We start from the raw sequence: 55240 nt of genomic DNA on the forward strand, positions 1-55240 counted from the left end.
CTGGCTTCTTCGCCTTTCTTTTGCGAGATTACAACACCGAGCCCCCCATTTTTGAACGCTTCATTCACCAGTTGTGCAGACGAATCGATGGGGCCCGACGCATTGGTTGCACTGCCCGCAGATTTCCCGGAAAGCGCCTTGCAGAAAGCCCCCATGGCACGGGATGTGCATGTAGATATTGTGGGCAAATCGAAGGAAATCTGGCGATATTCAGGCAAAACACCTACCCCCCAAACGACCTGCATTCGATAGAGTGAATCCTCATATTTTTGACATCCAACCCTGCGGAGCTATTTCATGAAGCGTCGAATCTTCCCCGTCACCGCACTCGGATTGGCACTGGCTGCCGGCCTGTCTGTCACACCGGCTTTTGGCCAGACCAAGTGGGACCTGGCCGCCGCCTACCCGGCCACCAACTTCCACACGGAAAACATGGTGCAACTGGCCAGCGACGTGGACAAGGCCACGGGCGGCAAGCTCAAGATCACGGTGCATGCCAACGCCGCGCTGTTCAAGGCCCCCGAAATCAAGCGCGCCGTGCAAGGCGGCCAGGCGCAGATGGGCGAGATCCTGCTGGCCAACTTCCAGAACGAATGGCAGCTGTTTGGCGTGGATGGCCTGCCCTTCCTGGCCGACAGCTACGACGCGTCCAGGAAGCTCTACGCCGCCCAAAAGCCCTTCCTGGAAAAGAAGCTGGCGGAGCAGGGAATGATGCTGCTGTACGCCGTGGCCTGGCCACCCCAGGGCATCTACACCAAGAAGCCGCTGGCCTCCGCCGCCGACCTCAAGGGCATCAAGTGGCGCGCCTACAGCCCCGCCACCGCGCGCATTGCCGAGCTGGTGGGCGCCCAGCCCGTGACGGTGCAGGCTGCCGAGTTCTCGCAGGCACTGGCCACGGGCGTGGTCGAATCGACCATGACCTCGGGCGCCACAGGAGTGGACAGCAAGCTGTACGAGCACCTCAAGTTCTATTACGACACCCAGGCCTGGCTGCCCAAAAACGCCCTGCTGGTGAACAAGAAGGCGTTTGATGCGCTGGACAAGCCCCTGCAGCAGGCCCTGCTCAAAGCCGGTGCCGACGCCGAGGCGCGCGGCTGGGCCAACAGTGCCAAGGTCAACGCCGACACCGTGGCCAAGCTCAAGGCCAACGGCATGGAAGTGGTGGCACCACCTGCCGCACTGAAGGCCGACATGGGCAAGGTGGGCGACACCATGCTCAAGGAATGGCTCGACAAGGCCGGCCCCGAGGGCAAGGCGCTGATCGACGCCTACCGGAAGTAAGCCGGCACCTTTGAAGACTGTGCCCATGCGCCGCCTGCTGGACTTTCTGTACGACGGCGCCGCCGCCCTGGCGGCGCTTTTCATGGTCGGCCTGCTGGGGATGGTGCTGCTGTCCATCGCCAGCCGGCAGTTCCACTTCCATGTGCCGGGCACCGATGCCTATGCGGGCTACCTGATGGCCGCAGCCGGTTTTCTGGCGCTCGCCCACACCTTGAAGCGCGGCGAACACATCCGCGTCACGCTGCTGCTCAACTTTCTGAAGGGCGGCGCCAAGAAGGCGTTCGAGATCTGGGCCCTGGCCATTGCCACACTGCTGGCGCTGCTGTTTGCCACCTACAGCTGCAAGCTGGCCTGGCAGTCGCACGGGTTCCACGACATCTCCACCAGCAGCGACGCCACACCGCTGTGGATTCCACAAATCGCCATGGCCGTTGGCACGGTGATTCTGGCGATCGCATTCTTGGACGAACTGGTGCTGGAAATGATGGGCAGGCGTGCGGATGCCTCATCCGGCGAAGCATTGCGCAATGAATAAACCCGGCACAACCTACCATGAGTGATCTCGCCATCACCGGCCTGCTCGTACTGTCGCTGTTCCTGATCCTGGGCAGCGGCGTATGGATCGGGCTCACCCTCTCCGGCGTCGCCTGGATCGCCATGCAGCTGTTTTCCGCGCGCCCGGCGGGCGATGCGATGGCGGTGACCATCTGGGGCAGCGCCTCCAGCTGGACCCTCACGGCCCTGCCGCTGTTCATCTGGATGGGCGAAATCCTGTTCCGCACCCGGCTGTCGCAGGACATGTTCAAGGGCCTGGCCCCCTGGGTGCAGGCGCTGCCGGGCCGGCTGCTGCACACCAACGTGGTGGGCTGCACCATCTTTGCCGCCGTGTCGGGATCGAGCGCCGCCACCTGCGCCACCATCGGCAAGATGACGCTGCCCGAGCTGACGCGCCGGGGCTACCCCGAGCACATGGTGGTGGGAACGCTGGCCGGTGCCAGCACGCTGGGCCTGCTGATCCCACCGTCGATCATCATGATCGTCTACGGCGTGTCAGCCGAGGTGTCGATCTCGCAGCTGTTCATTGCGGGCGTGCTGCCGGGCATCCTGCTGGCAGCCCTGTTCTCGGGCTACATCGTGGTCTGGGCGCTGCGCCACCCCGAACAGGTGCCGGCCGCCGACGTGCGCATGGGCTTCATGCAGAAGCTGTCCGAATCGCGCAGCCTGATCCCCGTGATGCTGCTGATTGCGGCCGTGCTGGGCTCCATCTACACCGGATTTGCCACCGCCACCGAGGCGGCTGCCGTGGGCGTGGTGGGCTCGCTGGTGCTGTCGGCCGTGCAGGGCTCGATGAACTGGGGCACGTTCAAGGATTCGCTGATGGGCGCGACGCGCCTGTACTGCATGATCGCGCTGATCCTGGCAGGGGCCGCGTTCCTCACGCTGGCCATGGGCTACATCGGCTTGCCGCGCCACCTGGCCGAGTGGATTGCATCGCTGGGCCTGAACCAGGCCCAACTCATCGTGGCACTGGCCATTTTCTTCATCATCCTCGGGTGTTTCCTGGACGGCATCTCGATGGTGGTGCTGACCATGGGTGTGCTCATGCCCACGGTGCAGGCCGCAGGCATCGACCCCATCTGGTTCGGCATCTTCATCGTGCTGGTCGTCGAAATGGCGCAGATCACGCCCCCTGTGGGCTTCAACCTGTTCGTGCTGCAAGGCATGACGGGCCGCCAGTTGCCCTGGATCACCAAGGTCACCCTGCCCATGTTTTTGCTCATGTGCGGCGCGGTGGCGCTGATCTACGTCTTCCCTGGCATCGTGACCTGGCTGCCGCAGCAGATGGCGGCGCGCTGAGCGCCGGACGCAACCACCGGATGTGGACAATGGCGCCATGCTGAATGTTCTGTCCATTTGTATCGGCGCCAGCCTGGGGGCGCTGGCCCGCTGGCGTCTGGGCCTGTGGCTCAGCGGCACCGGTGCGCTGTTGCCATGGGGCACGCTGGTGGCCAATCTGGTGGGTGGCTACCTCATCGGTGTGTGCGTTGCTGCCTTCCAGGCGCTGCCCCACATCGACCCGGTGTGGCGGCTGGCGCTGGTCACGGGGTTTCTGGGGGCGCTGACCACGTTTTCCAGCTTTTCGGCCGAGGTGGTGACCATGCTGCAGCAGCAGCGCTACCTGATGGCATCGGGCACCACCGTGCTGCACCTGGGGGGCTCGCTGCTCATGACCATACTCGGGCTGCAGACTGTGGCACTGGCGCTGTCCACCCGCCCGTAGCGGGCTGCCTGGCCAATGCAGCGCAGCGCTGGCAGCGCCTTGAATTGCTATTATTTTTATAGCTCACAACACATGACAGAAAAGCGCAAGAGCCCTGTTTAATTTAAAACTCCACCAGGCCTGGCGCACCCATGCCCAGGCCATGCCACCACCCCTCTCACCATACGGCAAGGGCCGCGACTACAGCCATCCCCATGGAAGCCAACACCCAACTCAACGAACGCCGCCTGGCCGATGCCTGGGCCGAACTGCACGCCCACGCCAACAACGACAACCCCCTGCACGCCGATGCCTACCGGCTCGCTTTTGCCGACCCCGAGTTTTTGTTCCGCCGCGAAACACGCGGCATCCGCTTTCAGCTGGAAATGCTCAAGCCCGACCTGGGCCAGGCCGAGCAAGGCATCGAGAACACCGTGGTGGTGTATGGCAGCGCCCGCTTTGTAGCGCCCGACGAGGCAGCAGCCCAGCTGGGTGCAGCCGAGGCCAGTGGCGATGCTGCACAGCTGCAACGCGCCCACCAGGCCGTGCGCAATGCCCGCTACTACAACCTCGCCCGCCAGTTTGCCGGCCTGGTGGCCGAGTACAGCGAGCGCCAGCGCCCGGCCGACCGCATCTACATCTGCACGGGCGGCGGCCCCGGCATCATGGAGGCCGCCAACCGGGGCGCCCACGAGGCGGGCGCGCTGAACGTGGGCCTGAACATCGGCCTGCCGCACGAGCAAAGCGGCAACCGCTTCATCTCGCCCTCACTGAGTTTCAAGTTCCACTACTTCGCCCTGCGCAAGATGCACTTCATGATGCGCGCCAAGGCCCTGGTGGCGTTCCCCGGCGGGTTTGGCACGCTCGATGAACTGTTCGAAGTGCTGACCCTGGTGCAGACCGGCAAGGCCAAGCCGGTGCCCATCGTGCTGTGCGGCACCGACTACTGGAAGCGCCTGATCAACTTTGACGTGATGGTCGAAGAAGGCACGATTTCGGCCAAGGACCTGCAGCTGTTCCACTACACCGATGACCCGCAGGAAGCCTGGGACCTGATCAAGGCGTTCTACAAGCTCTGAAAGCACACGAAGCGCCGGCCCTGCGCGCGGCGCACAGGGCCAGCCGCTTCATCAGGTCTCGCGCCCCATCAGCCACGCCTGCCGCGCGCCAAAACCCACGCCGACCCCCACCAACCAGAACAGGCCGGCCACGCCGATCAGCGCCCCCACCGAGCCGAACAGCACCGGCATGAGCACGCTGGAGGCATTGATGGTCATGAGCCGCAGGCCCAGCGCCTCGCCGTGGCGGGCCGGTGGCGTGATCTGGTGCAGCATGCTCATGATCATGGGTTGCACCGAGCCCAGCGCCAGCCCCAGCAGCACCGAGCAGGCCCCCATGGCCAGCGCCGTGGGCAAAAGCGGGTAGACACCGAACAGCAGCGCGGTGGCCAGCATGGCGGTGGTGATCACCGCGGCCTCGCGCAGGCGCTCTGCCACCAGCGGCATCAGCACCCGCACCAGCGCCGCCGCAACGGCGAAGGCCCCGAGGATGGTGCCGATCACCGAGGCCGACAGGCCGCGTTCGTGCCCCAGAAGCGGCACCACAAAAGTGTGCACGTCCCAGCAGGACGACAGAAACCAGTTGACCAGCAACAGGCGCCGAAAACGCACATCGTTCAGCAGATCCCACGCCCGCTGCGGTGCACCGCCGGCGGCAATCACCGGGGGCAGCTCCACGGTGTCGCGCACCCAGAACCAGGTGGCCAGCGGCAGCAGCGCCATCAGCGCAAACGCGGCACGGTAGCCCTCCAGGCTGCCGGCGGTGCTGCCGGCATGGTCGATCAGCAAGCCCGCAAAGAAAGGGCCAATGAAGTTGGATACGGCGGGCCCGATGGCCAGCCAGCTGAAGACGCGCTTGAGTTGCGTGGCATCGTGGGCGGCCCGGCCCACATGGCGCTGCAGCGCGATGATCGCGGCACCGCTGGCGCCCCCCGTCATCAATGCCGCCAGGCACAGCACCGGAAAGACCGGCCATACCAGCGCCAGCGCAGCCCCCGCCGATGCCACCGCCACCGCCAGACCCACGGGGCGCTTCAAGCCATGGCGATCGGCATAACGCCCCGCGGGCAAGGCCAGGAACACCTGCGTGAGCGCAAACAGCGCCAGCAGCACGCCCACGGCCGCTGCGCTGTAACCCTCGCGCAGCGCCAGCAGCGGCGCGGCCATGCGCATGCCGGCCATGCAGGCATGCACGCAGATCTGGCCGGCAATCAACCGCGCCAGTGCCCAGTTCACAGCGGGTCGTCCTCGGGGTCCAGGCCTGGCAGTGCCGATGTGCTGGCGCCTGCCAGCGGCATGGCCGGATCCGGTGCGGGCAGATCCTGCACATCGCGCAGCTTGCGCTGGATGGCGCGGGTGCGCACGCCCACCTCGTCAAACTTCTTGGCGGCGGCGTCGATGGACTTCTTGGTGGCCTCGACCACATCGCCGAACTTGGCGAACTCGGTCTTGACCATGCCCAGCAGGCTCCACACCTCGGACGAGCGCTTTTCGATCGCCAGCGTCTTGAAGCCCATCTGCAGGCTGTTGAGCATGGCCGCCAGGTTGGCCGGGCCGGTGATCATCACGCGGCAGTCGTTCTGCACCGCCTCGACCAGGCCGGGGCGGCGCATCACCTCGGCGAACAGGCCCTCGGTGGGCAAATACAGCACGGCAAAGTCGGTGGTGTGCGGGGGCGAGACGTACTTGGCAAAAATCTTCTTGGCTTCGAGCTTGATGGAGGTTTCAAACGCGTTGCCTGCCGACAGGATGGCCGCCTTGTCGGCCGCATCCTGGGCGTCCAGGAGGCGCTGGTATTGCTCCACCGGGTATTTGGAGTCGATGGGCAGCCACACGGGGTGCTCGTCGCTCTTGCCCGGCAGGCGGATGGCGAATTCCACCAGCTCGTCGCTGCCCGGCACGGTCTTGACGTTGCGCGCGAACTGCTCGGGCGTGAGCACGTTGTCGATGATGGCCCCGAGCTGCATTTCGCCCCAGGTACCGCGCGACTTCACGTTGGTCATCACGCGCTTCAAGTCGCCCACGCTGCCCGCCAGCGTCTGCATTTCGCCCAGGCCCTTGTGCACCTGTTCGAGCCGGTCGCTGACCAGCTTGAACGACTCGCCCAGGCGCTGCTCCAGCGTGGCGTGCAGTTTTTCATCCACCGTGCGGCGCATTTCTTCGAGCTTGGTGGCGTTGTCGGCCTGGATGGCACCGAGGCGCTCGTTGAGCGCGGTGCGCAGCTGCTCGGCGTTGTGCTGGCTGCCCTGCACCAGGCCGGCCAGCTGCTGCGAGACGGCGTCCTGCAGCACCGAGAACTGGTTCTTGATCTGGTAGCTGTTGCCTTCGAGCTGGTCCTTGAGCGCGTTCGACATGGTGCCCAGCTGGGCCTGGATGTCGGTCTTGAGCGAATCGAGCGTGAGGCGCGTGGCGGCGGTGAGCGCCTCGAAACGCTCCTGGATGCGCTTTTCAAACAGCGCCGCGCCCTCGCTCATGGCCTCGCGCGACTTGACGCTCTCAAAGGCCAGCGCGGCGGTGGTGGTGGTGAGCTCGGTGCGAAACCCCACCAGCGTGGCCGACAGCTCGGTGCGCGCCGTGGCCGCATCGGCCTGGCCCTGCGCCAGATGCGCCAGCAGCGCCTTGCTGCTTTCTTCCAGCCGCCCGGCCACAGCCTGCTGCAGAGCATCGAAGCGCTGGCCCAGCGCCACATCCAGCGCTGTCTGGCGCTGGCTCAGGGCTGCATCGAAAGCCGCCAGGCGCTGCTCCAGCCGCCCCTCGAACACACCAAACGCCGCCAGCAGTTCGGTGCGGCTGTTGCGCGATTCACTCACGGCCTGGGCCAGGCGCTCGTCCACGGCGTGGCGCAGGGTCTCCAGCGTGGTCTGGGTGGTCTGGGTGAAACCGCGCAGCTGCTGGCCCATGCCATCCAGAGCGCCATCGTTCTTGGCCACGGCAATCTGCGTGGCCAGGGCGGTTTGCTCCAGGGCCTGCAGGCGCGCCAGCCATTCGGGTGGCAGATCGACACGGGGGCGGCGCAACAACAGCAGCACCAGCAGGGCGAGAACCAGCGCCAGCGCGGCCAGCAGCACAAGGGTATCGGTAGTCAAGACAGATTTACTATGTTTTTAGTAGCAAATAACGCTTACTTCATAAGCGTTATAGGCAAATTTCGCTCAGATCCCAGCATCACCTGGCGCGCACACCGGCCACCGGCTGGTTCACCGGCGTGAGCGGCCCGCGCCCGTCAAAGAAGGCGATCAGGTTGTCCGCCGCCAGGTTGGCCATGGCCAGGCGCGTGGGCACCGTGGCGCTGGCGATGTGCGGCGTGAGCACCACGTTGGGCACGGTGAGCAGGTCGGGGTGCACCGTGGGCTCGCCCTCGAACACATCGAGGCCCGCCGCAGCGATGCGCCGCTCGCGCAACGCTATTGCCAGTGCTGCGTCGTCCACGATGCCGCCGCGCGCGATGTTGATGAGCGTGGCCGTGGGCTTCATCAGCGCCAGCTCGGCTGCTGCTATGGTGTGGTGCGATGCCGGGGTGTAGGGCAGCACCAGCACCACATGGTCGGCCGTGCGCAGCAGCTCGTCTTTTTCGACATAACGGGCCTTGCACTCGGCCTCCAGCGCGGGCGACAGGCGCGATCGGTTGTGATAGACCACGTTCATGCCAAAACCATGCGCGCCGCGCTTGGCAACGCCCTGGCCGATGCGCCCCATGCCGATGATGCCCAGCGTGCTGCCATGGATGTCGCTGCCGGCAAACATGTCGTAGCGCCAGGTGGTCCACTTTCCAGCGCGCAGGTAATGCTCGCTTTCGGCCATGCGCCGGGCCGTGGCCATGAGCAGCGCAAAGCCGAAGTCCGCCGTGGTTTCGGTCAGCACGTCGGGCGTGTTGGTGCCCTGCACGCTCGCGGCCGTCATGGCATCGACGTCGAAGTTGTTGTAGCCCACGGCCATGTTGGCCACGATCTTCAGGCGCGGCGCGGCGGCCAGCAGGGCGGCATCGATGCGCTGGCTGCCCGTGGTGAACGCACCGTCCTTGTCGGCCAGCCGCGCGGCCAGCTCCTGGGGCGACCAGATCACGTCATCGGGGTTGGATTCGACCTCGAAATGCTGCGCCAGGCGCGCAACCACCTCAGGAAAGATCGCGCGGGCAACCAGGATGCGGGGTTTGCTCATATCAGGAAGTCTCCAATCAACGGAACCAGATAAAGGTCATGAGAATAAACAAGGGCACCAGAACGCCGCACGACCACAGCATGTAGCCAAAGAAGCTGGGCATCTTCACGCCACGGTCTTCGGCAATGGCCTTGACCATCAGATTGGGCGCATTGCCGATGTAGGTGTTGGCCCCCATGAACACGGCGCCGGCCGAAATGGCCGCCAGCGTGGGGGCCAGCGTGGTCATGAGCACGGCGGGGTCGCCTCCGGCGGTGTTGAAGAACACCAGGTAGGTGGGAGCATTGTCCAGAAACGACGACAGCACACCGGTAGCCCAGAAATACATGGCCGGATCGGGCGATCCGTCGGACCGCGTCACGGCGGCCACAATGGCGCCAAAGGGACCGTTGACACCCGCCTTGAGCATGGCGATCACGGGGATGATGGTCAGAAAAATGCCGGCAAACAACTTGGCCACTTCCTGCATGGGCCCCCAGCCGAACTGGTTGTCGGCATGGACCGTTTTGGGCGTGAGCCAGAGCGAAGCCAGCGTGACAAGGACCAGGCCCACATCGCGCACGATGCCGGGCAATCCCACCTCGGTGCCGGCAACGTTGAACACCACCGGCGATTTCCAGAAACCGCTGAGCAGCACCAGCGCCACCACCGCGCCCAGCAGGGCAAAGTTGACCTTGCCGTCAAAGCCGATGGCACGGGTGTCAGGGGTCGGGTCTTGCGGCCTCACCTCCTGGCTGCGGCGGTAGTACCAGCTGTCGAGCACGTAGAACAGCACCAGCAGCACGCCCACCAGAAACAGGGTCTCCTGGAAGATATGGGCCACGGTCCAGAAAAAATCCACACCCTTCAGGAAGCCCAGGAACAGCGGCGGATCCCCGAGCGGCGTGAGCGAGCCGCCCGCATTGGAGACGATGAAGATGAAGAACACCACCACATGGGCCACATGCTTGCGGTTGTCGTTGGCGCGGATCAGCGGGCGAATCAGCAGCATGGATGCGCCCGTGGTCCCCATGAAGCTGGCCAGCACGGCGCCAATGGCCAAAATGGCCGTGTTGAGCCCCGGGCTGCCATGCAGGTTGCCCCGGATGTAGATGCCACCCGACACCGCGAACAGCGCCGTGAGCAAAATGACGAACGGAATGTATTCGGCCAGCAGCGCATGCACGAAGCTGGCGCCGGCCACCGCCGGGCCGAACACCACGGCAAACGGCAGCAGAAACGCCAACCCCCAGGCCGCCGCCACCTTGCCAAAGTGGTGGTGCCAAAAGACGGGTGCCAGCAGGGGCACGAGCGCAATCGACAGCAAAATGCCGGCAAACGGCACACCCCACAACAGCGAAAGGCGGCTGCCATCGATATCGGCGGCACCTGCCAGGCCGGGCAGCACGCACAGGGCGGCAGCGGCCAGCCAGCGGAAAATCTTCATGGGGGGGTTCTCTTTCTTGTCGAAGGGTTGCAGGGGACACCCGGAGCGGTCATTGCACCGAGGGAATCTCGAACACCTGGCGCAGATAGGCCAGATATTTCTCGTCATCGCACATGCCCTTGCCGGGTGTATCCGACACCTTGGCCACGGGCTGGCCGTTGCAGCGCGTCATCTTGATGACCACCTGCAGGGGCTCATACCCCAGATCGTTGGTGAGGTTGGTGCCAATGCCAAACGCCAGCTGGCAGCGGCCCCGGAACTGCTGGTACAGCTCTATCGTGCGCGGGAAGGTGAGCGCGTCGCTGAAGATCAGCGTCTTGGTGAGCGGATCGACTCGGTTCTTGCGGTAGTGGTCGAGCAGGCGCTCACCCCAGGCAAACGGGTCGCCGCTGTCGTGCCGGGCACCATCGAACAGCTTGCAGAAATACAGGTCGAAGTCGCGCAGGAAGGCACTCATGCCGTACACATCGGACAACGCGATGCCCAGGTCGCCGCGGTATTCCTTGGCCCACATTTCAAAGCCGAACACCTGGCTGTCGCGCAGGCGCGGACCCAGCGCCTGGCAGGCCTGCAAATATTCATGCGCCATGGTTCCGAGCGGCGTCACACCAAGCTTCATGGCATAGAGCACATTGCTGGTGCCCGCAAACTGGCCTGGGCCGGGCGGTGCCCCCGGGCGGCGGTCGCCCGTTCCCAGACGGGCCACCAGCACGCGCAAAAGCTCTTCATGCCATGCACGGCTGAAGCGCCGACGCGTACCGTAATCGGCAATCTTGAGCTCGGCCAGACCCTCGGCCTGCAGCAGCGCGATCTTGTCGTCCAGGCGCCGGCGGCCCTCAGGGAAATCAGGCACCTTCTGCGTGTTGCGAAAGTAGACCTCGTTCACGATGGCCAGCACCGGAATCTCGAACAGGATGGTGTGCAGCCATGGCCCGCGGATGGTGATGTCGATCTCACCCGAGGGCAGCGGTGTGACGGTGATGTATTTCTCGTTCAGCCGGAACAGGCCGAGAAAATCCACGAAGTCGCTCTTGATGAAGCGCAACGAGCGCAGGTAGGCCAGCTCATCGTCCTGGAACTGCAGACTGCACAGCGAACGGATTTCCGCCTTGATCTCGGCCACATGGGGCGCCAGCTCCACGCCGGGGTTGCGGCACTTGAAGCGGTATTCGACCTGCGCCCCGGGAAACTGGTGCAGCACCACCTGCATCATGGTGAACTTGTACAGATCGGTATCGAGCAGGCTGGTGATGATCATGGTGAGGCGGGGCCACGGCAGGGCAGCCCGGGGGTGCAGAAACCATCGCTGGCGCGGCCAGGGGCCCCAAAGTGTAGGCCATCAGGCGGCTGCAGCCTCCGTCTGAAAGCCCCCTATTGCCCCGGTTGCAAGATATGTGTCAAAAATGGCTTCAGCACCTTTGCAAAAAGCGCCAACCGCTATATTTTGTATAGCAAAATTATCAAGCAACCACCACCAGTGCCTGCAACACGGCACGCAGTGCCTCTGGCACCGGCACGGGCCGGCGCGTGGCGCGGTCCACATACACATGGATGAAATGCCCGGCGGCGGCGCACAGTGGCTCGCCCTGGGCAAACAGCCCCACCTCATAGCGCACGCTGGAGCCACCCAGCCGCGCCACGCGGATGCCCGCCTCCACCGTCTGCGGAAATGCCAGCGGGGCAAAGTAGTTGCACTGGGTCTCGATCACCAGACCGATGGTGTCACCGGCATGGATATCGAGCACGCCCTGTTCGATCAGGTGGGCGTTCACGGCGGTGTCGAACCAGCTGTAGTAAACGACGTTGTTCACATGCCCATAGACATCATTGTCCATCCAGCGGGTGCTGATGGAGCGGAAGGCATGGTAGGCGCTGCGCGGCTGTGGCACCGGGCGCGCGGGCTGTGCGGCCGGGGAAAGGGGGGCAGTGGTCATGGCCGGACATTCTGCCAGCGCGCATGGTACTGCTGCGCCACCCGCCAGGTGGTCAGCTGCGCCTGAAGCGTGTCGGCCAGGTCGCGGCCATAGCCACCGGCCATCGTGAAGGCCAAGGGCAAGCGACGCTGCCAGGCCCAGTCGAAAACCCGGCGGTCACGGGCCTCCAGGCCGTCGTGGCTCAGGGCCAGGCGGCCCAGCCGGTCGCCCACATGGGGATCGGCACCCGCCAGGTACAGCACCAGCCCGGGCGCAAAGCGCTGCTCCAGCGCGTCCAGCGCCTGGTCCAACGCCTGCAGGTATTCGTCGTCCGCGCAGCCGTCGGGCAGCTCCACATCCAGGTCGCCGGCCTCCTTGCGGAACGGATAATTGCGCGCCCCGTGCAGGGACAGCGTGAACACGCTGGCATCGCTGCGAAAGATATGTGCCGTGCCATTGCCCTGGTGCACGTCCAGATCGATCACCGCCACCCGAAGTGGCGGCACCACGCCAGCGCTGCCCCCACGCTGGCACTCAGCCTGCATCAGGCGCGCAGCCACGGCAATGTCGTTGAACACGCAAAACCCGCTGCCCCTGTCGGCATAGGCGTGGTGCGTGCCCCCCGCCAAGCTGCCCGCCACCCCTTGCGCCAGGGCCGCACGGCATGCCGCAATAGTGGCGCCCACCGAGCGCCGGGCGCGTTCGGCCATCACCTCGGTCCACGGAAACCCGATCTCCCGCTGCGCGGCTGCAGTCAAAGTGCCATCAACAATCGCCTGGACATAGCCCGGCGTGTGAACCAGGGCCAATTCACCATCAGAGGCCCGCGGGGCCACCTGGAGTTGCACCTGGGGCAACTGCTGCGCCAGGCGGTCACGCAACAGGCGGTATTTCGCCATGGGAAAGCGATGCCCCTCCGGCAGGGGCAACACAAAATGGTCTGCGTAATAGGCATGCATGACACGATTGTGGCAATCCCATCACCGCTGGGGAGTTGCCCCTAATATGTTGCATTGCAGCAAAAATAGCTTGCAATTGAACTGCAAGCACCTAAAATTCCCTCCATGCTGCACTGCAACATGACTTTACCGAGTCAAGGTCAGCGCAGATGTCCGTGAACCACCTTGACCCATCCGGGTTTCATTTTTAGGAGATATGACATGTCGCTGACCGCAGAACAAATCCTGGCATCCCACAAAGCCAACATCGAAACCCTGTTTGGTCTGACCACCAAGGCCTTCGAAGGCGTGGAAAAGCTGGTCGAACTGAACGTGACCGCCTCGCGCGCTGCCCTGACGGAAGCCGCTCAACACACCCAGGCTGTCCTGGGCGTGAAGGACGCACAGGAGCTGCTGGCACTGCAAGCCGGCCTGTTCCAGCCCCTGGCTGAAAAGACCGCCGCCTACAGCCGTCACCTGTATGACATCGCTTCGGGCACCGGCGCAGAATTCGGCAAGACCTTCGAAACCCAGACCGCCGACGCGCAAAAGGCATTCGCCAACCTGGTGGACAGCGCTGCCAAGAACGCCCCCGCCGGTTCCGAAACCGCCGTCGCCGTGATGAAGAGCGCCGTTGCCGCTGCCAACAACGCTTTCGAATCGGTGCAGAAGGCCGTCAAGCAAGCCTCTGACGTGGCCGAAGCCAACTTCAACGCCGTCGCCAGCACCGCAGCCGACGCCGCCAAGTCGGCCGCTCCCCGCAAGCGCTGAACCAGGCGCGGCACTGGCACTGGAGTGCAGTCTCCCGCCAGCGCCCAGGAAATGCCCCGACCATTGAGCCATCGCCCCGAATTCGGGGCCTCCAGTTGTCTCCTTGGATCCTCTCGAAACCCCCGTTTCAGGGATCCTTTTAAAGCCCGATCCCAGGATCGGGCTTTTTTTATCTCTGTGCCCCGTCTTGCCCCGCGTTGGCACATTTGCCGCCAAAAAAAGACCGGTGGAATGGATACAAGACCAGCGGATGCAGCGCGACTACGCGATGGTTTTTGAGCCGCCCGACCCGAAGCAGCAGACATCAAGCTCAAGCGCCTTCGCACCACTGGCAATCTGATGCATTGACCCGGCTTCTGAAAATGAAACCCTTGCCGCGAACCAAGCAATGTCGGGAAAATAAAGCAGCAGCAAACAGTCCAGAACGGGTGTCGCTAGCAGAAGGCGATGGCCAGTGGACTTCAACTCTCGCCCCTGGAGTGCCTCCGAAACGAAACAAGGACCCGAAGGTCCTTGTTTGTACTGGCATTTTTTGGGGTGGCTGATGGGGCTCGAACCCACGACAACAGGAATCACAATCCTGGACTCTACCAACTGAGCTACAGCCACCGTAGCTTTGAATTATAGCCCGAGAAAACCGGGCTTCGCGCCAATATCCGTCAAATTTCTGATCAATCGGGTGCGGACTGTGGGCGAGGGGCCTTGATCTGAACCTTGAAGCGGTCTTTCAGCAGCTCATAGTAGGCCAGTCCTTCGGCATTGCTCCACCACTGCAGGTATTGCTGGCGCTCCTGGCGGGCGACTTGCTCGTTGGGGGTCTCGCGCGGAACCAGTCGATTGACTTTGGCTACGGCGTAACCCTGCGCTCCCAGATCCACACCGATCCAAGCTGGCAAGGTGGCGGTACTGGCACCCAATACCGCATCCACCAGACGCCGTGGCTGATTCTGGGGTTGATCGCGCGAGATCACGATGGCGGATTGCAAACCCGCAGCATTGCCGGGCGTGGCTTTCCATGCAGCCAGCTTTGCTTCGCCGTCCTTGCGCGCCAGTTCGGCGGATTTCTCGGCGATATACAGGCTGCGCACCTGCGCACGCACCTCCTCCAGTGGCAGGGTGCGTGCAGCGGTGTAGGCGCTGACGCGGGCAGCAGCCATCTGGCTGGGTCCGATTTCCACGGCTTCGGTATTGCGTTTGTTCTCGATCGAATCCGTTGAGAACAGCGCCTCCAGCAGCTTGCCGTTGGCCAACGGGCCCGTCGCTCCAGGCGCTGGTGTACGGGTGACACCTGACGCCGTCAGCACTTTGAGCCCGAGCTTTTCGGCCACGGGCTTGAGACTGTCGGATTGCTCATAGACGCCATTGGCAAACGATTCGGCCACCTCGGCAAACTTGCGCTGCGCTTGCTGTTGCTTGAGTTCGGCTTCCATGGAGGGGCGCAACTCTTCAAAGCTTGGCTGACGGGGTGTCTTGATGTCCGTCAGCAAAATGATGTGATAACCGAAATCGGTTTCCACCACGTCGCTGATATCGCCTTTTTTCATCGCAAAAGCCGCGTCTTCGAACGGCTTGACCATGGCGCCCAGCCCAAAGAAGTTCAGGTCTCCGCCCGACACGGCAGACCCCGCATCTTCGGAGGACTTCTTGGCAACCTCCGCAAAAGTGGCGGGCGCCTTGCGCACCTGTTCCAGCAATTGCACGGCACGCGCCTTGGCCTTTTCCCGGTCTGCCGCGGGCGCATCCTTGGGCGCATTGATCAGGATATGACTGGCCCGGCGCTCCTCCTTGCCTGCCAGGCGGGCCACGTTTTCCTTGTAATAGGTGCGCAAGTCATCTTCGTTCAGCGTGATGCCAGCACGCACGCTGTCAAGATCCAGCACCACATACTCCACGGCGGCCTGTTCGGCCTGCTGGAATGCGGAGGTATGGGCCTTGTAGTAGCCTTCCAGATCAGCGTCGGTGGGCGCCACCTTGCCGGAAAAATCTGCGGGGTTGAAACGGGCAATCTGCACTTCGCGGCGCTGGTACAGGGCGTCCAGCGACAGCTTGACCTGCGCATCGGTGCCGAAGGCGGATTCCATCACCCCGCCCATCACCTGGTTCACCGAAATGTCCCGGCGCACACTGGCCTCGAACCCTTCAGGCGTCAGCCCTTGGGCGCCCACCAATGCGCGGTAGGCCTCGGCATCCAGCGAGCCATCAGGGCGTTTGAGGGCGGCGATGGCCGGAATTTCCTGCAGGCTGCGGGCCAGGCGGCTGTCACTGGTGACCAGGTGCATTTTCTGGGCTGCGGCCTGAAGCACCCGGTCACGAACCAGGCGTTCCAGCGTTGCATAGCGGGCCTCGGGAGAGTCGAGCAGTTTTGCATCCACCGTGGGCGACTGGGCCCGGATTCTGTCCGTCTCCGTTTTGTGGGCGTTGTCCCAGTCGGTCTGCTTGATGTCGTGACCATCAACGCGAGCAACCACAGCGCTCTTTTCGGAGAAATAGTTGCTGTCGATGCCCACCAGCACAAACGATGGAATGATCAACAAGAACAACAAGAACATCACGATCTTGGAGTGCTTGCGGATGGATTCAAACATGGTCGATCTTTCAGAGACAAAAAACAAAAGGCGAACTTTCGTTCGCCTTTGTTCGGTGGTGGTGGGTCCTGACGGTCTCGAACCGCCGACCTACTCCGTGTAAAGGAGCCGCTCTACCAACTGAGCTAAGGACCCCAACCTAACTGGCCATCAATTCAAGGCGTCTTTCAATGCCTTGCCTGGACGAAACTTTGGAACTTTAGCAGCTTTGATTTTAATCGCAGCGCCGGTACGGGGATTGCGACCCGTGCGGGCTGCACGCTTGCCCACTGCAAAGGTACCGAAACCGACGAGCGAAACAGTGCCGCCCTTCTTCAGGGTCTTCTTGACGGCCTCAATCGTGGATTCCAGGGCACGCGCAGCTGCGGCCTTGGAGATGTCGGCGTTGGTAGCGATGTGCTCAATCAGTTCGGTTTTGTTCACAAGAAGCCTCTCGGAAAAGAGTTGATGGAATGTCTCGCGGATATCTGGTCTTCACACGTCCGAAAGCACAGCCCCGGGGGACTGGACGGGATCAGACGGGGGAATGACTGGCGTATGCAGCAGGCGCTGCTGCATCAGATTAAAGCCATCGAGTTTCCGGGTGTCAATACAACGCGCTGATTTGCAGCAGCGTTGCTTTGAATTCTAGTCGTATTTCACGGTACGACGGGGCTTGCAGGGCGGTTTTGTCTCAAAGCCGCCGCATGGGCAACATTCCTGATTGACACCACACTGATGTTGCGGGTTACAAGGCAGACGCAATGGCGCGCCCCACATCCTGGGTACTGGCTTTGCCGCCCAGGTCCGGTGTGCGCGGGCCGCCGCCCTGGGGAGCCAGCACGGCCTCGATGGCAGCCAGCACGGCGTCGTGCGCGGCACGGTAACCGAGAAAATCGAGCATCATCGCGCCGCACCAGATCTGGCCGATGGGGTTGGCAATGCCCTGCCCCGCAATGTCGGGCGCCGAGCCATGCACGGGCTCGAACAGCGAGGGCATGGTGCGGGTGGGGTTCAGGTTGGCGCTGGGTGCGATGCCGATGGTGCCGGTGCAGGCCGGGCCCAGATCCGAAAGGATGTCGCCAAACAGGTTGCTGGCCACCACCACATCAAAGAAGTCAGGGCGCTGCACGAAGTGGGCCGTGAGGATGTCGATGTGGAATTTGTCCACCTTCACATCCGGGTAGGCCTTGGCCATCTCGGCCACACGCTCGTCCCAGTAGGGCATGGTGATGGCGATGCCGTTGGACTTGGTGGCGCTGGTCAGGTGCTTGTTGGGGCGCGACTGGGCCAGGTCGAAGGCGAACTTCAGTACGCGGTCCACGCCGTGGCGGGACATCACCGTCTCCTGCATCACGATCTCGCGCGGGGTGCCTTCGTACATGCGGCCACCGATGCTGGAGTATTCGCCTTCGGTGTTCTCGCGCACGATCAGCATGTCGATCTCGCCGGGCAGGCGCGGGCTGCCATCGCGGCGCACCACGGGCGCGATCACGCCGGGCATGAGGCGCGCGGGGCGCAGGTTGATGTACTGGTCGAACTCGCGGCGAAACAGCAGCAGCGAACCCCAGAGCGAGACATGGTCGGCAATCTTCTCGGGCCAGCCCACGGCGCCAAAGTAGATCGCCTCATGGCCGCCGATCTGCTCCTTCCAGTTGTCGGGCAGCATCTTGCCGTGCTTCTCGTAGTAGTCCCAGCTCGAGAAGTCGAAATGGTCGAAGTGCAGGTCGATGCCGAACTTGCGCGCTGCCGCGTCCAGCACGCGCAGACCCTCGGGCATGACCTCTTTGCCAATGCCGTCACCAGCAACGACTGCAATGCGATGCTTCGCCATTCAAATGCTCCTGAAAGTATAGCAACCAGCGCTTATCCATCAAGCGCCTGCGACCAAAAAATCTGGAATTACTTGACACGGGCCCGGATTTCCGGGAGCGCCTTCTGCAGGTAATACACCATGGACCAGACCGTGAGCACGGCAGAAATCCAGATCAGCCAGGTGCCCCACACCCCGGTGTCGATCACGCCGAACAGGCGCCCGTCATACAACAGGAAAGGGATGGCCGTCATCTGCACCGTGGTCTTGAGCTTGCCGATCATGTGCACGGCCACGCTCTTGCTGGCACCGATCTGCGCCATCCACTCGCGCAGGGCCGAAATCGCGATCTCTCGGCCGATGATGATGAGCGCCACGAACACATCGGCGCGCTGCAGGTGCACCAGCACCAAGAGCGATGCGCACACCAGGAACTTGTCGGCCACCGGGTCCAGAAAAGCGCCAAAAGACGAGGTCTGGTTGAGCTTGCGCGCCAGAAAGCCGTCGAGCCAGTCGGTGGCGGCAAACACCACGAACATCACGGTGGCGATGAGATTGCGCGTGGACGGGTCGAGCGGCGCGTAGAACACCCCCACAATCAAAGGTATCGCGACGATGCGCGTCCAGGTCATGATGGTGGGAATGGTGAAAAACATGGACGTGATTGTGTCACGCTGGCTTGGTGGATATCAGCGCAGTGCGCGATAGATCTCTTCGGCCAGTTCGCGCGAAATGCCGTCCACCGTCACCAGGTCTTCGACGCTGGCCGCCGCCACGCCCCGCACACCGCCAAAGCGCTGCAGCAGCCGCGCGCGCTTCTTGGGTCCCACGCCGGCAATTTCTTCGAGCTGCCCGCCGCCCACGCGCACCTTGGCGCGCGCCGCGCGCATGCCGGTGATGGCAAAGCGGTGGGCCTCGTCGCGGATCTGCGCCACCAGCATCAGCGCGGCCGAATCCTTGCCCAGATAGACTTTTTCGCGCCCATCGGCAAACACCAGCTCTTCCAGGCCCACCTTGCGGCCCTCGCCTTTTTCCACGCCCACGATGCGCGTGAGGTCCAGCCCCAGCGCGGTGAACACCTCGCGCGCCACCGCCACCTGGCCTTTGCCGCCGTCGAGCAGCACCAGATCGGGCAGGCGCGCCTGGCCGCTGGGTCGGGCAGCCTCTTCTGCCCCCGGCGCAGGGTTGGCGGCATAGTCGATGCCTCCCGCTTCGCGCGCGGCTTCGGCCACCTTGCTATAGCGGCGCGTGAGCACCTGCCGCATGGCAGCGTAGTCGTCGCCGCCGGTGATGCCCTCGATCTTGTAGCGGCGGTATTCGCTGCTCTGCATCTTGTGGTGGTGAAACACCACGCAAGATGCCTGCGTGGATTCGCCCGCCGTGTGCGAGATGTCGAAACACTCGATGGTGAGCTGGTCCAGATCTTCCGGCGGCAAATCCAGTGCCTCGGCCAGGGCCCGCGTGCGAGCCTGCTGCGAGCCCTCCTCGGCCAGCAGGCGGGCCAGCTGCAGGTCGGCGTTCTTTTGCGCCATGTCCAGCCAGGCGCGGCGCTGTTCGCGCGGCTGGTGGATGGCGCTCACGCGCAGGCCGCTTTGCTCGGTCAGCGCCGCCAGCAGGGCCTTGTCCACCGGCACGCTGGTCACCAGCAGCGGGGGCACGGGCACACCGATGTAGTGCTGGGCGATAAAGGCCTGCAGCACCAGCACCTCCACGGGCGGCACGGGCCGGGCGGCTGCAGGTGCCGCCTCGTCGCCTTCCTGCGCAAAAACCCCGGCCGCGTCTTCCACATGCACAGGAAAGTACGGCCGGTCGCCCAGATGGCGCCCGCCGCGCACCATGGCCAGGTTCACGCAGGCGCGGCCACCCTGCACGCGCACGGCCAGGATGTCCACATCCTTGTCATCCACCGTTTCAATGGATTGCTGGTGCAGCACGCGCGACAGCGCCTGGATCTGGTTGCGCACCTCGGCGGCCTGCTCGAATTCGAGCTTGTCGGAATGCGCCATCATGCGCGCCTCCAGCGCCTGCAGCAGCGCCTGGGTCTCGCCGCGCAGCAGCGCCTCGGCGTGCTGCACGTCGGCCGCATAGGCCTCGGGCGAAATCAGGTTGACGCAGGGCCCGGTGCAACGCTTGATCTGGTACAGCAGGCAGGGCCGCGTGCGGTTGGCAAACACCGTGTCTTCGCAGGTGCGCAGCCGGAACACCTTTTGCAGCAGCTGGATGGTTTCCTTGACCGCCCAGGCGCTGGGGTACGGGCCGAAGTAGCGGTGCTTTTTATCGACCGCGCCCCGGTAGTAGGCCATGCGCGGAAACACCTGACCCGGTGCGTCGCTGCGGCTGCCCGATCCGGGTACGCCGGTGATCTTGAGGTAGGGATAGCTCTTGTCGTCGCGGAACAGGATGTTGAACTTGGGGTTCAGCGTCTTGATGAGGTTGTTTTCCAGCAGCAGCGCCTCGGCCTCGGAGCGCACCACCGTGGTCTCCATGCGCACGATCTTGCTGACCATGTGGCCGATGCGCGTGCCGCCATGGTTCTTCTGGAAGTAGCTGGAGACGCGCCGCTTGAGGTTGAGCGCCTTGCCCACGTAGAGCAGCGCATCCTGCGCGTCGAAATAGCGGTAGACACCCGGCAGCGCCGGCAGCGCAGCCACCTGCGCCAGGAGTTCTTCGGAATGCACATCAGACATGGCGCGTATTGTGGCCGCGCGCCAGGCCCCTTGAGAAACCACCACCCGAACGCTACTATTTACATAGCTACCAGTGCAATAAAACATGAGCCAGCAGCCTATTGGAGCATTATTCTGCTTCGATCTTGGCGCTCTTCACCACGCTGGCCCAGCTGGCCAGATCGGTCTTGACCTTCTCGCCCAGCTGCGCGGGGCTTTGGTAGTCGGCCGTCGCGCCCTGCTCCTGCGCCTTTTGCTTGAAGGCAGCGCTCTGCACCACGGTACGGATGTCGGCGGTGAGCTTGTCCACCACCGGTTTGGGCACACCAGCCGGCGCAAACAGCGCAAACCACGACGTGGCGTTCACACCGGGGTAGCCCGCCTCGGCCGTGGTGGGCGCATCGGGCAGGCTGGGCAGGCGCTCCTTGCCGGTCACGGCCAGGACGCGCAGCTTGCCGCTGGCGATATGGGGCATGAAAGGCGGCGCGGTGCCAAATGTCAGGTCGACCTGGCCGCCCAGCAGGTCCTGCAGCGCGGGGCCCGTGCCTTTGTAGGGCACATGGACCATCTTGATGCCGCCCTGCTGCTCCAGCATGGCACCGGTCACATGCTGCAGCGAACCGTTGCCCGAAGAGGCGTAGTTGAGCTTGCCCGGGTTGGCCTTGGCGTAGGCCATCAGCTCAGGCAAGGACTTCACCGGCAGGTCATTGCGCACCACGATGATCTGCGGCGCCGAAATCACGTTGGCAACCGGCTGAAAGTCGCTCTGCGCCCACTGGGCCACCTTGGTCAGGTGGGGCGAGATCACGTGGTAGCCCGAGTACTGCATGAACAGCGTGTAACCATCGGCCTCGGCGCGCTTGACGATGCTGGCCGCAATGTTGCCATTGCCACCGCCCTTGTTGTCCACCACCACCGACTGACCCAGCACCGGGCCGAGCGCCTGCGCCACCATGCGCGCCGACAGGTCGGTGGTGCCGCCAGCAGCGGTGGGCACCACCATGGTCACGGGTTTGGTGGGGTAGGCGCCTTGCGCCCAGGCGGCACTGCCCAGGCCCAGGGCCAGCGCGGCGATGGCCAGGGTGGTGAATGGCTGGCGATGGGTTTTCATGCGATGTCTCCGTTTTCACTGTGGTTGAATATTGTCCGGCGGGGCGAGGGCCCGGGTGCCACCGCCCACTTGCTCAATCTACCGTGGCCCCGGTGTCCTTGACGACCCGGCTCCACTTGGGCAGGTCGGCCTGCACCAGCGCGCCCAACTGTGCGGCCGTTCCCTTGAAGGGTTCGCAGCCCACGGCGGCCAGTTTCTCGACCACGTCCTTGTGCTCCAGTGCACGGGCCACTTCGGCCTGCAGCATTGCCACGATGGACGCGGGTGTGCCGGCCGGGGCAAACAGCGCGTACCAGGGCGCCTGGCCAAAGCCCTTGAGGGTTTCGCCAATAGTGGGCGCGTCGGGCAAGGCAGCCACACGCTTCTCGTTGACCACACCCAGCACCTTGAGCTTGCCCGCCTTGATGAAGGCAATGGCCGAGGGCAGGCTTTGCACCGACAGAGGCACCTGCCCGCCCACCACATCGGTAGCGGCCGCCGCCGAGCCCTTGTAGGGAATGTGCTGCAGCTGGATGCCTGCGGCCTTTTGCAGCATCTCGCCGATCAGGTGGTTCAGCGTACCGTTGCCCGCCGAAGCGATCGAATACTTGCCGGGGCTGGCCTTGGCCAGCGCAACCATCTCCGCCACGGTGTTGGCGGGAAAGGAGGGGTGCGCCACCAGCACATAGCCTGCCGTGGCCACGGGCGCCACGGGCGTGAAGTCCTTCACCGGATCAAAGCCGGGGTTCTTGTACAGCGCGGGGCCAATGACGTGGGCGCTGTCGGCGGTGAGCATCAGCGTGTAGCCATCGTTGCGCGCGCGGGCCGTGGCGGCGGTGGCCAAGGTGCCGCCCGCGCCGGGGCGGTTGTCCACGATCACGCTCTGGCCCAGCTGCTCGGTGAGTTTTTGCGCCACCACGCGGGCGATGGCATCGTTGGCGCCGCCAGCGGCCTGGGGCACCACCACGGTGATGGGTTTGGACGGGTACTTGTCCTGCGCGCCCACTGCCAAGGCAGCAGAGCACAGCACGGCCGCAGTGAAAAGGCGGCGAGACAACGTGGTTTGGAATGTCATGGTTTTTGTCTCCTGGGGTTATGGGGAATGCAGGCCCGTCAGTATTCAACGGGAAAGCGCCCTTTCGCGAATCGCTTCGAAATCCGCGGGCACCGGGTGCAGCGCCAGGCGCGGCCCCGCCTTGGCGATCTGGCTGGGAATGTCGTGACCGATGAGCGCGGGCAGGCGCTGCGCGGCGCCAATGAGCTGCGCCAGATCCACACCCGTGTCATAGCCCATGAGCTGCAGCGCATGCACGATCTCCTCGCTGCACGCATTGCCGCTGGCACCCGGCGCATAGGGGCAGCCGCCCAGCCCGCCCAGCGAGGCATCGAACCGGTCGGCGCCCGCGTCGACGGCTGCCAGCACATTGGCCAGGCCCATGCCGCGCGTATTGTGGAAATGCAGCGTGAAATCCACGCCCGGCCAGCGCGCACGGGCAGCGGCCGTGAGCTGGTGCACCTGCGTGGGGTAAGCCATGCCCGTGGTATCGCACAGCGTGACGCCGCGCACGCCCAGATCGGCAAAACGCTGCACCCAGCCCAGCACCTCGGCCGGTGCCACATCGCCCTCCATGGGGCAGCCGAACACGCAGGACAGCGAGACATTCACCGCCACGCCCGCCGACTGTGCCATGGCCACCACCTGCGCCAGCGCAGCAAACGACTGGGCCTGGGTCATGCGCAGGTTGGCCAGGTTGTGCGTGGCACTCACCGACATCACGAGGTTGAGCTCATCGGTGCGCGCCTCGATGGCGCGCTCGGCACCGCGCAGATTGGGCACCAGCGCGGTGTAGACGGTGCCGGGGCGACGCGTGATCTCGCGCATGACGATCTCGGCATCTTTCAGCGCCGGGATGGCTGCGGGCGAGGTGAACGAGGTGACCTCGATCTTGGACAGGCCCGCATTCGACAGCGCATTCACCAGCGCGATCTTGTCCTCGGTGGGCACAAAGGCCTGCTCCATCTGCAGGCCGTCGCGCGTGCCCACTTCCTGGATGTGGATGCGGCGGCCCGCGCCCTCCCACACGGTGTTGGATGCACTCATTGAATCACTCCCTTGCTGCGCAGCAGCGCAATCTGTTCGAGCGTCAGGCCCGCCTCTGCCAGCACGGCATCGGTGTCGTCGCCCAGGTGCGGCGCACTGCTGCGGATGGTGCCGGGCGTGGCCGAGAGCTTGGGCACGATACCGGGCACCTCCACCGTGTAGCCATCGCGCGTGGTCTGCGAGAGCAGCATGTCGCGGGCGCGGTAGTGCGGGTCTTCGGCGATGTCCTTGGCGGTGTAGACCTTGCCGGCGGGCACGCGGGCAGCGCCCAGGGCATCCAGCACCTGCTGCACTGTGCGCTGCGCGCTCCACGCTTGAATAGCGGCGTCGAGCTCCTGTACGCGGGCCACGCGGCCCGCGTTGTCGGCCAGGTCTGGCGCGGCGGCCAGATCGGGACGGCCAATGGTATCCATCAGCCGCTTGAAGATGCTGTCGCCGTTGCCCGCCACCAGCACCCAGCCGTCCTGGCAGGGGTAGGCGTTGGACGGGGCGATGCCCGGCAGCGCGCTGCCTGCTGCCTCGCGCACGGCGCCAAAGGCGCTGTATTCGGGGATCAGGCTTTCCATTACGTTGAACACGGCCTCGTGCAGCGCCACGTCGATCACCTGGCCCTGGCCGCCGTTGACCTTGCGGTGGTACAGCGCCATAAGCACGCCGATGGTGCCGTGCAGCGCCGCCAGCGTGTCGCCAATCGACACGCCCACGCGCACCGGCACGCGGCCGGGCTCGCCGGTGAGGTGGCGCAACCCGCCCATGGCCTCACCAATCACGCCAAAGCCCGGCAGGTCGCGGTAGGGGCCGGTCTGGCCATAGCCCGAGATGCGCAGCATCACCAGGCCGGGGTTGAGCGCCTGCAGCTCCTGCGGCGACATGCCCCAGCCTTCCAGCGTGCCGGGGCGGAAGTTCTCGATCAGCACATCGGCCTCGGCAATCAGCTGGCGGGCAATATCCTGGCCCTCCTTCTGGCGCAGGTCCAGCGCCACCGAGCGCTTGTTGCGCGACTGCACCTGCCACCAGACCGAAGTGCCGTCCTTGATGAGGCGCCAGTTGCGCAGCGGGTCACCGGTCTCGGGGGCTTCGATCTTGATCACATCGGCGCCAAACTCGCCCAGCGTCTTGCCGCAAAACGGCCCGGCGATGAGCTGGCCCATTTCGACCACGCGCACGCCAGCGAGGGCGGCAGGGCTGAGGTCCTGAAGTGATTGCGGCGAATTCATGCAGTGTCATCTCCGCAGGCATGCAGCCTGTGTGGGTCTGGCCCGCATCATGCGCAGGCCCGCGCCAGCCGTAAAACGCTGATGCACGAAGCTGCCATCGCAAACCGGCATGGCGACAAGGTACGATCAACGCACCCCATGAAACTCGACCCCGTCTCCCTGCGCCTGTTCGTTGCCGTGATGGAAGAAAACACCATCGCCGCCGCCGCCGCGCGCGAACACCTGGCAGCATCGGCCGTGAGCCGACGCCTGGCCGACCTGGAGGCCGCACTGCAGGTGGCACTGTTCACCCGCAGCAACCGCGGCACCGAGCCCACCGCGGCGGCGTTTACCCTGCTGAACCTGGCGCGCGGCGTGCTCAACGACCTCGATGGCATTGCCAGCCAGATGCGCGAATACGGCAGTGGCGTGCGCGGCCATGTGCGCGTGGTGGCCAACATCTCGGCCATCACGCAGTTCCTGCCGGGCGAGCTGCAGAGCTTTCTGGCGCTGCACCCACAGGTCGATGTGCGCCTGCAGGAACAGATCAGCACGGCGATTGCGCAGTCGGTGGCCGAGAACGCCGCCGATGTGGGCATCCTCAACCATGGCAACTATGGCGAGCGCATCACGCTGCTGCCCTACCGCAGCGACGAACTGGTGCTGATCGTGCCCACGGGCCACCTGCTGGCCCGGCGCAAGGCGGTGCGCCTGGCCGAAGCCCTGCCCTTTGCCTTTGTCGGCATGCACCCGGGCAGCGCCGTCAACAACCAGCTCATGCGCGCCGCCGCCGAGGTGGACCTGCCCCTGCGGCTGCGCATCCAGGTCACCAGCTACGACGCGCTGTGCCTGATGGTGGCCGCCGGCCTGGGCATTGGCGTGATGCCGCGCGGCAGCGCCTCGCTCTACCGCGGCACGCTGGCCATCCGGGCCATCACGCTGAACGAACCCTGGGCGCAGCGGCGGCTGATGCTGTGCGTGCGCGCCGAAGAATCCCTCTCCAGCGTCGCGCGGCTGCTGGTGGACCACCTGCGCAATCCGCCACAAGCGGCCGCCACGCCATGACCGCGCCCTTCGCCCCCCTGCAATGGGATGTTTTCTGCCGTGTGATCGACAACTTTGGCGACATCGGCGTGTGCTGGCGCCTGGCCACGCAACTGGCAGGTCAAGGCCAGCGGGTGCGCCTGTGGGTGGACGACGCCTCGGCCCTGCAATGGATGGCGCCCCACGGCTGCCCGGGCGTACAGGTGCGCGCCTGGGACGCGCTCGTGCCGGCCGCCCACGAGGCCCCGCCCGACGTGATGCTGGAAGCTTTCGGTTGCGAGGTTGCTCCTGAATTCATAGCTTACAGCGTACAACAGGTAATCACCAGGGGTCAAAAACCTGTCTGGATCAACCTCGAATACCTGTCGGCAGAGGCATACGTGGAGCGCAACCACCGGCTGCCCTCCCCCCTGCTCACCGGCCCCGCCGCCGGCTGGACCCGCTGGTTTTTCTATCCCGGCTTCACCCCCGCCACCGGCGGCCTGCTGCGCGAGCCCGATCTGATGGCCCGGCGCGAGGCGTTCGACCGCAGCGACTGGCGCGCCGCGCACGCAGCGGCCTTTGGCCTCGGCGATATCGGGGCGGGGCAGCGCTGGGTGTCGCTGTTCTGCTACGAGCCCGCCGCCCTGCCCGCTCTGCTGGGGCAATGCCAAGCGCAGCCCACGCAGTTGCTGGTCACCCCCGGCCGCCCCACGGCGGCTGTGCAGGCAGCCTTGACAGAAGATAGGGGCGAAATCGCCCCCAAGCGCTTATCAGACAAGCGCGAGCAGCTAACTGTTTCATACCTTCCGCACCGCCCGCAGGCGGCATTCGACGAGATGCTCTGGGCCTGCGACTTCAACGCCGTGCGCGGCGAGGATTCGCTGGTGCGGGCGCTGTGGGCCGGGCAGGCGCTGGTCTGGCACATCTACCCGCAGCACGACAACGCCCACCACGACAAGCTGTGGGCCTTTCTCGACTGGCTGCAGGCCCCCGCATCGCTGCGGCAATTCCACGCCACCTGGAACGGGCTGGACAACGCACCGCTGCAATGGCCCGACGACAACACCCTGTCGGAGTGGACCGCCTGCATTGCCGCCGCCCGCGCACGCCTTCTGACGCAGGACAATCTGGTGGCACAACTTTTGGGCTTTGTCGCCGAAAAACGGTAAAATTCAAGGCTTTGCGCAAAACGGGTGCGGCACATCGGTGCAAGCCCCGAGCGCATTCCCGCCGCGGAACATGCATTGGCACGGCGCGCCTTCAGCCCCTGAAGGTCACCCGCCCCTGCGTTGAGCGGCCCCAACCCAAGCAACCTGCTATGAAAATCGCTCAAGAAATCCGCGCCGGCAACGTCATCATGCACGGCAAGGACCCCATGGTCGTCCTCAAGACCGAATACGCCCGCGGCGGCCGCGGCGCCGCCACCGTGCGCATGAAGCTCAAGAGCCTCATCGCCAACTTCGGCACAGAAATCGTGTTCAAGGCCGACGACAAGATCGACAACGTCATCCTCGACAAAAAGGAGTGCACCTACTCCTACTTCGCCGATCCGTTGTATGTGTGCATGGACGCCGACTACAACCAGTACGAAGTCGAAGCCGAAAATATGGGCGATGCCCTGAACTACCTCGAAGATGGCATGGCCCTGGAAGTGGTGTTCTACGACGGCAAGGCCATCTCGGTCGAGCTGCCCACCAGCGTAGAGCGCGAAATCACCTGGACCGAACCCGCCGTCAAGGGCGACACCTCCGGCAAGGTTCTCAAGCCCGCCAAGATCGCCACCGGCTTCGAAGTGCCCGTGCCGCTGTTCGTCAGCCAGGGCGACAAGATCGAAATCGACACCCGCACCGGCGAATACCGCAAGCGCGTCTGAGGCTTGCGCCTCCGCCCAACAAAAAGGCTTCCCGAGGGAAGCCTTTTTTACTGGTCATATTTGGTTCTAGCGTTTGATGGAAAATCGCCAGCAACCATTCAAACCATAGCAACCGCAGCGACCAACAGGATCACACCGGCACGGCCACCAGGTCATGCCCCTGCGTGCCCACGATGCGCGCACGCGTGAATTCACCCACCTTGAGCTGCTTGCTGATCTTCTCCGGTGGCAGCAGATGCACCACGCCATCAATCTCGGGTGCGTCGGCATAGCTGCGGCCCCGGCCGCCCTTCTTGCCCAAAGCGGGGGCATGGTCCACCAGCACCTGCATGGTGGCGCCCACGCGGCGCTGCAGCTTGGCAATCGACACCTCTTCGGCCACGGCCATGAAGCGGGCGCGGCGCTCTTCGCGCACTTCCAGGGGCAGCATGCCGGGCAGCTCGTTGGCGGCAGCGCCATTCACGTCGCTGTAGGCAAAGCAGCCTGCACGGTCGATCTGCGCCTCGCGCACGAAGTCGAGCAGGTGCTGGAACTCTTCTTCCGTCTCGCCCGGAAAGCCCGCGATGAAGGTGCTGCGGATGACCAGCTCGGGACAGGCCTCGCGCCAGCGCTGGATACGCTCGAGGTTGCGCTCGCCGCTGGCAGGGCGCTTCATGCGCTTCAAGACATCGGGGTGGCTGTGCTGGAACGGCACGTCCAGGTACGGCAGCACCTTGCCCGTGGCCATGAGCGGGATGATCTCGTCCACGCTGGGGTACGGGTACACATAGTGCAAACGCACCCAGGCGCCATAGGGCTCGGCGATCTCGCCCAGCGTCTGCACCAGCTCCAGCATGCGCGTCTTGACAGGCTTGCCATCCCAGAAACCGGTGCGGTATTTCACGTCCACGCCATAGGCCGACGTGTCCTGGCTGATCACCAGCAACTCCTTCACGCCGCCTTCGAACAGCGCCTTGGCCTCGCTGAGCACATCCCCCACCGGACGCGACACCAGGTCGCCGCGCATCGACGGGATGATGCAGAAGGTGCAGCGGTGGTTGCAGCCCTCGCTGATCTTCAGATACGCATAGTGCCTGGGCGTGAGCTTGATGCCTGCCACGCCGAAACTGCCCGGCACCAGGTCCAGAAATGGATCGTGCGGCTTGGGCAGGTTCAGGTGCACGGCATCCATCACCTCCTGCGTGGCGTGCGGGCCGGTGACGGCGAGCACGCTGGGGTGCATCTCGCGCACCATGTTGCCGCCACCCTCGCCCGCGCGCGCGCCCAGGCAACCGGTGACGATGACCTTGCCGTTATCGGCCAGCGCCTCACCGATGGTGTCCAGGCTTTCCTTGACGGCATCGTCAATGAAGCCGCAGGTGTTGACGATGACGAGATCGGCACCGTCGAAGGTTTTGGAGGTTTCGTAACCCTCGGCGCTCAGTTGCGTCAGGATCAGTTCGGAATCGGTCAGCGCCTTGGGGCAGCCGAGGCTGACGAATCCGACCTTGGGGATTTTTTGGGGGGAGAGTGCTTCGCTCATATCCCTGTATTGTCCCAGTTCCAGCACCGGGCAGGTTGGCAAGGGCTGATCCAACCCTTTTTCAGCGCTTCAAACCAAAGGCGCCGAGCATCTGCTCGGTCTGCTTTTGCATCTGCTCCTGCATCTGGGTCAGCATGGACTGCGACTGCTCGACATAGTTGCCCATCATGCCCTTGAGCATGGGCGACTGCAGGCTCATGAACTGCGCCCACATCTCTGGCGTCACACTTTGGGACTGCTCGGCCAGCTTGGCCTGCACCTCGGTGAAGGCCTGCACATTCTTCTCCAGATAGGCGCCCATGAAGCCCTGCATCGCGTGGCCGTAGAAGCGGATGATGTTGGCCAGCACCGCCTCGGTGAACATGGGCGCGCCGCCCGCTTCCTCCTCCAGAATGATCTGCAGCAGAATGCTGCGCGTGAGGTCTTCGCCCGTCTTGGCATCGCGCACCACCACGTTCTGGTGCTCCATGACAAGCTGGCGCACTTCGGCCAGGGTGATGTAGGTGGAGGTATCCGTGTCGTACAGGCGGCGATTGGGGTATTTCTTGATCACGCGCTGCGCTATCTTGGCGGCGGGGGCGCTTTTCTTGTCGGGCACTACGGACTCCTCGGGCCTGCGGCCCATTTATTGCAGTGCAACAGATTCTAGAGAGTGAGGAGCACTGTGCCGGCGAAGGATTACCCTGATGGTCCCGCGCGACCCAAGCCGCGAATGCCGCCCCTACGGCGCCACTAGCGCACGCGGTACGCTCCACCCCTGGGATGATTGCAATGTGCAAGATGGCGAGGCAGCGCCCCAACTACTTCAATCCACAGCAACACCAACAAAAAAGCCTTCCAGACCGTTGATCTGGAAGGCTTTGTACCAATGGTGAGTTGGTAGGCGCGATTGGACTCGAACCAACGACCCCCACCATGTCAAGGTGGTGCTCTAACCAGCTGAGCTACGCGCCTGTCGTTGTTTAGACAGCGATTATAGCCATAAAAATCAGCCGGTTTGGCTGGCTCTTCAACAAATCATGGGCAGAGCATCACCATCATTCGCGGATACCGGCACGCAACTCAGCGCCGCCGTGCAGCGCGCACCCCTGCAACGCTGGCCACAATGCCCAGCACCTTGTTCAGCCGCCCGGAATCGGCAACCTCCACAGTGAAGGTCATCCAGGCCGTGCCCTTGACCGACTGGGTCTGCACGCCGATGACATTGGTCTTTTCCCGGGCAAACACTTCGGAGATGTCGCGCAACAAGCCCTGGCGATCGGTCGCTTCCACCGCCACATCCACGGGATACACCGCAGCACCTGCAGCGGATTTGGGCTTGCCCCATTCGACTTCAATCACCCGCTCGCTGTTGCGCGCCGCCATCTCCCGGAAATTGCTGCAGTCTGCCCGGTGCACGCTCACGCCCTTGCCCCGAGTGACAAAGCCGCGGATATCGTCGGGTGGCGCAGGCTTGCAGCACTTGGCCAGCTGGGTCATGAGGGAGTCGATCCCCACCACCAGCACGCCACCCTTGGGGGCGGCATCGTTGGTGCGGGTCTTTTTCAGCAGCAGGTAATCGTCGGGCTGCAGTACCGGCTCTGGCGGGCGCAAAAGGGTTTCGATGCTGCGCAGTGAAAACTCGTCCTTGCCCACCACCTCGAACAGCGCGTCGGCCGACTTGAACCCCAGCTGCACCGCCAGGTCGTCCAGCTTCATGGCCGTCTTGCCTTCGCGCTGCAGCAGCTTCTCCACCGCCTCGCGCCCCCGGGCCACCGTTTCGTGGGTTGCCTGGGCATTGAACCAGGCACGCACCTTGGCCTTGGCCCGGTTGCTGGTGAGGTAGCCCAGCTCGGCATTGAGCCAGTCGCGCGAGGGGCGGCCTTCCTTGACGGTGGTGATTTCCACGGTCTGACCATTCTGCAGCGGCGTATTGAGCGGCACCATGGCGCCGTCCACCTTGGCGCCGCGGCACCGATGGCCGAGGCTCGTGTGCACGGCATAGGCAAAGTCCACGGGTGTGGCGCCCTGGGGCAACTCGACCACGGCGGCTTCGGGGGTCAGCACGTAGATGCGGTCGTCAAACAGGCCCCGGTTTTGCGCCGTTCCGACAAGGTCGCGCTCCCAGGCCAGCAACTGGCGCAGCACCGCGATCTTGGCGTCGTATTCGCCGCTGGCCGACACGCCTGCATAGCCCTTGCTGCCCGCCTCCTTGTAGGCCCAGTGCGCCGCCACGCCGTGCTCGGCGTGGTCGTGCATGGCCTGGGTGCGGATCTGGATCTCGATCGGTTTGCCGGCAGCGTCGCGCACGATGGTGTGCAGCGACTGGTAGCCATTGGGCTTGGGGCGCGCGATGTAGTCGTCGAACTCTTCCACGATGGGCGTGAACTGCTCGTGCACCCAGCTCAGGGCGGCATAGCAGTCCTTGACCGATGGCACCACCACGCGCAGCGCACGGATGTCCAGCACCTGGTCGAAATTGAGCGACTTGCCGCGCATCTTCTTGACGATGCTGTAGATGTGCTTGGGCCGCCCCTGCACGCTGGCACTGATGCTGCGCGCGCGCAGGTCGGACTCCAGCCGCGTGCGCAGCTGTTCCATGTAGACCTCGCGCTCCCCGCGCTTTTCGTCCAACAGGCGGGCTACTTCCTTGTAGGTGTCGGGTTCCAGGAAACGGAACGACAGGTCCTCAAGCTCCCATTTCACCTGCCAGATGCCCAGCCGGTTGGCCAGCGGGGCAAACACCTGCAACGATTCGCGCGCCAGGCTGGGCGACACGGGGCGCTTGCTGGCGGCATGGAACCGCAGTGTCTGCAGTCGGGACGCCAGGCGCAGCATGACCACGCGCAGATCGCGCGAAAACGCCAGCAGCATCTTGCGCACGTTCTCGGTCTGCACCGCCGGGTCGTCCAGCTGCTGGGCCCCCCGCGCCTGGCGCTGCACACGCATGAGCTTGGTGGTTTCCACTGCCAGGGCCGCAAAGTTGTCGCCAAAGGCCTTGGCGATCACCTCCTGGGGCTTGTTCAGGTGTCCGCAGGCATACACCAGGTAGCTGGCCGCCTGCATGGCCTCCGATCCGCCAATGACCTTGAGGATGGCGGCCACGGCGTCCGCATGGGCCAGTGTGTTTTCACCGGAATCGAGCGTCTCGCCCGCCATGAGGGGCTCGGCAAAGGCGCGCGCCCGCGCCAGGGCATTGACCTGCTCGGGCAATATGTGGGCCGTTGCAGCAATGAGCTGTGGCAAGGTGTCGGCGGTGGCTGCCTGCACAGCGGCGGCAGGAGGGTGCGTTTTCATGCGGCCACCGCCGCTTCCGGTGCCAGCAAAAAGTCGGTGACGGCCGTCACCTGGTCTTGCGCCATCAAGGTGGGTGCGTGCCCCACGCCCTCGAACTCCACCAGCCGCGCCTTCGGCCCGCGCCGCGCCATGGCCTGGGCGGTTTCTGGCGCCAGCAGGTCGGACTGCGCGCCGCGCAGCAGCAACGTGCGCGCCTGGATGCGGTCATACAGCTGCCACAGCTGCCGTGCCCCGGCGGCAGAGGCCTCGGGCGTCATGGTTCCAAAGGACTGCGCAATGGCGGGGTCGTAATGCAGCGCCAGGCCGCCGGCCGGCAAGGCCCGCACCATGGGCCGCGACAGCTCCAGCCACTGCGCAGCGGTGTGCGGGCCAAAACTCGACGAAATCGCCCACATGGCATCGGCTGCCTGCTGCAGCGAATCAAAGCGGACGGGAGCCCCCAGATACTGGCCGATGCGCTGCAAGGCATCCCATTCGATGGCGGGGCCGACATCATTGAGCACCAGCCGGCGTACCGGCACGGTCAGCGGCCACAGGCTCCCCACACCGGTGGCGGGTTGGTCGGCAGAGGTGGACTCATCGGCCACGCCCAGCCCCGGCTGGCCGCACAGGGCCATGCCGATCAGGCCGCCCATGCTGGTGCCCACCCAGTCCAGCGTCTGCACCGGGGCCTGCCGCTGCAGGTGGCCCAGCAAGGCCAGCATGTCGGCGGCGTACTGGGGAATCTGGTAGCCAGCGGGATCTTCCAGCCAGTCGCTCTGGCCGCGGCCGACCACGTCTGGGCAAATGACCCGTGCATGGCGGCTGAGCGCGCGCGCCAGGGTGTCGAAATCCCGCCCCTGGCGCGTGAGGCCATGCACGCACACCACCACATGCGGATGGGCCGGGTTTCCGGTGCTGTTCCACTCCCAGTACGCCATGCGATGCTGCGCTTGCGGGCTGGCCAGCGCACGCCCATGGGGGCCCGCCTCGGAGGCAGCGCCAGGGCACAGTACGTAGTTCAGCGTAGGTTCAATCATGGGTGCGGGATCTGGCGACAGCGTTCGATAATTGCTGCGTTGCATCGTAATTCATTCGGAGAGACTCCCATGCTCAAAGGCAAAACCGCACTCGTTACCGGCTCCACCAGTGGCATCGGCCTGGGCATCGCCAAAGCCCTGGCGCGCCAGGGCGCCAACATCGTGCTCAATGGTTTTGGCGACGTGGACGGCCCGCGTGCCGAGGTGCTGGCGGCCGGTCAGGCGGCAGGTGCCCAGGTGGCCTACCACGGCGCCGACATGAGTCGCGCAGCCGACATCGAAGACATGATGAAGTACAGCGCCGCACAGTTCGGGCGCGTGGACATCCTCGTGAACAACGCCGGCATCCAGCATGTGGCAAGCATCCAGGATTTTCCGGTGGAGCGCTGGGACGCCATCATCGCCATCAACCTGACCAGCGCCTTTCATACCTCCCGCCTGGCCCTGCCCGCCATGCAGGCGGCCAACTGGGGCCGCATCATCAACGTGGCCTCGGTGCACGGGCTGGTGGGCTCGGCGCAAAAGTCGGCCTATGTGGCGGCCAAGCATGGCATCGTGGGCCTGACCAAGGTGACGGCACTCGAAAACGCCGCTTCAGGCATCACCTGCAACGCCATCTGCCCCGGCTGGGTGCTGACGCCGCTGGTGCAAAAGCAGGTGGACGCCAAGGCCGCAGAACGCGGCATCTCGAACGAAGAAGCCAAGCGGCTGCTGCTGGGCGAAAAAGAGCCGTCCATGCAGTTCACCACACCCGATGAGCTGGGCGAGCTGGCCGTGTTCTTCTGCTCCCCCGCCGCCAACAACGTGCGCGGCGTGGCCTGGAACATGGACGGCGGCTGGGCAGCGCAGTAAGCCATGGCCCTGGGGCGCAGCGCCCCGCCTTGCTGCAGTTCTGCCGGATTTCAAAGACTGCGCAAGGCCAATCCCATCCCTCATGCTGCCGCACGCGCCCAGCCCTTGGCGGCCTGCGTGTCGCGCACGGGTGGCAGGCCGAACAGCCGGCCGTACTCGCGTGTGAACTGGGAAACGCTCTCATAGCCCACGGCAAAAGCCGCGCTGCTGGCACTGGCCACCTCGGACAGCATCAACCGCCGAGCCTCGATCAGACGCAGCTGCTTCTGGAACTGCAGCGGCGAAAGCGATGTGACCGCCCTGAAATGCTGATGAAAGGACGACGCGCTCATGCCTGCCAGCGCAGCCAGGCTCTCCACCGGCAGGGGCTGCGCAAAGTCGGCACGCAGCACCGCCACCGCACGCGCCACCCGCTGGGCATGGCTGCCGGGCCAGCCCAGGCGGCGGATGGCAGCACCGTGCCGACCGGCCAGCAACCAGTAATGCAGCTCGCGCACCAGCGAGGCGTGCAGCAGCGGCACAGCCTGGGGGCGCTCCAGCAGGCGCATGAGGCGCAGGGCCACATCGGCCACCTCGGCATCGGTGGGGTCCACGCGCACGGGAGCGTGCTCACCCCCGGGTACCGCCCCCATCTGGGCCGACAGGTCGGCAATAACCGGCAGGCTCAACTCCAACGCAATCGATAGATACGGAGCCGCCGCACTGGCGCGGGTGATCTGGCTCACCGTGGGCACATCGGCCGTGATCAGCAAGGACTCGCCCGCCGCGACCCCGAAGGTCTGCGGCCCCATGGCCACCTGCTTGCTGCCCTGCAGCACCAGGCAGATGCGGGGGTGGGCGATCGCGTGCAGCAGCCCACTGGGCTCGGTAGCGCGCACCGCGCTCAGTCCGGGGATGGGGGTCTGCACCACCCTGCCCTGGTGGGCATGGGCTTCGGCATAGCGGCTTACGGCCTGGAACAAGGGGTTTGTCATACTGCCGAGCGTACCGGCTTGCAGGCCGCCTGGCACTGACTTTGGAGAATCAGGCAAAGAATGAAAGGGTTTCGACAATCTGCTCAAGCCATGGGCCGGGCACTGGCGGACGTTATCCACGGAAGTTCGCCATGACCCCCTGCACCCACCCGCCATCATCTTGGTCGCCGGCGGCGACATACACGTGTTGGCGCTCAGCGCATCTGCACGGAGCCAGAGACAGTCACCACCACCTGCGCCTTGCCCGCCTCCACCGGTACCGCCGCATCCGACAACGGCGCAGCCTTGGCCTCCATCGCCACCATGCGTGGGCGGGGTCCGGGCGACATCTCATTGCTGTTCACCGCCACCTCGCGCAGGCTGTAGCCGGCAAAGCCGAAGCCCTTGGCCAGTTCAGCCGCACGGGCCTTGAACTGCTCGATGGCCTGGGTCTGCGCCTCGGCTTCAACTTTGGCACGGACCTCGCGCGAGAGCGCAAAAGCGACCTGGCTGATGGGCATCGATGGAATCCTGCCCGCCGTGGCGGTGATGCGCGCGAAGTCACGCCCCTCCAGCACCAGCTCGGCCCGGCCCTGCCAGCCACTGATCTTGCCGTCCTTGGCGTAGCGCGGGTACAGGCCAAAAGGGCCGGTGCGCACGTCCAGCTGCCCCGTCTGCGCATTGCGCTTGGCTTCGGCCAGTGCCGCATCGAGCGCCTGCTTGAGCTGTTCCTGCACGCCAGCGGCATCCGGGCCGTCCTTGCTGGCCGAGAGGGTGAGCACCAGCAGATCCTGCTGCACCTCCACCGTGCCAGACGCCGACAACTGCACCACATTGCGCGGTTCGGTGGTCTGCGAGTTTTGAGAAAAAACAGCTCCAGCGCTTATCATCAAAGCGCTAGCAGCTATCAAACGAATAGCATTCTTCATACCAGAACCCTTCTTTCAATCTACGTACAGCGCCACACCGGACCGCACACGCCCCCACAGTAACCGCTGCGAAGGCACCCTTGGTGAAGCCTGCGTGAGCGGCCTGCGTGCCGGGGCAAAACTTGTAACAGTTGGTCAAAAAACAGGCAGAATACCGAACTTCGGGGCTGAAGCTGGTCAGAATTGGCTCTGTTACAAATTGGACCCGTACTCACCATGGCTACAACAACCAACCGCACCGACAAGATTCTGGTGGTGGACGACGATGCCCGCATCCGCGATCTGCTGCGCCGCTACCTGACCCAGGAGGGCTTTGAAGTCATGGTCGCCGAAGACGGCAAGGCACTGAACCGTCTGCTGCTGCGCGAAACCGTTGACCTCATCGTGCTCGACCTGATGATGCCCGGCGAAGACGGACTGTCCATCTGCCGCCGCCTGCGTGCCGCCAACGACCGCACGCCCATCATCATGCTCACCGCCAAGGGCGAAGACGTGGACCGCATCGTGGGTCTGGAAGTAGGCGCAGACGACTACCTGGGCAAGCCCTTCAACCCCCGCGAGCTGCTGGCGCGCGTGCACGCCGTTCTGCGCCGCCGCCCCGCCCAGGAGGCGCCTGGCGCCCCATCAGGCGACAACGAGGTGGTCACCTTCGGCCCCTTCACCTTCGACCTGGGAACCCGCGCGCTGCAGCGCAATGGCGAGGAGCTGCCACTGACCACGGGCGAGTTCGCCATGCTCAAGGCCTTGGTGCGCCACCCGCGCCAGCCCCTGTCGCGCGAAAAGCTGGCGCTGCTGGCGCGCGGCCGCGAGTTCGAACCCTTCGACCGCAGCCTGGATGTGCAGGTCTCGCGCCTGCGCAAGCTGGTGGAGGTCGATGCCGCAGCACCACGTTATATCCAGACCGTTTGGGGCGTGGGCTATGTTTTCGTACCAGACGGAACAAGCTGACCCCTTCATGCGCAACTCTGAAGCCTGGGCGGACCCCACGCCCGGGCAAACGGTGATCCCACCGTCCGACGCCACCAGCCCGGCACCCCTGGAATCCTTGCGCCGCGCGCGCGAGCAGCGTGCGCGCGTGGGGTTGAACCTGTTCTGGCGCACCTTCTTTCTGCTGGCGCTGTTGCTGGTGGGAAGCATACTGGCCTGGCTGCAGACACTGCGCGCCCTCGAATTCGAGCCCCGCACGCTGCACACGGCCCAGCAGATTGCCTCGCTGGTCAACCTCAGCCGAGCCGCCCTGGTGCACGCCGATGCGATCGCGCGCGTGTCGCTCATCAAGACCATGGCCGACCAGGAAGGGGTGCGCATCCTGCCGCGCGAGCCGGGCGACAAGTTCACTCTGCTCGACAGCACCGCGCTGGGCAGCCGTCTCACCGAGGAGCTCACCCAGCGCCTGGGCCCGGACACCATCGTGGCCCAGAATGTGAACGGCGAAAACGGCCTGTGGGTGGGTTTCAACATCAACGGCGACCCCAACTGGCTGCTGATGGACCGTTCGCGCTTCAGCCCGGCCGGTGGCCGCACATGGCTGATCTGGCTGATCACGGCAGGCGCCCTGTCGCTGGCCGGCGCCGCAGCCATTGCGCGGCTGATCAACCAGCCGCTCAAGCAGCTGTCGTATGCCGCCAACCGCGTGCGCGACGGCGACTTTGCAGCCAGCCGCCTCGACGAAGAAGCCGTGACCAGCGAAATCCGCGAGGTGAACATCGGCTTCAACCGCATGGCGCAAAAGCTCGCCAAGCTGGAGCAGGACCGTGCCGTCATGCTGGCCGGCATTTCGCACGACCTGCGCACGCCCCTGGCGCGCCTGCGGCTCGAAACCGAGATGAGCGTTGACGACGAAATCGCCCGCGAACACATGGTGGCGGACATCGTGCAGCTCGACGCCACCATCGACAAGTTTCTGGACTACGCCCGCCCGGACCATGCCACCCTCACCCCCGTCAACCTGCACGGGGTGGTGTCGTCCTGCGTCTATGCGGTGCAGGACCACCGCGAGCTGCAGATCACCATGGCGATTCCCGAGGACCTGAACGTGCTGGCCGACGAAGTGGAGCTGGCGCGCGTGATCTCCAACCTGCTGGAAAATGCACGCCGCTATGGCAAGACGGTGGACACGGCCGTGACCCATGTGGACATCGCCGCCAAGGGCCGCGAAAACTGGGTGCTGATCAAGGTGCGCGACCACGGCACCGGCGTGCCGCCCGAGCAGCTGTCCAGCCTGACCAAGCCCTTCTTTCGCGGTGATTCAGCACGTACCGCTGCCACAGGTGCCGGGTTGGGCCTGTCGATCGTGGACAAGACCGTGCAACGCATGGGCGGCATCTTTGCGCTGGCCAACTCCAGTTCCGGCGGCCTGGTGGCCCATATCCAGCTGCAGCGGGCCATCCACATGCCCGATGGCGAGGACCCCAAGCAGCGTCTGCAGCGCCCTTCCGTCAAGCGGCAACTTCCGCGCCGCCGCGCCGAAGACCATATGAATTGATTGCATGCCGGGTGGCTGGCCAGGCCGCGCTGGCCGCGTGGGTCAGGCCCGGAACAGCAGCACCACGGCCCGGGCCTCCATGGCCAGCCCCTGGCCCACCGGCCCCAGGCGTTCAGCGGTTTTGGCCTTGACGTTCACCTGCCCCTCGCCCACCCCCACCGCAGCCGCAATGCACGCGCGCATGGCCGGAATATGGGCGGCCAGGCGCGGCGCCTGCGCGACCACGGTGCTGTCGATATTGCCGATGTCGTAACCGGCTGCGCGCACCCGCCGCGCCGCCTCCGCCAGCAGCATGCCCGAGTCCGCACCCCGAAATGCCGCGTCGGTGTCCGGAAAATGGCTGCCGATGTCGCCCAGCGCGGCGGCCCCCAGCAGGGCATCGGTGATGGCATGCAGCAGCACATCCGCATCCGAATGGCCCAGCAGGCCCATCGAATGGGCGATCTCCACGCCGCCAATCACCAGCCGGCGCCCAGGCACCAGCGCATGCACATCCCAGCCCTCGCCTATCCTGAAATTCATTGCGTCACCTTCGCCCGCAAGGGGCTCAAAAAATGGTCTTTTTGCCCACGGCCGCCTGCCCGTATGCGCCACCAAAACAATCCAGCGTGGCGCCATGCGCCCGTTGCGCTAGCACGGCGGCCGCCAGGGCGAAGTCGTCCGGGTAGGTCACCTTGAAATTCTGCGCGCCACCCGGAACCAGACGCGGGTGCTGGCCCATCGCCTCCATGGCACTGGCTTCGTCGGTGGCGCCCGAGCCCACATGCTCGATGGCCGCGATCAAAGGGCCCATGCGGAACATCTGGGGCGTCTGCGCCAGCCATTTGTCGCTGCGGTCCACGGTGGATGCCACGCGCACGCCACCAGGCCCATCCATAGAGGTCTTGAGCGTGTCGGCCAGCTTGTGCGCGAGCAGGCCACCCACGCCATCGTGCTGGCAGGCGTCGATCAGGGAGTCAATCTGCTGCGACGTGACCAGGCAGCGCGCGGCGTCATGCACCAGCACCCAATCGTTGGCCTGGGCCCCGCGCTCCGTCAGGGCCCGCAGGCCGCCCAGCACGGTATCCGCACGCGTGGGCCCGCCACATTCGACGGTAAAAAATGCGGGGTGGGCGTAGGCATCCAGAAAATGGTCCCCTGGCGCCACCGCCACCAGCGTGCCCTGCAAGCGGCTCACCCCGGCAAAGGCCGCCAGGGTGTGCGTGACCATGGGATGCCCTGCCACCAGATGGTATTGCTTGGGCAAGGGTGGCGCAGCCGATGCCACGACCGGCGTGGCGGCAGAGGGTATGGCACGCAAGCCCATGCCCGCACAGGGCACCAGCGCCCAGAAGCGCCCTCGGGCAGACAGGGGAGCAAGCGAAGGTGGCAGCAACGGAGCGGTCATGGGTCGCTCATTCTAAAATCTCCGGCTGCCCCCCATCCGGCCCGTGCGCGTTTCGCGCCCCAGGGGATGCGGCGGCCCAGACGACACCGTCCGCATGGAACTGCCCAAACTCTCCCCCGGAAAACGTTTCACCCTGCCCCGGCCCGTGGGCAGCGCCGATGCCCTGCTGCTGGCCCGCCTGGCAGAGCGCGACAAGGCCAATGGCCGCACCACCGCCATCGTCACGGCCGACGCCACCGATGCGCAGCGCCTCATCGAGGAAATGGCATTCTTCGCCCCAGGCCTGCGCTGCGCGCTGTTCCCCGACTGGGAGACGCTGCCCTACGACACCTTCTCGCCGCACCAGGACCTGATCAGCGAGCGCCTGGCCACGCTGTGGCGCATCTCGCAGGGCGAAGCCGACGTGGTGCTGGTGCCCGCCACCACGGCCCTGTACCGCCTGGCGCCGCCGTCCTTCCTGGCGGGCTACACCTTCCACTTCCAGGTCAAGCAGAAGCTCGACGAAGCCAAGTTCAAGGCCCAGCTCACGCTGGCCGGCTACAGCCACGTCTCGCAGGTGGTGAGCCCGGGCGAATACGCGGTGCGAGGTGGACTCATCGACCTGTTCCCCATGGGCTCGCTGGTGCCCTACCGCGTGGACCTGTTCGATGACGAGATCGACTCCATCCGCACCTTCGACCCGGACAGCCAGCGCAGCCTGTACCCCGTGCCCGAGGTACGCCTGCTGCCTGGCCGCGAGTTCCCCATGGACGACGACGCCCGCGCCAAATTCCGCAGCCGCTGGCGCGAGATGCTGGAGGGCGACCCGACCAAGAGTCGCATCTACAAGGACATGGGCGCCGGCGTCGCCACGGCCGGCATCGAGTACTACCTGCCGCTGTTCTTTGACGACACAGCCACGGTGTTCGACTATCTTGGAGACGAAGCGACCGTGGTACTGCACGGCGATCTGGAGCCCGCCTTCCAGCTCTTCTGGCAGGACACGAAAGACCGGTTCCGCCTGATCCAGGGCGACCCGGAGCGCCCTGCGTTGCCGCCCGAGTCGCTGTTCCTGTCCATCGACCAGTTCTACACGCGCGCCAATCAACACGCCCAACTGTCGCTGCGTCCTGGCGTACAGGACGTGGATGACAACCCGCACTTTCACCAGCTCGGCGACCTGTCGGTGGCGCGCGGTGCCGAGGACCCGCTGGCCCGCCTGCACGCCCACATCCGCAATACGCAGCACCGCGTGCTGCTGCTGGCCGAGAGCGATGGCCGGCGCGAGAGCCTGCTGGACTTCCTGCGCGCCTCGCAACTGAACCCACCGGCCTTCGACTCGCTGGCCGAGTTCCAGGCCGACACCACCGAGAAGGTGGGCATTGCCACCGCCGGCCTCACCGTGGGCTTCAGCTGGATCGAGGACGGCATCGACTTCGTCACCGAGACCGAGCTCTTCGCCGCCGGCCCCACCACGCGCAGGCGCAAGAAGCAGGAACAGGTGAGCGACGTCGAGGCGCTGATCAAGGACCTGGCCGAACTGAACGTGGGCGACCCGGTGGTGCACAGCCAGCATGGCATCGGCCGTTACCGGGGCCTGGTGAACATGGACGTGGGCAACAAGAACCCCGACGGCACGCCCGCCATGCAGGAGTTCTTGCACCTCGAATACGCCGACAAGGCCGTGCTCTACGTGCCGGTGAGCCAGCTGCAGCTCATCAGCCGCTACACGGGCGTGAGTGCCGACGAGGCGCCGCTGCACAAGCTGGGCAGCGGCCAGTGGGAAAAGGCCAAGCGCAAGGCCGCCGAGCAGGTGCGCGACTCGGCCGCCGAGCTGCTGAACATCTACGCCCGCCGCGCCGCGCGCGAGGGCCACGCCTTCCGCTACAGCCCGCAGGACTACGAGACCTTTGCCAACGACTTCGGCTTCGAGGAAACGGCCGACCAGAACGCCGCCATCCACGCCGTCATCCAGGACATGATCAGCCCCCGCCCCATGGACCGCCTGGTCTGCGGCGACGTGGGCTTTGGCAAGACCGAGGTCGCCCTGCGCGCAGCCTTCGTGGCCGTCACGGGCGGCAAGCAAGTGGCCTTCCTCGCGCCCACCACGCTGCTGGCCGAGCAGCACTACCAGACGCTGGTGGACCGCTTCAGCAAGTGGCCGGTGAAGGTGGCCGAAGTCTCGCGCTTCCGTTCGGGCAAGGAGATCACCGCCGCCATCAAGGGCATCGGCGACGGCACGGTGGACATCGTGGTGGGCACGCACAAGCTATTGAGCGAATCCACCAAGTTCCACAACCTGGGCCTCTTGATCATCGACGAGGAGCACCGCTTTGGCGTGCGCCACAAGGAGCAGATGAAGGCCCTGCGCGCCGAGGTGGACGTGCTGACGCTGACGGCCACGCCCATCCCGCGCACGCTGGGCATGGCGCTGGAAGGCCTGCGCGACCTCAGCGTCATCGCCACCGCGCCGCAGCGTCGCCTGGCGATCAAGACCTTTGTGCGCAATGAAGGCACGGGCGTGATCCGCGAGGCGGTGCTGCGTGAATTGAAGCGCGGCGGCCAGGTCTACTTCCTGCACAACGAGGTGGAAACCATCGAGAACCGCCGCCAGAAGCTCGAAGAGATCCTGCCCGAGGCGCGCATCGCCGTGGCCCACGGCCAGATGCCCGAGCGCGAGCTGGAGCGCGTGATGCGCGACTTTGTGGCGCAGCGCTACAACATCCTGCTGTGCTCGACCATCATCGAGACCGGCATCGACGTGCCCACGGCCAACACCATCATCATGAGCCGCGCCGACAAGTTCGGCCTGGCGCAGCTGCACCAGCTGCGCGGGCGCGTGGGCCGCAGCCACCATCAGGCGTATGCCTACCTCATGGTGCCCGACGTGGAAGGCCTCACCAAGCAGGCGCAGCAGCGGCTGGAGGCCATCCAGCAGATGGAAGAGCTGGGCAGCGGCTTTTACCTGGCCATGCACGACCTGGAGATCCGTGGTGCGGGCGAGGTGCTGGGCGAGAACCAGAGCGGCAACATGCTGGAGGTGGGTTTTCAGCTGTACAACGAGATGCTCAACGAGGCCGTCAAGGCGCTCAAGGCCGGCAAGGAGCCCGATCTGCTCAGCCCCCTGTCGGTCACTACCGACATCAACCTGCACGCCCCTGCCCTGCTGCCCGACGACTACTGCGGCGACGTGCACCTGCGCCTGTCGTTCTACAAAAAGCTGGCCACGGCCAAAACGCCCGACCAGATCGACGGCCTGCTCGAAGAGATCGTGGACCGCTTCGGCAAGCTGCCGCCGCAGGCCCAGACCCTCATCGACGTGCACCGCCTGCGCGTGCTGAGCCAGCCCTACGGTGTGGTGAAGGTCGATGCCGCCCCGGGGGTGATCAACATCACCTTCAAGCCCCAGCCGCCCATCGACCCGATGCGCATCATCGAGCTCATCCAGAAGAACAAGCACATCAAGCTGGCGGGCAACGAGAAGCTGCGCATCGAGCGCGAACTGAAAGAGCCCAAGGACCGCGCGCAGATGGTGCGCGACATCTTGCGCAGCCTGGGGCAGCCGCTGGTTGCTGTCTGAATTTTCATCAAAACAGCCTCTGGTTCTTATCCACAAAGCGTCAGAGCTATCAACCAATAGCAAACGATCATGTGGCTGGAAGCCACCCTCACCCTCCTTGCCCTGGCTGCCGCCCTGGCCGCACGGCCCTGGCGCATGCTGGCCAGCCGCACGCCGCTGGCGCACGAAACCCGGGGTGCCCCAGCCGCACTGTGGACACCGCTGCTCGCCACGCTGGTGCTGCTGCCCTGGATGTGGGCCCTGCCCACGCTGCATGCCATGCCGCTGCAACTGCAGTGGTCGGGTGCATGCATGGTGGTGCTGATGCTGGGCTGGCCGCTGGCGATCCCGGCACTCATCGAGGTGGGGGTGATCGCCTGCCTGTTGTCATCCGCCATGGGCTGGCCCGAGGCGCTGGGAGCCATCGCCTGGCAAGGCGTGGTGCCTGCCACCCTTGCGCTGATGGTGGGGGCACTGATTCGGCGGTTTCTCGGAACCCACCTCTTTGTCTATGTGCTGGGCCGCGCCTTTCTGGGCACGGTGCTGTGCCTCTTTGCCTCGGGGGCCTTGTCGCAATGGAGCGGCCACCAGTTGCCGGGGGTGGGCGACGAGCTCTCACTGGTGGCACGCTGGCTCATGGCCTGGGGTGATGCGTTTGTCACCGGCATGCTCACGGCCATTTTCGTGGCCTTCAAACCGCAATGGCTGGCCACCTGGTCCGACCCGCTCTACCTGGGGCATCCCAAGTAGGCGGCAGAACCCGCCCCACGGTTACCGCGCTCCCGCTGAGCACCGGGTTCCACAGGCCCCTGCGGTGGTGGGTGCACCATCCGACGGGCTAACATTGCGCCCTTCGCATCCATGACGCAGCCCCGTTTCCCATGACCCACGCCACCGAATTCGCCCCGGGCCTTGTTGTCCAGGGCATTGAGCCCCCGCTGTCCCTGTCGAGCTACAAGCTGATTGCCTTTGACATGGACTCCACCCTCATCAACATCGAGTGCGTGGACGAAATCGCCGATGCCGCCGGCCGCAAGGCCGAAGTGGCGGCCATTACCGAGGCCGCCATGCAAGGCCTCATCACCGACTACAAGGAAAGCCTGCGCCAGCGCGTAGCCCTGCTCAAGGGCGTGACCGTGCAGCACATGGAGCAGGTGTTCACCGAGCGCCTGCGCTTCAACCCCGGCGCCAAAGAGTTGATCGCCGCCGCCAGGGCCGCCGGCCTCACCACGCTGCTGGTGTCGGGCGGCTTCACCTTCTTTGCCGACCGCGTGCGGGCGGGCCTGGGCATCGACTTTGCCCGCTCCAACCTGCTGGAGTTGGACAATGGCCTGCTCACCGGCCGCATGGTGGACCAGGCCTGGGGCGATATCTGCGACGGTGCAGAAAAACGCCGCACGCTGCTGGAAGTGGCCTCGCTCATGGGTATTTCGCCAGCGCAGGCGATTGCCGTGGGCGATGGCGCGAATGACCTGCCCATGATGGGTGCCGCCGGCCTGTCGGTGGCCTACCACGCCAAGCCGGCCGTGCGTGCGCAAGCCAAGATTGCCATCAACCAGGGGGGGCTGGACCGGCTTCTCGAAGTGCTGCGGACCTGAGAAAAAAGCCCCTTTCTGCACCCAGCCAGAAACCGGCAGTCACACAGAAGTTTTCAGGCGCTACCCGGCCGCATCCGGCAACCCCGGCACCGGCTGCGCCGCCGCTAGGCGGCGCGACTGGGGCATCGCCACCACGCTCTGGGGTTCGGCCAGCAAATCGGCCAGCGTCACCTTGTCCAGCACGGCGAGAAAGGCCCGCATGGCCTGGCCCAGCACGCCCTTGAGGTAGCAGTGGCTGCTCAGCCGGCACTGGTTTTGCGCGGGGTCAAAGCATTCGACCAGGTTGAAATCGGTTTCGGTGGCACGCACCACGGCACCGATGTTGATCTCTGCGGCGGGTTTCATCAGGCGCATGCCGCCGCCGCGCCCACGCGTTGTTTCCAGCAGGCCCTGGGCAGACAGCTCCTGGACAATCTTGGTGAGGTGGCTGCGTGAAATGTCATAGCTTTCCGCCACCTCGCTGATGGTGACGGGTTGCACACGCCCTTCAGTCGCCGCGCAATACATCAGCACACGCAGCGTGTAATCGGTCCATTGGGTCAGACGCATTGGATTGCCACAGGTCAATTAAAAGAGGTAGTGGATATGAATTTTATGCCATAAAATATTCACATCATATGAATCTTAAAAGGACCTCGCCATGAACGCCCGTCTGGAATCCACCGCATCCGCCCCTGCCGCCCTGAGTGCCGATCAGCAAATCGGCCAGATTGCGGTCCAGCTGCCCGGCGCCACCGCCGTGTTCCGGCGCCTGAAACTCGATTTTTGCTGCGGCGGCCAGGTCCCCCTGGCAACGGCCGCGGCCGAGAAAGGTCTGGACGTGAATGCCGTGCTGGCCGAGCTGGCAGCCCTGCAGCGCCCCAGCGCCCTGCCCGGGGTGGAAGAACCCGGCGCGTTGATCGACCACATCCTCACGCGCTACCATGACGTGCATCGCGTGCAGTTGCCCGAGCTGATCCGCATGGCGCACCGCGTGGAAGCCGTGCACCGCGCCAACCCCGATGTGCCCACCGGACTGGGCGACCTGCTCGAAGAAATCCAGCAAGAACTGCTGTCGCACATGCACAAGGAAGAAGCCATCCTGTTTCCCATGCTCAAGTCGGGCGGCAACCCGTTCGTGGGCCAGCCCATCGGCATGATGCGTGCCGAGCATACGGACCATGGCGCGGCCCTTGACCAGCTGAACGCCCTCACCCACGACGCCACGCCGCCCACCGGTGCCTGCAACACCTGGCGCGCGCTGTACGCCGGCATTGCCCAGTTTGGCGACGACCTGGTCAACCACATCCACATCGAAAACAACGTGCTGTTTCCCCAGTTCGAGGCCGCGCCTGCTGCGGCTGCAGGCTGCGGCTCCTCGGGTTGCGGATGCAGCTGAACCCCTCTGCGCCCCGCCAGGCGCCGGACGATGCGGACAACACCGGCGGGTGGCGCACGCCCAGCGTGGAAAGCCTGACCGAGCTGGTGCACAGCTTTTATGCCGCGGTCCGGGCCGACGCCCTGCTGGGCCCCGTGTTCGAGGAGGCCCTGCGTGATCGGTGGGAGCCCCATCTGGCGCGCATGGTGGACTTCTGGAGCACCGTTGCGCTGGGCAGCAAGAGCTTTCGTGGCAACGTCTTTGGCAAGCACATGGCATTGCAGGGCGTGACACCCGCGCATTTCGCCGTGTGGGTGCGCCTGTGGGGCGAACAGACCACCCGACTGTTCGCACCCGAGGTGGCGCACGACCTGCAGGTCACTGCCCACGGCATTGCCCGCAATCTGTTTCTCGGGTATTTCGGCACGCACCCGGTGTTTGGCGATGGCGCCGGGGATCATCCGTCAGAAGCCGGCCATTGAACTCCGGGTTTCATCCAGGTTCACCGCCCGGCCCTGGCTAAAAGCCGTGTCGCTGCAGCGGCTGTTCATGGCGCTGCCGTAGTTGAGTTGTACCGATTGCCCGAACCCGTGACCACGAAAGTGGCGGATGACCAAAGCGGGTTGCATGGTGCGTGGTTTCGTGGCGAAAAATGGGGACGGGCTCACCTGCGCGGCCCAGCCGCCGCAGAGCAGCAACACAAGGCAGCATCCCCGACAAACTCACCCTTGGCATTGCCAGCCGGCCTCAGCCCGCCACCCCTTGCCACACCCACCACGCCAGCACCAGCATCATGCAGCCCGTGAGCGCATCCAGCACCCGCCAGGCGCGGGGATCGGCAAACAGGCCCTGCAGCCGCCGCCCGGCCAGCGCCAAAGCCGCAAACCACACCAGGCTGGCCGAGGCCGCCCCTGCCACGAACACCCACTTGAGGCCGCCGTCCTGGCGCGCACCAATCGAGCCCACCAGCACCACGGTGTCCAGGTAGACATGGGGGTTGAACAGCGTGATCACCGCCAGGGTGCCCAGCACACCCAGCAGACCCCGCGGGGCCGCGTCCTGCGGAGCACCCAGGCTGGCATCCGGCGCAACCAGCGCGCGCCACCAGGCAAACAGGCCATAGGCCAGCAGAAAGATGGCGCCGCCCACGGTGAGGTAATAAGCCAGCGCGGGCGAGCGCCCCAGCAACTGCGCCATGCCGGCCACGCCCACGCCGATCAGCAGCGCATCGCTGGCCACGCACCACGCCACGCAGGCGCGCACATGCTGGCCGCTGACGGCCTGGCGCAGCACATACAGGTTCTGGGCCCCGATCGAAACGATCAGCGAGAGGCAGACGGTGAATCCGGCGAGCCACGAAGAAGAAGCATGGGCAGTCCACATGGCACCGATTCTGGGCGGCGGTATGGATTAAGTAAAATTAATTCATCTGAATCAAAGTTAGCAGTTCTTCATGCTTGACTACATCGGACTCCAGGCCCTGGCCGCCGTGGTGCGCGAAGGCAGCTTCGAACGCGCGGCCCGCCGGCTGCACGTCACGCCCTCGGCGGTATCGCAGCGCATCAAGCAGCTCGAAGAACGCACGGGCCAGGTGCTGGTGCTGCGCGGCACGCCCTGCACCGGCACCGAGGCCGGGCGGCGGCTGTGCCTGCATGTGGAGCAGGTGGCGCTGCTCGAAAACGAGCTGCGCCGCACCAACCCCACGCTGATGCCCGACGGCCACGCCACGCCCCCCACGCTCAAGCTGGCGGTGAATGCCGATTCGCTTTCCACCTGGTTCATGGATGCCATGGCCGCTTTCACAGGCGGCGGCAACGAGCTGCTGGACATCCGCATCGACGACCAGGACCACACGGCCCAGCGCCTCAAGGAAGGCGATGTGCTGGCCGCCGTCACGGCCAGCGCGGGCAGCATTGCGGGCTGCAACACCTGGCCGCTGGGATCGGTGCGCTACGTGGCAGCGTCCAGCCCTGCCTTTGTGGCGCAGCATTTCGCGCACGGCGTCACCACCGAGGCCATCGCCCACGCGCCGATGATGACCTACGACCGCAAGGACCGCCTCCAGGAACAGTGGCTGCAACGGCAGGGTCTGGCCTCGCGCCAGAGTCCGCCCAAGCACTTTGTGCCGTCCAACGATGGCTTTGTGCGCGGCTGCGAGGCAGGCATGGGCTGGGGCATGCACCCCCGTTGGCTGATCCAGCGCCAGCTCGGCGCCGGCACCCTGATGGAACTGCTGCCCGGCACCGGCATGACCATGCCGCTGTACTGGGTGCACGCGCGCTCGGCCCAGACCAGCCTGGAGCGACTGACTGATTGCGTGATGGCGGCAGCCCGCCAATGGCTGGTGCCGGCAGAGAAAGCGTGAGCATCAAAGCCATCAAAAACATAGCCAATAGCGCCTACAGATAGGCCGCCGTCACTTTCGCCCTTTTCGCCTTTAAAACCGGTTCGTGGCCTTTGGATGGGGTACGTGGTTCCACCCCAGTATGCTTTAACACTTCCACCGTCAGGGGCTTGGATGCGCGCATAAATATACATTTTTCATGAATCTTAAAATCCGACGCACCAGCGCGTACCACAGGATTTCTGATGGGTCCTTGTAGTGCATCAAAAAAGCGGCGTGCGGCGCACGCCAGAACCACAAGGAAACCCACCCATGGACAGTGCAATACTGAGTTTGCTAGGGGCCTTCCTGCTGTCGATCATGGGACTGTTTGTCTTCATCTGGTCGATGCGCAAGGGCCTGCTGGTTGAAAATCCCCGGGCGGCTTCGGTCATCTTCGCGCGCGGCGAGATCGGCCAGATCGACGATCCGGCGCTGCAGGATGCCGGGCGTGCTCACCTGCAAGCGGCTGCCGCCGAGCCGGGCGACGACGCGCACGAGGGCCATGCCCCCGACCCGCAAGAGCTGGAGCACCGCGTGCAGGCCGACCGCTCCAGCGCCTTCCCCGTGTTCATGTTCATCGCCTTCGCCATTTTCTGGCTGGTGCTGGGCTCCGCGGCGGGGCTCACGGCCTCACTCAAGCTGCACATGCCCGACTGGCTGGTGGGCGAGGCCTGGCAGACCTTCGGCCGCGTGCGCACCATGCACCTGACGGCGGTCCTCTACGGCTGGATCACCAACGCCGCGCTCGGCCTCATCGTCTGGCTGCTGCCGCGCCTGCTGCGCACGCCGCTCATCGGCGCCGTGTGGGTGATGCTGGGCGGTGCGCTCATCAATGCGGGCATCGCCAGCGCCATCGGCGCCATTGGCGCGGGCTGGAGCGACGGCATGGAGTACCTGGAGATGCCGTGGCAGATCGGCCTGTTCATCGTCGCGGGCTTCCTCTGCATCATCGGGCCGGTGCTGTACACGCTGGTCAACCGCAAGGTCGAATCCCTGTACGTGAGCGTCTGGTACCTGGTGGCGGCGCTGCTGTGGATCACGCTGCTGTTCCTCGTGGGCAAGCTGCCCGGCGTGCACACCGGCGTGCAGCAGGCCACCACCAACTGGTGGTACGGCCACAACGTGCTGGGCCTGTGGTTCACGCCCATCAGCGTGGGCGCCATCTACTATTTCCTGCCCAAGATCATCGGCCGGCCGGTGCGTTCATACAACCTGTCCATCCTGGGCTTCTGGACGCTGGCCTTCTTCTACGGCCAGGTGGGCGGGCACCACCTGATCGGTGGGCCGATTCCGGGCTGGCTGAGTACGCTGTCCATCGTGCAGAGCATGATGATGATCATCCCCGTGGCGGCCTTCACCATCAACATGGCGGGCACCATGTGGGGCCGCATGCACCTGGTGCGCCACTCGCCCACGCTGCGCTTCATGATGTTCGGCGGGCTGATGTACATGCTGTCGTCGGTGCAGGGCTCGCTGGAGGCGCTGCGCAGCGTCAACCAGGTGGCGCACTTCACGCACTTCACGGTGGCGCATGCGCACCTGGGGGCCTATGCCTTCGTCACCATGGTGCTGTTCGGCGCCATCTACTTCATGCTGCCGCGCGTGCTCAACTGGGAGTGGCCGTACCCGCGCCTCATCTCGCTGCAGTTCTGGCTCGCGGCCATCGGCATCGGCATCTACTTCGTCGGCCTGACCATCGGCGGCTGGCTGCAAGGCCTGGCCATGCTCGACGCTTCGCGGCCCTTCATGGAGTCGGTCGCGTTGACCATCCCCTACCTGCAGTGGCGCAGCGTGGGCGGCGCGCTGATGGTGACCAGCCACCTCGTCTTCGCCGGCCACTTCCTGGCCATGGCGCTGCGCTTCGGCCCGGCGCGCACGGGGGCCGCCCTGTTCGCACCGGCATCTCCCAAGGCACTGGAGTTGGTCCATGGAAAATGAAATCAAGCTGGCGGCAGGGGCCATGGTGTCCCTGGCCGTGGCCACGGCGGCGCTGGTGGTGCTGCCCTACATGGAGGTGCGCGACATCACGCCGCCCGAAGGACTCAAGCCCTATACCAGCGCGCAGCTGCGCGGGCGCGAGGTCTATATCGCCAACGGCTGCGTGTACTGCCACACGCAGCAGCCGCGCGACCGCAACCTCGGCCCCGACCATGCACGCGGCTGGGGCCGCGCCTCGGTGCCGGGCGACTACGTGTACGACAAGCCGCACCTGCTGGGCAGCATGCGCACCGGGCCCGACCTGTTCAACATCGGCGCGCGCCAGCCCAGCAAGGACTGGCACCTGGGCCACCTGTACCAGCCGCGCGCCTATGTGCCGGGGTCCATCATGCCGTCCTACCCGTACCTGTTCGAAACCAAGGCCGCCGCCGAGCCGGGCGACGAGGTCGTCAAGCTGCCGCCGGGCCAGGGCCCCGAGGGCAAGGTGGTCGTGGCACGCCCCGAGGCGCTGGACCTCGTGAAGTACCTGCAGGGCCTGGACCACACCTACCCCGTGCTGCCGCCCCCGCCGCGCAGCGCCGCCGGCCCGGCCGCCCGTCCCGCATCCTGAGAGGCACCCGCCATGTCCCAAGACGACACCCACCGCGCGCAACAGCGCGAGAACGCCGACCCCGAGGAACGCATCCGCCCCGTGCCGCTGGTAGCCGCCGCCATCACGCTGGCCATGGTGCTGTTCGGCGTGGGCTACATCTTCCTGTCCGAGCCCTTCGGTAACGCCGCCCTGGGTGACCGCCGCACGGTGGCCGACCTCTCTGGCCCCGCGCCGGCCGCTGCAGGTGCTGCCGTGGACGGCAAGGCGCTGTTCGCCGCGCAGTGCGCAGCCTGCCACCAGGCCACGGGCCAGGGCCTGCCGGGCGTGTTCCCGCCGCTCGCGGGCTCGGAGTGGGTGAAGGGCGAGCCGCGCGTGCTGGCCAACATCCTGCTGCACGGCGTGACGGGCGAGATCACCGTGGCGGGCAAAAGCTACCAGGGCGCCATGCCCAGCTTCAAGCAACTGGGCGATGCCGAACTCGCCGCCGTGGCGAGCTATGTCCGCAGTGCCTGGGGCAACCAGGCCGCTGCCGTGGCGCCCGACCTGATCGCGCAGGAGCGCAAGGCCAGCGACCGCACCACGCCGTTCGAGGGCGGCGCCGCGCTGCAGGCACTGGCGCGCTGAAGCCATGCTGCGCACCGCCGTGCTGAGCCTGCTGCTGGCGCTGTGCGGCTGGGCAGCGGCCAATTGGCTCACGCACGGCTTCCAGGTCTGGACCGACGAGGGCGCGCGCCGCCTGGAAGTGGCGCTGCACCCCGTGGACGCACCACGCGTGGCGGTGGACGGCCCGGGCGTGGCCGCCCCCGACCTGCCCGCGCTGCTGGCGCAGGACGGCGGCGCGACCATCGCCGACTTCATCTACACACGCTGCCAGACCGTCTGCCTGTCGCTGGGCAGCACCTTCCAGCAATTGCAGGCGGCGCTGCAGGCCGATGCCGAGGCGGGCCACCCCGCGAACGTGCGCCTGCTGTCCATCAGCTTCGATGGCGCGCACGACCACCCGGCCGTGCTGCTCGCCTATGCACGCGGGCTGCACGCCGACCCGGCGCTGTGGCGCTTCGCGCGCGTGCCCGACGCGGCGCAGCAGCAGGCCCTGCTTCGCCGCCTGGGCGTGGTGGTGGTGCCCAACGGCCGGGGCGACTACGAGCACAACGCCGCGCTGCTGGTGTTCGATGCGCGCGGCCGCATGGTGCGCGTGTTCGACATCACCGAGCAGCAGCTCGCGCTGGACTACGCGCGCCACCTCGCCCGGAACGCGCCATGACACCCTGGCCACGCTGCACGCCGCGCACCCAGGCCGCCCTGGGGCTGGCCTTGTGCGCGCTGCTGGCCTGGCCCGCGCTGCGCCAGGCGCTGGAGGCCAGCATGTGGCGCCACATGGTGCTGCAGTTCCCACTGCTGATGGGGGTCGGTGCGCTGCTGGCGGCCGCGCTGCCGCCGCGCGCGCACACCGTGGTCTCCCGCTGGAACGCCCACGGCATCGCCGGGCTGGTGCTGGTGGCCGGGGTGCTGGCCGTATTGATGGTGCCGCGCGTGCTCGACCTGGCGCTGCGCGAACCCGCCATCGAAATCTCCAAGTGCGCTGCACTGCTGGGCGCGGGCGCGGCGCTGCGGCTGTCGTGGCGCGCCGCGGGGCTGGTGGTGCAGGGCTTCTTCCTCGGCAATGTGCTGCCCATGACCGCCGTGGTGGGCCAACTCTACATCGACACGCCGCTGCGCCTGTGCAACGCCTACCTGCTGGACGACCAGGCGCGCCTGGGGCAATGGCTGGTGGGTCTGGCGGCGTTGCTGGCGCTGGGCTGGCTGGCGCGGGTGGGCTGGTGGACAGTGCGGCGCGAGGGTGATGCAATCGCGGTGAAAAACGCCTGAATGCTCTGTTTTTAATAGCTCATAGCGCTTTCAATACGCGCGCCAGAGCCACCTTACCCAAATCGCGCACGCTTCCCTTCGCGGGATTTGCAGCCTCGGCGCGCAGAAGAAAACTCAGTCGGTTTGCGCGCGCGGCGGCAAGCGGGCGGCGGCGCGCAGGGGTTCGAGCAGTGGCGACAGTCCGTTGTGATCGATTTCGTGCATCAGCGCCAGCAGACGCCCCAGGTCGCTGCGCGGAAAGCCCTCGCGGGCAAACCAGTTCAGGTAATTGCCGGGCAGATCTGCCAGCACGCGGCCCTTGTACTTGCCATAGGGCATGGTCACCGTGACCAGGCGCTGCAGCTGGGCGGGGTCCATCATCAGCCGCCCACGCGCTTGACCTGGTGGCCGCTTTTTTTCAGCGCCTCAATCACGCGCTCCACATGGTCGCCCTGCACCTCGATCACGCCGTCCTTCACCGTGCCGCCGCTTCCGCACGCGGCCTTGAGCTGCTTGCCCAGCGCGACCAGCGCATCGGCATCCAGCGCCACGCCCTTGACCACCGTGACCGCCTTGCCGCCGCGCCCCTTGGTCTCGCGCGCAACGCGCACGATGCCGTCGCCCGCAGGCACGGGCGCGGCCTTGCACACGCACTGCGCCTGCGGCTGGCGGCAGCCGGGGCACATGCGGCCATGGTCGGTGGAATAGACCAGGCCGCCCAGGCCTGCCAGATCACGCAAGGATTTCATGCGGCAAACCTCAAGACTGCTTTGGCACGGGAGCCGGCAACGGCGAGCGCAGCATGTGGAAATTGAGGATGCGCGTGGCCATCACCGTCTCCACGAAAAAGAGCACCAGCGCCAGCAGGAATGAGAGCACGCCACTCAAGAAACTCGCCAGGGCCCAGGTGTGGCCCCGAAAATCGGTGGTCTCGCCCAGAAACAGCAGGATGATGGTCACGCCGATCAGAAAACCGCACAGGGTGAGCAGGCCGATGCAGCCATTGGCCATGCGCCCGCGGGTGCGCAGGTAGCCGAGCTCGATCACGGCGCGCTCGAGAAACTCGGCCTCATCGGAGTGGCGGGCCCGGTCTTCCACCACGCGGGCCCGGTCGATGATGCGCGCCAGGCGCCCGGCCACCGCACCGATCATGCCGGCCACGGCGGTGAGCAGGAACACCGGGGCCACGGCCAGCTGGATGCTGTGGGTGATGGTGGATGAATCAAAAGCAAGGTTCATGGTGTCAAAAGGCCTGTGCAGCGCCGGGGCAGGCAGGCTGCGATTATCGCCAGCCGCGCGGGTGGCGCACAATGCACGCCCGCAGACTGCGGCGCCGCCCTTCTTGCGGGCCATGGCCTTGTGCGCAGTGGCGCCAGGGTGGGTGGCCTGAATTCTTTGCTCCACACCATGCCATTTTCTGCCCTCG

Annotated in this window: 55 protein-coding genes and 3 tRNA genes (2 of these 58 only partly in view); 24 read left to right on the forward strand and 34 right to left on the reverse strand. The window is 65.4% G+C overall.

From position 1 onward, the window contains the following. On the reverse strand, positions 1-245 hold the 5' portion of the coding sequence (locus BLW02_RS20370) for a hypothetical protein (RefSeq protein WP_139285341.1). It extends 67 nt beyond the left edge of the window; 245 of the gene's 312 nt are visible here — the first part of the coding sequence; its start codon is at positions 243-245; the stop codon falls past the left edge of the window. 52 nt (positions 246-297) lie between these two features. Between BLW02_RS20370 and BLW02_RS08610 the strand changes: the two genes are divergently transcribed. The 5 genes from BLW02_RS08610 to BLW02_RS08630 all read left to right on the forward strand — a co-directional run bounded on the left by BLW02_RS08610 (position 298) and on the right by BLW02_RS08630 (position 4620). Further along, positions 298-1281 (forward strand): TRAP transporter substrate-binding protein, encoded by a 984-nt coding sequence (locus BLW02_RS08610; RefSeq protein WP_092697928.1) that lies wholly within the window; start codon positions 298-300, stop codon positions 1279-1281. A 25-nt stretch (positions 1282-1306) separates the two neighbouring features. Continuing rightward, positions 1307-1816 carry a TRAP transporter small permease gene (locus BLW02_RS08615; protein ID WP_092697929.1) on the forward strand — a complete coding sequence of 170 codons (510 nt, stop codon included), beginning with the start codon at positions 1307-1309 and terminating at the stop codon, positions 1814-1816. A 17-nt stretch (positions 1817-1833) separates the two neighbouring features. Next, positions 1834-3138 carry a TRAP transporter large permease gene (locus tag BLW02_RS08620; protein ID WP_092697930.1) on the forward strand — a complete coding sequence of 435 codons (1305 nt, stop codon included), beginning with the start codon at positions 1834-1836 and terminating at the stop codon, positions 3136-3138. Between the two features lie 37 nt (positions 3139-3175). Further along, positions 3176-3562, forward strand: a complete 387-nt coding sequence (gene crcB / locus BLW02_RS08625; RefSeq protein ID WP_092697988.1) for a fluoride efflux transporter CrcB — start codon at positions 3176-3178, stop codon at positions 3560-3562. A 194-nt stretch (positions 3563-3756) separates the two neighbouring features. Beyond that, positions 3757-4620: an LOG family protein gene (locus BLW02_RS08630; RefSeq protein ID WP_092697931.1), complete on the forward strand. Its 864-nt coding sequence runs from the start codon at positions 3757-3759 to the stop codon at positions 4618-4620. A gap of 51 nt (positions 4621-4671) precedes the next feature. Here the strand turns inward: BLW02_RS08630 and BLW02_RS08635 are convergent, their stop codons facing one another. The 7 genes from BLW02_RS08635 to BLW02_RS08665 all read right to left on the reverse strand — a co-directional run bounded on the left by BLW02_RS08635 (position 4672) and on the right by BLW02_RS08665 (position 13055). After that, on the reverse strand, positions 4672-5835 hold the full coding sequence (locus BLW02_RS08635) for an MFS transporter (protein ID WP_092697932.1): 1164 nt from the start codon (positions 5833-5835) through the stop codon (positions 4672-4674). Then, positions 5832-7685: a DNA recombination protein RmuC gene (locus BLW02_RS08640; protein ID WP_092697933.1), complete on the reverse strand. Its 1854-nt coding sequence runs from the start codon at positions 7683-7685 to the stop codon at positions 5832-5834. The genes BLW02_RS08635 and BLW02_RS08640 overlap by 4 nt, the downstream gene beginning before the upstream one ends. A 79-nt stretch (positions 7686-7764) precedes the next feature. Continuing rightward, entirely contained in the window at positions 7765-8757 is a 993-nt protein-coding gene (locus BLW02_RS08645) for a 2-hydroxyacid dehydrogenase (protein WP_092697934.1), read from the reverse strand. Between the two features lie 16 nt (positions 8758-8773). After that, entirely contained in the window at positions 8774-10183 is a 1410-nt protein-coding gene (locus tag BLW02_RS08650) for a sodium:proton antiporter (protein ID WP_092697935.1), read from the reverse strand. A gap of 49 nt (positions 10184-10232) precedes the next feature. Next, positions 10233-11441, reverse strand: coding sequence for a nicotinate phosphoribosyltransferase (gene pncB, locus BLW02_RS08655; RefSeq protein ID WP_092697936.1), 1209 nt, complete (start codon positions 11439-11441; stop codon positions 10233-10235). Between the two features lie 202 nt (positions 11442-11643). Beyond that, the gene (locus BLW02_RS08660; protein WP_092697937.1) at positions 11644-12117 is read right to left on the reverse strand and encodes an acyl-CoA thioesterase; all 474 of its coding nucleotides are present in this window, start codon (positions 12115-12117) and stop codon (positions 11644-11646) included. Further along, the gene (locus BLW02_RS08665) at positions 12114-13055 is read right to left on the reverse strand and encodes a histone deacetylase family protein (RefSeq protein WP_092697938.1); all 942 of its coding nucleotides are present in this window, start codon (positions 13053-13055) and stop codon (positions 12114-12116) included. The genes BLW02_RS08660 and BLW02_RS08665 overlap by 4 nt, the downstream gene beginning before the upstream one ends. A gap of 201 nt (positions 13056-13256) precedes the next feature. On the opposite strand from BLW02_RS08665, the gene BLW02_RS08670 reads away from it, so the two are divergent. Next, positions 13257-13805, forward strand: coding sequence for a phasin family protein (locus BLW02_RS08670; protein ID WP_092697939.1), 549 nt, complete (start codon positions 13257-13259; stop codon positions 13803-13805). Positions 13806-14338: 533 nt separating this feature from the next. Here the strand turns inward: BLW02_RS08670 and BLW02_RS08675 are convergent. From BLW02_RS08675 to BLW02_RS08725, 11 genes are all read right to left on the reverse strand, one after another. Further along, positions 14339-14414: transfer RNA gene (locus BLW02_RS08675), tRNA-His, on the reverse strand. 62 nt (positions 14415-14476) lie between these two features. After that, positions 14477-16390 carry a SurA N-terminal domain-containing protein gene (locus BLW02_RS08680; RefSeq protein WP_092697940.1) on the reverse strand — a complete coding sequence of 638 codons (1914 nt, stop codon included), beginning with the start codon at positions 16388-16390 and terminating at the stop codon, positions 14477-14479. A gap of 59 nt (positions 16391-16449) precedes the next feature. After that, positions 16450-16525, reverse strand: a tRNA-Val gene (locus BLW02_RS08685). Between the two features lie 15 nt (positions 16526-16540). Further along, positions 16541-16813 carry an HU family DNA-binding protein gene (locus tag BLW02_RS08690; protein ID WP_024815362.1) on the reverse strand — a complete coding sequence of 91 codons (273 nt, stop codon included), beginning with the start codon at positions 16811-16813 and terminating at the stop codon, positions 16541-16543. 304 nt (positions 16814-17117) lie between these two features. Next, positions 17118-18203 (reverse strand): tartrate dehydrogenase, encoded by a 1086-nt coding sequence (locus BLW02_RS08695; protein ID WP_092697941.1) that lies wholly within the window; start codon positions 18201-18203, stop codon positions 17118-17120. 68 nt (positions 18204-18271) lie between these two features. Continuing rightward, positions 18272-18838: a CDP-diacylglycerol--glycerol-3-phosphate 3-phosphatidyltransferase gene (pgsA, locus tag BLW02_RS08700; protein WP_092697942.1), complete on the reverse strand. Its 567-nt coding sequence runs from the start codon at positions 18836-18838 to the stop codon at positions 18272-18274. Between the two features lie 33 nt (positions 18839-18871). Then, entirely contained in the window at positions 18872-20869 is a 1998-nt protein-coding gene (uvrC, locus tag BLW02_RS08705) for an excinuclease ABC subunit UvrC (RefSeq protein WP_092697943.1), read from the reverse strand. Positions 20870-20978: 109 nt separating this feature from the next. Then, positions 20979-21959 carry a Bug family tripartite tricarboxylate transporter substrate binding protein gene (locus BLW02_RS08710; protein WP_092697944.1) on the reverse strand — a complete coding sequence of 327 codons (981 nt, stop codon included), beginning with the start codon at positions 21957-21959 and terminating at the stop codon, positions 20979-20981. Between the two features lie 73 nt (positions 21960-22032). Continuing rightward, positions 22033-23013 carry a Bug family tripartite tricarboxylate transporter substrate binding protein gene (locus tag BLW02_RS08715; RefSeq protein WP_092697945.1) on the reverse strand — a complete coding sequence of 327 codons (981 nt, stop codon included), beginning with the start codon at positions 23011-23013 and terminating at the stop codon, positions 22033-22035. A 45-nt stretch (positions 23014-23058) separates the two neighbouring features. After that, complete coding sequence (locus BLW02_RS08720; protein WP_026436898.1) at positions 23059-24039, reverse strand: hydroxymethylglutaryl-CoA lyase; 981 nt, start codon at positions 24037-24039, stop codon at positions 23059-23061. Next, positions 24036-25256 carry a CaiB/BaiF CoA transferase family protein gene (locus tag BLW02_RS08725; RefSeq protein ID WP_026436897.1) on the reverse strand — a complete coding sequence of 407 codons (1221 nt, stop codon included), beginning with the start codon at positions 25254-25256 and terminating at the stop codon, positions 24036-24038. The genes BLW02_RS08720 and BLW02_RS08725 overlap by 4 nt, the downstream gene beginning before the upstream one ends. A 138-nt stretch (positions 25257-25394) precedes the next feature. On the opposite strand from BLW02_RS08725, the gene BLW02_RS08730 reads away from it, so the two are divergent. From BLW02_RS08730 to efp, 3 genes are all read left to right on the forward strand, one after another. Further along, on the forward strand, positions 25395-26300 hold the full coding sequence (locus tag BLW02_RS08730; protein WP_026436896.1) for a LysR family transcriptional regulator: 906 nt from the start codon (positions 25395-25397) through the stop codon (positions 26298-26300). After that, on the forward strand, positions 26297-27430 hold the full coding sequence (earP, locus tag BLW02_RS08735) for an elongation factor P maturation arginine rhamnosyltransferase EarP (protein WP_092697946.1): 1134 nt from the start codon (positions 26297-26299) through the stop codon (positions 27428-27430). The genes BLW02_RS08730 and earP overlap by 4 nt, the downstream gene beginning before the upstream one ends. Before the next feature lie 149 nt (positions 27431-27579). Further along, positions 27580-28134 carry an elongation factor P gene (gene efp / locus BLW02_RS08740; protein ID WP_026436894.1) on the forward strand — a complete coding sequence of 185 codons (555 nt, stop codon included), beginning with the start codon at positions 27580-27582 and terminating at the stop codon, positions 28132-28134. 130 nt (positions 28135-28264) lie between these two features. On the opposite strand, the gene rimO is transcribed toward efp, so the two are convergent. The 5 genes from rimO to BLW02_RS08765 form a co-directional block, all read right to left on the reverse strand. Further along, on the reverse strand, positions 28265-29656 hold the full coding sequence (gene rimO / locus BLW02_RS08745) for a 30S ribosomal protein S12 methylthiotransferase RimO (protein WP_092697947.1): 1392 nt from the start codon (positions 29654-29656) through the stop codon (positions 28265-28267). Positions 29657-29717: 61 nt separating this feature from the next. Then, positions 29718-30281, reverse strand: a complete 564-nt coding sequence (gene phaR / locus BLW02_RS08750) for a polyhydroxyalkanoate synthesis repressor PhaR (RefSeq protein WP_208859709.1) — start codon at positions 30279-30281, stop codon at positions 29718-29720. Between the two features lie 252 nt (positions 30282-30533). Continuing rightward, a tRNA-Val gene (locus tag BLW02_RS08755) sits at positions 30534-30610 on the reverse strand. A gap of 108 nt (positions 30611-30718) precedes the next feature. Then, the gene (locus tag BLW02_RS08760; protein ID WP_092697948.1) at positions 30719-32932 is read right to left on the reverse strand and encodes a RelA/SpoT family protein; all 2214 of its coding nucleotides are present in this window, start codon (positions 32930-32932) and stop codon (positions 30719-30721) included. Next, positions 32929-33951, reverse strand: a complete 1023-nt coding sequence (locus tag BLW02_RS08765) for an alpha/beta fold hydrolase (RefSeq protein WP_092697949.1) — start codon at positions 33949-33951, stop codon at positions 32929-32931. The genes BLW02_RS08760 and BLW02_RS08765 overlap by 4 nt, the downstream gene beginning before the upstream one ends. Before the next feature lie 69 nt (positions 33952-34020). Between BLW02_RS08765 and BLW02_RS08770 the strand changes: the two genes are divergently transcribed. Further along, a complete protein-coding gene (locus BLW02_RS08770; protein WP_092697950.1) occupies positions 34021-34803 on the forward strand; it encodes a 3-hydroxybutyrate dehydrogenase in 783 nt (260 codons plus the stop codon). An 80-nt stretch (positions 34804-34883) separates the two neighbouring features. Here BLW02_RS08770 and BLW02_RS08775 read toward each other — a convergent pair whose 3' ends face one another. Next, a complete protein-coding gene (locus tag BLW02_RS08775) occupies positions 34884-35777 on the reverse strand; it encodes an AraC family transcriptional regulator (RefSeq protein WP_092697951.1) in 894 nt (297 codons plus the stop codon). 194 nt (positions 35778-35971) lie between these two features. Continuing rightward, a complete protein-coding gene (locus BLW02_RS08780; protein WP_092697952.1) occupies positions 35972-36685 on the reverse strand; it encodes an SIMPL domain-containing protein in 714 nt (237 codons plus the stop codon). A 216-nt stretch (positions 36686-36901) separates the two neighbouring features. Between BLW02_RS08780 and ompR the strand changes: the two genes are divergently transcribed. Continuing rightward, entirely contained in the window at positions 36902-37633 is a 732-nt protein-coding gene (gene ompR, locus BLW02_RS08785; RefSeq protein WP_026435637.1) for an osmolarity response regulator transcription factor OmpR, read from the forward strand. A 7-nt stretch (positions 37634-37640) separates the two neighbouring features. Further along, positions 37641-39170: an ATP-binding protein gene (locus BLW02_RS08790; RefSeq protein ID WP_092697953.1), complete on the forward strand. Its 1530-nt coding sequence runs from the start codon at positions 37641-37643 to the stop codon at positions 39168-39170. A gap of 42 nt (positions 39171-39212) precedes the next feature. On the opposite strand, the gene ispF is transcribed toward BLW02_RS08790, so the two are convergent. Both ispF and BLW02_RS08800 read right to left on the reverse strand, forming a co-directional pair. Continuing rightward, positions 39213-39692 carry a 2-C-methyl-D-erythritol 2,4-cyclodiphosphate synthase gene (gene ispF, locus BLW02_RS08795; RefSeq protein WP_026435639.1) on the reverse strand — a complete coding sequence of 160 codons (480 nt, stop codon included), beginning with the start codon at positions 39690-39692 and terminating at the stop codon, positions 39213-39215. A gap of 25 nt (positions 39693-39717) precedes the next feature. Beyond that, positions 39718-40557: an IspD/TarI family cytidylyltransferase gene (locus tag BLW02_RS08800; protein ID WP_092697954.1), complete on the reverse strand. Its 840-nt coding sequence runs from the start codon at positions 40555-40557 to the stop codon at positions 39718-39720. A gap of 94 nt (positions 40558-40651) precedes the next feature. Between BLW02_RS08800 and mfd the strand changes: the two genes are divergently transcribed. The 3 genes from mfd (at position 40652) to serB (ending at position 45693) form a co-directional block, all read left to right on the forward strand. Then, complete coding sequence (gene mfd, locus BLW02_RS08805; protein ID WP_092697955.1) at positions 40652-44116, forward strand: transcription-repair coupling factor; 3465 nt, start codon at positions 40652-40654, stop codon at positions 44114-44116. A gap of 69 nt (positions 44117-44185) precedes the next feature. Beyond that, positions 44186-44845, forward strand: coding sequence for a hypothetical protein (locus BLW02_RS08810; RefSeq protein ID WP_092697956.1), 660 nt, complete (start codon positions 44186-44188; stop codon positions 44843-44845). Positions 44846-44976: 131 nt separating this feature from the next. Continuing rightward, on the forward strand, positions 44977-45693 hold the full coding sequence (gene serB / locus BLW02_RS08815) for a phosphoserine phosphatase SerB (protein ID WP_092697957.1): 717 nt from the start codon (positions 44977-44979) through the stop codon (positions 45691-45693). Between the two features lie 60 nt (positions 45694-45753). Here the strand turns inward: serB and BLW02_RS08820 are convergent, their stop codons facing one another. Beyond that, a complete protein-coding gene (locus tag BLW02_RS08820) occupies positions 45754-46242 on the reverse strand; it encodes an RrF2 family transcriptional regulator (RefSeq protein ID WP_092697958.1) in 489 nt (162 codons plus the stop codon). A gap of 91 nt (positions 46243-46333) precedes the next feature. Here BLW02_RS08820 and ytfE point away from each other — a divergent pair, with 91 nt between their 5' ends. Further along, positions 46334-47071 carry an iron-sulfur cluster repair protein YtfE gene (gene ytfE, locus BLW02_RS08825; RefSeq protein WP_092697959.1) on the forward strand — a complete coding sequence of 246 codons (738 nt, stop codon included), beginning with the start codon at positions 46334-46336 and terminating at the stop codon, positions 47069-47071. Next, positions 47062-47532 (forward strand): group III truncated hemoglobin, encoded by a 471-nt coding sequence (locus BLW02_RS08830; RefSeq protein ID WP_244273651.1) that lies wholly within the window; start codon positions 47062-47064, stop codon positions 47530-47532. The genes ytfE and BLW02_RS08830 overlap by 10 nt, the downstream gene beginning before the upstream one ends. Here BLW02_RS08830 and BLW02_RS19905 read toward each other — a convergent pair. Both BLW02_RS19905 and BLW02_RS08835 read right to left on the reverse strand, forming a co-directional pair. After that, positions 47515-47679, reverse strand: coding sequence for a hypothetical protein (locus tag BLW02_RS19905; RefSeq protein ID WP_159433775.1), 165 nt, complete (start codon positions 47677-47679; stop codon positions 47515-47517). The genes BLW02_RS08830 and BLW02_RS19905 overlap by 18 nt on opposite strands. Before the next feature lie 118 nt (positions 47680-47797). Further along, positions 47798-48433 carry a LysE/ArgO family amino acid transporter gene (locus BLW02_RS08835; protein ID WP_092697960.1) on the reverse strand — a complete coding sequence of 212 codons (636 nt, stop codon included), beginning with the start codon at positions 48431-48433 and terminating at the stop codon, positions 47798-47800. 70 nt (positions 48434-48503) lie between these two features. Here BLW02_RS08835 and BLW02_RS08840 point away from each other — a divergent pair, with 70 nt between their 5' ends. The 6 genes from BLW02_RS08840 to BLW02_RS08865 all read left to right on the forward strand — a co-directional run bounded on the left by BLW02_RS08840 (position 48504) and on the right by BLW02_RS08865 (position 53835). Then, positions 48504-49415 (forward strand): HTH-type transcriptional regulator ArgP, encoded by a 912-nt coding sequence (locus BLW02_RS08840; RefSeq protein ID WP_092697961.1) that lies wholly within the window; start codon positions 48504-48506, stop codon positions 49413-49415. Between the two features lie 291 nt (positions 49416-49706). Beyond that, positions 49707-51374: a cbb3-type cytochrome c oxidase subunit I gene (locus BLW02_RS08845; RefSeq protein WP_092697962.1), complete on the forward strand. Its 1668-nt coding sequence runs from the start codon at positions 49707-49709 to the stop codon at positions 51372-51374. Next, positions 51364-51984 carry a cbb3-type cytochrome c oxidase subunit II gene (locus BLW02_RS08850; RefSeq protein ID WP_092697963.1) on the forward strand — a complete coding sequence of 207 codons (621 nt, stop codon included), beginning with the start codon at positions 51364-51366 and terminating at the stop codon, positions 51982-51984. The genes BLW02_RS08845 and BLW02_RS08850 overlap by 11 nt, the downstream gene beginning before the upstream one ends. Before the next feature lie 12 nt (positions 51985-51996). Further along, positions 51997-52590 carry a c-type cytochrome gene (locus BLW02_RS08855; RefSeq protein WP_092697964.1) on the forward strand — a complete coding sequence of 198 codons (594 nt, stop codon included), beginning with the start codon at positions 51997-51999 and terminating at the stop codon, positions 52588-52590. Between the two features lie 4 nt (positions 52591-52594). Beyond that, positions 52595-53230: an SCO family protein gene (locus tag BLW02_RS08860; protein WP_092697965.1), complete on the forward strand. Its 636-nt coding sequence runs from the start codon at positions 52595-52597 to the stop codon at positions 53228-53230. After that, on the forward strand, positions 53227-53835 hold the full coding sequence (locus tag BLW02_RS08865) for a hypothetical protein (RefSeq protein ID WP_092697966.1): 609 nt from the start codon (positions 53227-53229) through the stop codon (positions 53833-53835). The genes BLW02_RS08860 and BLW02_RS08865 overlap by 4 nt, the downstream gene beginning before the upstream one ends. Positions 53836-53949: 114 nt before the next feature. On the opposite strand, the gene BLW02_RS08870 is transcribed toward BLW02_RS08865, so the two are convergent. Genes BLW02_RS08870 through BLW02_RS08880 form a run of 3 tightly spaced genes read right to left on the reverse strand, consistent with a single transcriptional unit; the run spans position 53950 to position 55053 of the window. Further along, positions 53950-54192: a DUF3820 family protein gene (locus BLW02_RS08870; protein ID WP_092697991.1), complete on the reverse strand. Its 243-nt coding sequence runs from the start codon at positions 54190-54192 to the stop codon at positions 53950-53952. 2 nt (positions 54193-54194) lie between these two features. Beyond that, positions 54195-54563: a translation initiation factor Sui1 gene (locus BLW02_RS08875; protein WP_092697967.1), complete on the reverse strand. Its 369-nt coding sequence runs from the start codon at positions 54561-54563 to the stop codon at positions 54195-54197. Positions 54564-54573: 10 nt separating this feature from the next. Further along, positions 54574-55053, reverse strand: a complete 480-nt coding sequence (locus BLW02_RS08880; RefSeq protein WP_092697968.1) for a DUF2721 domain-containing protein — start codon at positions 55051-55053, stop codon at positions 54574-54576. 168 nt (positions 55054-55221) lie between these two features. Between BLW02_RS08880 and BLW02_RS08885 the strand changes: the two genes are divergently transcribed. Next, positions 55222-55240, forward strand: partial view of a DEAD/DEAH box helicase gene (locus tag BLW02_RS08885; RefSeq protein ID WP_092697969.1) — the beginning only. It continues 1238 nt past the right edge of the window; 19 of the gene's 1257 nt are visible here — the first part of the coding sequence; it begins with the start codon at positions 55222-55224; its stop codon lies off the right edge, out of view.

The sequence above is a fragment of the Acidovorax soli genome (assembly GCF_900107605.1).
Classification (GTDB): Bacteria; Pseudomonadota; Gammaproteobacteria; order Burkholderiales; family Burkholderiaceae_C; genus Acidovorax; species Acidovorax soli.

Excerpts from the sequence above, each read along its gene's own strand:
- BLW02_RS08610 (WP_092697928.1), top strand. The coding sequence starts at position 298 with ATGAAGCGTCGAATCTTCCCCGTCACCGCACTCGGATTGGCACTGGCT.
- BLW02_RS08615 (WP_092697929.1), top strand. The coding sequence starts at position 1,307 with ATGCGCCGCCTGCTGGACTTTCTGTACGACGGCGCCGCCGCCCTGGCG.
- BLW02_RS08620 (WP_092697930.1), top strand. The coding sequence starts at position 1,834 with ATGAGTGATCTCGCCATCACCGGCCTGCTCGTACTGTCGCTGTTCCTG.
- crcB (WP_092697988.1), top strand. The coding sequence starts at position 3,176 with ATGCTGAATGTTCTGTCCATTTGTATCGGCGCCAGCCTGGGGGCGCTG.
- BLW02_RS08630 (WP_092697931.1), top strand. The coding sequence starts at position 3,757 with ATGGAAGCCAACACCCAACTCAACGAACGCCGCCTGGCCGATGCCTGG.
- BLW02_RS08645 (WP_092697934.1), bottom strand. The coding sequence starts at position 8,757 with ATGAGCAAACCCCGCATCCTGGTTGCCCGCGCGATCTTTCCTGAGGTG.
- BLW02_RS08650 (WP_092697935.1), bottom strand. The coding sequence starts at position 10,183 with ATGAAGATTTTCCGCTGGCTGGCCGCTGCCGCCCTGTGCGTGCTGCCC.
- pncB (WP_092697936.1), bottom strand. The coding sequence starts at position 11,441 with ATGATCATCACCAGCCTGCTCGATACCGATCTGTACAAGTTCACCATG.
- BLW02_RS08660 (WP_092697937.1), bottom strand. The coding sequence starts at position 12,117 with ATGACCACTGCCCCCCTTTCCCCGGCCGCACAGCCCGCGCGCCCGGTG.
- BLW02_RS08665 (WP_092697938.1), bottom strand. The coding sequence starts at position 13,055 with ATGCATGCCTATTACGCAGACCATTTTGTGTTGCCCCTGCCGGAGGGG.
- BLW02_RS08670 (WP_092697939.1), top strand. The coding sequence starts at position 13,257 with ATGTCGCTGACCGCAGAACAAATCCTGGCATCCCACAAAGCCAACATC.
- BLW02_RS08680 (WP_092697940.1), bottom strand. The coding sequence starts at position 16,390 with ATGTTTGAATCCATCCGCAAGCACTCCAAGATCGTGATGTTCTTGTTG.
- BLW02_RS08695 (WP_092697941.1), bottom strand. The coding sequence starts at position 18,203 with ATGGCGAAGCATCGCATTGCAGTCGTTGCTGGTGACGGCATTGGCAAA.
- pgsA (WP_092697942.1), bottom strand. The coding sequence starts at position 18,838 with ATGTTTTTCACCATTCCCACCATCATGACCTGGACGCGCATCGTCGCG.
- uvrC (WP_092697943.1), bottom strand. The coding sequence starts at position 20,869 with ATGTCTGATGTGCATTCCGAAGAACTCCTGGCGCAGGTGGCTGCGCTG.
- BLW02_RS08710 (WP_092697944.1), bottom strand. The coding sequence starts at position 21,959 with ATGAAAACCCATCGCCAGCCATTCACCACCCTGGCCATCGCCGCGCTG.
- BLW02_RS08715 (WP_092697945.1), bottom strand. The coding sequence starts at position 23,013 with ATGACATTCCAAACCACGTTGTCTCGCCGCCTTTTCACTGCGGCCGTG.
- BLW02_RS08720 (WP_026436898.1), bottom strand. The coding sequence starts at position 24,039 with ATGAGTGCATCCAACACCGTGTGGGAGGGCGCGGGCCGCCGCATCCAC.
- BLW02_RS08725 (WP_026436897.1), bottom strand. The coding sequence starts at position 25,256 with ATGAATTCGCCGCAATCACTTCAGGACCTCAGCCCTGCCGCCCTCGCT.
- BLW02_RS08730 (WP_026436896.1), top strand. The coding sequence starts at position 25,395 with ATGAAACTCGACCCCGTCTCCCTGCGCCTGTTCGTTGCCGTGATGGAA.
- earP (WP_092697946.1), top strand. The coding sequence starts at position 26,297 with ATGACCGCGCCCTTCGCCCCCCTGCAATGGGATGTTTTCTGCCGTGTG.
- efp (WP_026436894.1), top strand. The coding sequence starts at position 27,580 with ATGAAAATCGCTCAAGAAATCCGCGCCGGCAACGTCATCATGCACGGC.
- rimO (WP_092697947.1), bottom strand. The coding sequence starts at position 29,656 with ATGAGCGAAGCACTCTCCCCCCAAAAAATCCCCAAGGTCGGATTCGTC.
- phaR (WP_208859709.1), bottom strand. The coding sequence starts at position 30,281 with ATGGGCCGCAGGCCCGAGGAGTCCGTAGTGCCCGACAAGAAAAGCGCC.
- BLW02_RS08760 (WP_092697948.1), bottom strand. The coding sequence starts at position 32,932 with ATGAAAACGCACCCTCCTGCCGCCGCTGTGCAGGCAGCCACCGCCGAC.
- BLW02_RS08765 (WP_092697949.1), bottom strand. The coding sequence starts at position 33,951 with ATGATTGAACCTACGCTGAACTACGTACTGTGCCCTGGCGCTGCCTCC.
- BLW02_RS08770 (WP_092697950.1), top strand. The coding sequence starts at position 34,021 with ATGCTCAAAGGCAAAACCGCACTCGTTACCGGCTCCACCAGTGGCATC.
- BLW02_RS08775 (WP_092697951.1), bottom strand. The coding sequence starts at position 35,777 with ATGACAAACCCCTTGTTCCAGGCCGTAAGCCGCTATGCCGAAGCCCAT.
- BLW02_RS08780 (WP_092697952.1), bottom strand. The coding sequence starts at position 36,685 with ATGAAGAATGCTATTCGTTTGATAGCTGCTAGCGCTTTGATGATAAGC.
- ompR (WP_026435637.1), top strand. The coding sequence starts at position 36,902 with ATGGCTACAACAACCAACCGCACCGACAAGATTCTGGTGGTGGACGAC.
- BLW02_RS08790 (WP_092697953.1), top strand. The coding sequence starts at position 37,641 with ATGCGCAACTCTGAAGCCTGGGCGGACCCCACGCCCGGGCAAACGGTG.
- ispF (WP_026435639.1), bottom strand. The coding sequence starts at position 39,692 with ATGAATTTCAGGATAGGCGAGGGCTGGGATGTGCATGCGCTGGTGCCT.
- BLW02_RS08800 (WP_092697954.1), bottom strand. The coding sequence starts at position 40,557 with ATGACCGCTCCGTTGCTGCCACCTTCGCTTGCTCCCCTGTCTGCCCGA.
- mfd (WP_092697955.1), top strand. The coding sequence starts at position 40,652 with ATGGAACTGCCCAAACTCTCCCCCGGAAAACGTTTCACCCTGCCCCGG.
- BLW02_RS08810 (WP_092697956.1), top strand. The coding sequence starts at position 44,186 with ATGTGGCTGGAAGCCACCCTCACCCTCCTTGCCCTGGCTGCCGCCCTG.
- serB (WP_092697957.1), top strand. The coding sequence starts at position 44,977 with ATGACCCACGCCACCGAATTCGCCCCGGGCCTTGTTGTCCAGGGCATT.
- BLW02_RS08820 (WP_092697958.1), bottom strand. The coding sequence starts at position 46,242 with ATGCGTCTGACCCAATGGACCGATTACACGCTGCGTGTGCTGATGTAT.
- ytfE (WP_092697959.1), top strand. The coding sequence starts at position 46,334 with ATGAACGCCCGTCTGGAATCCACCGCATCCGCCCCTGCCGCCCTGAGT.
- BLW02_RS08830 (WP_244273651.1), top strand. The coding sequence starts at position 47,062 with ATGCAGCTGAACCCCTCTGCGCCCCGCCAGGCGCCGGACGATGCGGAC.
- BLW02_RS19905 (WP_159433775.1), bottom strand. The coding sequence starts at position 47,679 with ATGCAACCCGCTTTGGTCATCCGCCACTTTCGTGGTCACGGGTTCGGG.
- BLW02_RS08835 (WP_092697960.1), bottom strand. The coding sequence starts at position 48,433 with ATGTGGACTGCCCATGCTTCTTCTTCGTGGCTCGCCGGATTCACCGTC.
- BLW02_RS08840 (WP_092697961.1), top strand. The coding sequence starts at position 48,504 with ATGCTTGACTACATCGGACTCCAGGCCCTGGCCGCCGTGGTGCGCGAA.
- BLW02_RS08845 (WP_092697962.1), top strand. The coding sequence starts at position 49,707 with ATGGACAGTGCAATACTGAGTTTGCTAGGGGCCTTCCTGCTGTCGATC.
- BLW02_RS08850 (WP_092697963.1), top strand. The coding sequence starts at position 51,364 with ATGGAAAATGAAATCAAGCTGGCGGCAGGGGCCATGGTGTCCCTGGCC.
- BLW02_RS08855 (WP_092697964.1), top strand. The coding sequence starts at position 51,997 with ATGTCCCAAGACGACACCCACCGCGCGCAACAGCGCGAGAACGCCGAC.
- BLW02_RS08860 (WP_092697965.1), top strand. The coding sequence starts at position 52,595 with ATGCTGCGCACCGCCGTGCTGAGCCTGCTGCTGGCGCTGTGCGGCTGG.
- BLW02_RS08865 (WP_092697966.1), top strand. The coding sequence starts at position 53,227 with ATGACACCCTGGCCACGCTGCACGCCGCGCACCCAGGCCGCCCTGGGG.
- BLW02_RS08870 (WP_092697991.1), bottom strand. The coding sequence starts at position 54,192 with ATGGACCCCGCCCAGCTGCAGCGCCTGGTCACGGTGACCATGCCCTAT.
- BLW02_RS08875 (WP_092697967.1), bottom strand. The coding sequence starts at position 54,563 with ATGAAATCCTTGCGTGATCTGGCAGGCCTGGGCGGCCTGGTCTATTCC.
- BLW02_RS08880 (WP_092697968.1), bottom strand. The coding sequence starts at position 55,053 with ATGAACCTTGCTTTTGATTCATCCACCATCACCCACAGCATCCAGCTG.